The 56,327-nt window shown below is 71.1% G+C and carries 53 protein-coding genes (2 of these 53 only partly in view); 38 read left to right on the forward strand and 15 right to left on the reverse strand.

Features of this window, described 5'->3' with window-relative positions; genetic code table 11:
* Both IF64_RS0114650 and IF64_RS0114655 read left to right on the forward strand, forming a co-directional pair.
* Positions 1-1,913: the 3' portion of a vWA domain-containing protein gene (locus IF64_RS0114650; protein WP_030532666.1), read on the forward strand. Its footprint begins 46 nt before the window's first position; the window shows 1,913 of its 1,959 coding nt (coding positions 47-1,959); the start codon falls outside the window, past its left edge; it ends in the stop codon at positions 1,911-1,913.
* Positions 1,910-2,629, forward strand: a complete 720-nt coding sequence (locus IF64_RS0114655) for a maleylpyruvate isomerase N-terminal domain-containing protein (RefSeq protein WP_030532667.1) — start codon at positions 1,910-1,912, stop codon at positions 2,627-2,629. The genes IF64_RS0114650 and IF64_RS0114655 overlap by 4 nt, the downstream gene beginning before the upstream one ends.
* Before the next feature lie 74 nt (positions 2,630-2,703).
* On the opposite strand, the gene IF64_RS0114660 is transcribed toward IF64_RS0114655, so the two are convergent.
* A complete protein-coding gene (locus IF64_RS0114660) occupies positions 2,704-4,071 on the reverse strand; it encodes a cytochrome P450 (RefSeq protein ID WP_030532668.1) in 1,368 nt (455 codons plus the stop codon).
* 301 nt (positions 4,072-4,372) lie between these two features.
* Here IF64_RS0114660 and IF64_RS0114665 point away from each other — a divergent pair, with 301 nt between their 5' ends.
* The 3 genes from IF64_RS0114665 to IF64_RS0114675 are packed head-to-tail and all read left to right on the forward strand — an operon-like array spanning position 4,373 to position 7,127.
* Positions 4,373-4,984 carry a TetR/AcrR family transcriptional regulator gene (locus IF64_RS0114665; RefSeq protein WP_030532669.1) on the forward strand — a complete coding sequence of 204 codons (612 nt, stop codon included), beginning with the start codon at positions 4,373-4,375 and terminating at the stop codon, positions 4,982-4,984.
* A 10-nt stretch (positions 4,985-4,994) separates the two neighbouring features.
* Entirely contained in the window at positions 4,995-6,233 is a 1,239-nt protein-coding gene (gene mshC / locus IF64_RS0114670) for a cysteine--1-D-myo-inosityl 2-amino-2-deoxy-alpha-D-glucopyranoside ligase (protein ID WP_030532670.1), read from the forward strand.
* 57 nt (positions 6,234-6,290) lie between these two features.
* Positions 6,291-7,127: a metallophosphoesterase family protein gene (locus tag IF64_RS0114675; RefSeq protein ID WP_030532671.1), complete on the forward strand. Its 837-nt coding sequence runs from the start codon at positions 6,291-6,293 to the stop codon at positions 7,125-7,127.
* Between the two features lie 27 nt (positions 7,128-7,154).
* Here the strand turns inward: IF64_RS0114675 and IF64_RS0114680 are convergent, their stop codons facing one another.
* Positions 7,155-8,315: an MFS transporter gene (locus IF64_RS0114680; protein ID WP_051757863.1), complete on the reverse strand. Its 1,161-nt coding sequence runs from the start codon at positions 8,313-8,315 to the stop codon at positions 7,155-7,157.
* Complete coding sequence (locus IF64_RS0114685) at positions 8,312-9,181, reverse strand: PAC2 family protein (RefSeq protein ID WP_425468472.1); 870 nt, start codon at positions 9,179-9,181, stop codon at positions 8,312-8,314. The genes IF64_RS0114680 and IF64_RS0114685 overlap by 4 nt, the downstream gene beginning before the upstream one ends.
* A 113-nt stretch (positions 9,182-9,294) precedes the next feature.
* Here IF64_RS0114685 and IF64_RS0114690 point away from each other — a divergent pair, with 113 nt between their 5' ends.
* From IF64_RS0114690 to hisG, 3 genes are all read left to right on the forward strand, one after another.
* Positions 9,295-9,996 carry an HAD family hydrolase gene (locus tag IF64_RS0114690; protein ID WP_145600723.1) on the forward strand — a complete coding sequence of 234 codons (702 nt, stop codon included), beginning with the start codon at positions 9,295-9,297 and terminating at the stop codon, positions 9,994-9,996.
* Between the two features lie 63 nt (positions 9,997-10,059).
* Positions 10,060-10,323, forward strand: a complete 264-nt coding sequence (locus IF64_RS0114695; protein ID WP_030532675.1) for a phosphoribosyl-ATP diphosphatase — start codon at positions 10,060-10,062, stop codon at positions 10,321-10,323.
* 17 nt (positions 10,324-10,340) lie between these two features.
* On the forward strand, positions 10,341-11,186 hold the full coding sequence (hisG, locus tag IF64_RS0114700; protein ID WP_030532676.1) for an ATP phosphoribosyltransferase: 846 nt from the start codon (positions 10,341-10,343) through the stop codon (positions 11,184-11,186).
* A 110-nt stretch (positions 11,187-11,296) separates the two neighbouring features.
* Here the strand turns inward: hisG and IF64_RS0114705 are convergent, their stop codons facing one another.
* From IF64_RS0114705 to IF64_RS0114715, 3 genes are all read right to left on the reverse strand, one after another.
* Positions 11,297-12,226 (reverse strand): ParA family protein, encoded by a 930-nt coding sequence (locus IF64_RS0114705; protein WP_030532677.1) that lies wholly within the window; start codon positions 12,224-12,226, stop codon positions 11,297-11,299.
* Positions 12,227-12,333: 107 nt separating this feature from the next.
* On the reverse strand, positions 12,334-13,140 hold the full coding sequence (locus IF64_RS0114710) for a thioesterase family protein (protein WP_030532678.1): 807 nt from the start codon (positions 13,138-13,140) through the stop codon (positions 12,334-12,336).
* A 79-nt stretch (positions 13,141-13,219) separates the two neighbouring features.
* Entirely contained in the window at positions 13,220-14,221 is a 1,002-nt protein-coding gene (locus IF64_RS0114715; RefSeq protein WP_030532679.1) for a RecB family exonuclease, read from the reverse strand.
* A gap of 216 nt (positions 14,222-14,437) precedes the next feature.
* Here IF64_RS0114715 and IF64_RS0114720 point away from each other — a divergent pair, with 216 nt between their 5' ends.
* Together IF64_RS0114720 and IF64_RS0114725 are read left to right on the forward strand one after the other, a co-directional pair.
* Positions 14,438-15,556, forward strand: coding sequence for a site-2 protease family protein (locus IF64_RS0114720; RefSeq protein ID WP_036876715.1), 1,119 nt, complete (start codon positions 14,438-14,440; stop codon positions 15,554-15,556).
* Between the two features lie 88 nt (positions 15,557-15,644).
* Positions 15,645-16,466, forward strand: coding sequence for a tRNA (adenine-N1)-methyltransferase (locus IF64_RS0114725; protein ID WP_030532681.1), 822 nt, complete (start codon positions 15,645-15,647; stop codon positions 16,464-16,466).
* A gap of 111 nt (positions 16,467-16,577) precedes the next feature.
* Here IF64_RS0114725 and IF64_RS0114730 read toward each other — a convergent pair whose 3' ends face one another.
* Both IF64_RS0114730 and IF64_RS0114735 read right to left on the reverse strand, forming a co-directional pair.
* Positions 16,578-17,336, reverse strand: coding sequence for a hypothetical protein (locus IF64_RS0114730; protein WP_030532682.1), 759 nt, complete (start codon positions 17,334-17,336; stop codon positions 16,578-16,580).
* 224 nt (positions 17,337-17,560) lie between these two features.
* Positions 17,561-17,893, reverse strand: a complete 333-nt coding sequence (locus tag IF64_RS0114735) for a hypothetical protein (protein WP_030532683.1) — start codon at positions 17,891-17,893, stop codon at positions 17,561-17,563.
* 453 nt (positions 17,894-18,346) lie between these two features.
* Between IF64_RS0114735 and arc the strand changes: the two genes are divergently transcribed.
* The 4 genes from arc to IF64_RS0114760 all read left to right on the forward strand — a co-directional run bounded on the left by arc (position 18,347) and on the right by IF64_RS0114760 (position 22,383).
* A complete protein-coding gene (gene arc, locus IF64_RS0114745; protein WP_030532684.1) occupies positions 18,347-20,161 on the forward strand; it encodes a proteasome ATPase in 1,815 nt (604 codons plus the stop codon).
* 96 nt (positions 20,162-20,257) lie between these two features.
* Positions 20,258-20,662: a hypothetical protein gene (locus tag IF64_RS0114750; RefSeq protein WP_051757864.1), complete on the forward strand. Its 405-nt coding sequence runs from the start codon at positions 20,258-20,260 to the stop codon at positions 20,660-20,662.
* A 59-nt stretch (positions 20,663-20,721) separates the two neighbouring features.
* Positions 20,722-21,654, forward strand: a complete 933-nt coding sequence (locus IF64_RS0114755; protein ID WP_030532686.1) for an aldo/keto reductase — start codon at positions 20,722-20,724, stop codon at positions 21,652-21,654.
* Between the two features lie 63 nt (positions 21,655-21,717).
* Entirely contained in the window at positions 21,718-22,383 is a 666-nt protein-coding gene (locus IF64_RS0114760; protein ID WP_030532687.1) for a hypothetical protein, read from the forward strand.
* Between the two features lie 54 nt (positions 22,384-22,437).
* Here the strand turns inward: IF64_RS0114760 and IF64_RS0114765 are convergent, their stop codons facing one another.
* Positions 22,438-23,001 (reverse strand): NUDIX hydrolase, encoded by a 564-nt coding sequence (locus IF64_RS0114765; protein ID WP_051757865.1) that lies wholly within the window; start codon positions 22,999-23,001, stop codon positions 22,438-22,440.
* Here IF64_RS0114765 and dop point away from each other — a divergent pair.
* The 4 genes from dop to prcA all read left to right on the forward strand — a co-directional run bounded on the left by dop (position 23,000) and on the right by prcA (position 26,665).
* Positions 23,000-24,502, forward strand: a complete 1,503-nt coding sequence (dop, locus tag IF64_RS0114770) for a depupylase/deamidase Dop (RefSeq protein WP_030532689.1) — start codon at positions 23,000-23,002, stop codon at positions 24,500-24,502. The genes IF64_RS0114765 and dop overlap by 2 nt on opposite strands.
* Positions 24,503-24,607: 105 nt before the next feature.
* Positions 24,608-24,802: a ubiquitin-like protein Pup gene (locus tag IF64_RS0114775; protein ID WP_030532690.1), complete on the forward strand. Its 195-nt coding sequence runs from the start codon at positions 24,608-24,610 to the stop codon at positions 24,800-24,802.
* Between the two features lie 92 nt (positions 24,803-24,894).
* Positions 24,895-25,755 carry a proteasome subunit beta gene (gene prcB, locus IF64_RS0114780; RefSeq protein WP_030532691.1) on the forward strand — a complete coding sequence of 287 codons (861 nt, stop codon included), beginning with the start codon at positions 24,895-24,897 and terminating at the stop codon, positions 25,753-25,755.
* Positions 25,756-25,831: 76 nt separating this feature from the next.
* On the forward strand, positions 25,832-26,665 hold the full coding sequence (gene prcA, locus IF64_RS0114785; RefSeq protein ID WP_030532692.1) for a proteasome subunit alpha: 834 nt from the start codon (positions 25,832-25,834) through the stop codon (positions 26,663-26,665).
* A gap of 51 nt (positions 26,666-26,716) precedes the next feature.
* Here prcA and IF64_RS0114790 read toward each other — a convergent pair whose 3' ends face one another.
* Positions 26,717-28,210 (reverse strand): bifunctional phosphatase PAP2/diacylglycerol kinase family protein, encoded by a 1,494-nt coding sequence (locus tag IF64_RS0114790; protein WP_030532693.1) that lies wholly within the window; start codon positions 28,208-28,210, stop codon positions 26,717-26,719.
* Positions 28,211-28,312: 102 nt separating this feature from the next.
* Between IF64_RS0114790 and pafA the strand changes: the two genes are divergently transcribed.
* The 3 genes from pafA to IF64_RS0114805 all read left to right on the forward strand — a co-directional run bounded on the left by pafA (position 28,313) and on the right by IF64_RS0114805 (position 32,278).
* Positions 28,313-29,671: a Pup--protein ligase gene (gene pafA / locus IF64_RS0114795; RefSeq protein WP_030532694.1), complete on the forward strand. Its 1,359-nt coding sequence runs from the start codon at positions 28,313-28,315 to the stop codon at positions 29,669-29,671.
* Between the two features lie 121 nt (positions 29,672-29,792).
* On the forward strand, positions 29,793-30,146 hold the full coding sequence (locus IF64_RS0114800) for an ArsR/SmtB family transcription factor (protein WP_030532695.1): 354 nt from the start codon (positions 29,793-29,795) through the stop codon (positions 30,144-30,146).
* Positions 30,143-32,278, forward strand: a complete 2,136-nt coding sequence (locus IF64_RS0114805) for a heavy metal translocating P-type ATPase (RefSeq protein ID WP_084705870.1) — start codon at positions 30,143-30,145, stop codon at positions 32,276-32,278. Before IF64_RS0114800 ends, IF64_RS0114805 begins: the two co-directional genes overlap by 4 nt.
* Before the next feature lie 1,415 nt (positions 32,279-33,693).
* On the opposite strand, the gene IF64_RS0114820 is transcribed toward IF64_RS0114805, so the two are convergent.
* Together IF64_RS0114820 and IF64_RS0114825 are read right to left on the reverse strand one after the other, a co-directional pair.
* Positions 33,694-34,449, reverse strand: a complete 756-nt coding sequence (locus tag IF64_RS0114820) for an ABC transporter ATP-binding protein (protein ID WP_030532699.1) — start codon at positions 34,447-34,449, stop codon at positions 33,694-33,696.
* Complete coding sequence (locus tag IF64_RS0114825) at positions 34,446-35,060, reverse strand: TetR/AcrR family transcriptional regulator (protein WP_030532700.1); 615 nt, start codon at positions 35,058-35,060, stop codon at positions 34,446-34,448. Before IF64_RS0114825 ends, IF64_RS0114820 begins: the two co-directional genes overlap by 4 nt.
* Positions 35,061-35,319: 259 nt before the next feature.
* On the opposite strand from IF64_RS0114825, the gene IF64_RS0114830 reads away from it, so the two are divergent.
* The 9 genes from IF64_RS0114830 to IF64_RS0114875 all read left to right on the forward strand — a co-directional run bounded on the left by IF64_RS0114830 (position 35,320) and on the right by IF64_RS0114875 (position 44,020).
* Entirely contained in the window at positions 35,320-36,351 is a 1,032-nt protein-coding gene (locus tag IF64_RS0114830) for an iron-siderophore ABC transporter substrate-binding protein (RefSeq protein WP_030532701.1), read from the forward strand.
* 89 nt (positions 36,352-36,440) lie between these two features.
* Complete coding sequence (locus IF64_RS0114835; RefSeq protein WP_030532702.1) at positions 36,441-37,496, forward strand: FecCD family ABC transporter permease; 1,056 nt, start codon at positions 36,441-36,443, stop codon at positions 37,494-37,496.
* Complete coding sequence (locus IF64_RS0114840) at positions 37,493-38,620, forward strand: FecCD family ABC transporter permease (protein WP_246134707.1); 1,128 nt, start codon at positions 37,493-37,495, stop codon at positions 38,618-38,620. Before IF64_RS0114835 ends, IF64_RS0114840 begins: the two co-directional genes overlap by 4 nt.
* Positions 38,617-39,435, forward strand: a complete 819-nt coding sequence (locus IF64_RS0114845) for an ABC transporter ATP-binding protein (protein ID WP_030532704.1) — start codon at positions 38,617-38,619, stop codon at positions 39,433-39,435. The genes IF64_RS0114840 and IF64_RS0114845 overlap by 4 nt, the downstream gene beginning before the upstream one ends.
* Positions 39,436-39,525: 90 nt before the next feature.
* Positions 39,526-40,509 carry a helix-turn-helix transcriptional regulator gene (locus IF64_RS0114850; RefSeq protein ID WP_030532705.1) on the forward strand — a complete coding sequence of 328 codons (984 nt, stop codon included), beginning with the start codon at positions 39,526-39,528 and terminating at the stop codon, positions 40,507-40,509.
* Positions 40,506-41,486 carry a helix-turn-helix transcriptional regulator gene (locus IF64_RS0114855; RefSeq protein WP_030532706.1) on the forward strand — a complete coding sequence of 327 codons (981 nt, stop codon included), beginning with the start codon at positions 40,506-40,508 and terminating at the stop codon, positions 41,484-41,486. Before IF64_RS0114850 ends, IF64_RS0114855 begins: the two co-directional genes overlap by 4 nt.
* A gap of 272 nt (positions 41,487-41,758) precedes the next feature.
* Positions 41,759-42,115, forward strand: a complete 357-nt coding sequence (tatA, locus tag IF64_RS0114865) for a Sec-independent protein translocase subunit TatA (RefSeq protein ID WP_030532708.1) — start codon at positions 41,759-41,761, stop codon at positions 42,113-42,115.
* Between the two features lie 115 nt (positions 42,116-42,230).
* Positions 42,231-43,097 (forward strand): twin-arginine translocase subunit TatC, encoded by an 867-nt coding sequence (gene tatC, locus IF64_RS0114870; protein ID WP_084705887.1) that lies wholly within the window; start codon positions 42,231-42,233, stop codon positions 43,095-43,097.
* Between the two features lie 2 nt (positions 43,098-43,099).
* Entirely contained in the window at positions 43,100-44,020 is a 921-nt protein-coding gene (locus tag IF64_RS0114875; RefSeq protein ID WP_030532710.1) for a diacylglycerol/lipid kinase family protein, read from the forward strand.
* Here IF64_RS0114875 and IF64_RS0114880 read toward each other — a convergent pair.
* Positions 43,983-44,393 (reverse strand): MmcQ/YjbR family DNA-binding protein, encoded by a 411-nt coding sequence (locus IF64_RS0114880; protein WP_030532711.1) that lies wholly within the window; start codon positions 44,391-44,393, stop codon positions 43,983-43,985. The two genes, IF64_RS0114875 and IF64_RS0114880, sit on opposite strands and share 38 nt — an antisense overlap.
* Before the next feature lie 91 nt (positions 44,394-44,484).
* Between IF64_RS0114880 and IF64_RS0114885 the strand changes: the two genes are divergently transcribed.
* The 4 genes from IF64_RS0114885 to IF64_RS26615 all read left to right on the forward strand — a co-directional run bounded on the left by IF64_RS0114885 (position 44,485) and on the right by IF64_RS26615 (position 49,907).
* Positions 44,485-47,316, forward strand: a complete 2,832-nt coding sequence (locus IF64_RS0114885) for a DEAD/DEAH box helicase (protein ID WP_030532712.1) — start codon at positions 44,485-44,487, stop codon at positions 47,314-47,316.
* 132 nt (positions 47,317-47,448) lie between these two features.
* Positions 47,449-48,198, forward strand: a complete 750-nt coding sequence (locus IF64_RS26610) for a DUF4333 domain-containing protein (protein ID WP_030532713.1) — start codon at positions 47,449-47,451, stop codon at positions 48,196-48,198.
* 77 nt (positions 48,199-48,275) lie between these two features.
* A complete protein-coding gene (locus tag IF64_RS0114895) occupies positions 48,276-49,478 on the forward strand; it encodes a GNAT family N-acetyltransferase (protein WP_030532714.1) in 1,203 nt (400 codons plus the stop codon).
* 48 nt (positions 49,479-49,526) lie between these two features.
* Positions 49,527-49,907 carry a DUF4333 domain-containing protein gene (locus IF64_RS26615; protein ID WP_084705871.1) on the forward strand — a complete coding sequence of 127 codons (381 nt, stop codon included), beginning with the start codon at positions 49,527-49,529 and terminating at the stop codon, positions 49,905-49,907.
* A gap of 10 nt (positions 49,908-49,917) precedes the next feature.
* Here IF64_RS26615 and IF64_RS0114905 read toward each other — a convergent pair whose 3' ends face one another.
* Positions 49,918-50,868 (reverse strand): 5'-3' exonuclease, encoded by a 951-nt coding sequence (locus IF64_RS0114905; protein WP_030532716.1) that lies wholly within the window; start codon positions 50,866-50,868, stop codon positions 49,918-49,920.
* A gap of 136 nt (positions 50,869-51,004) precedes the next feature.
* Between IF64_RS0114905 and IF64_RS0114910 the strand changes: the two genes are divergently transcribed.
* The 4 genes from IF64_RS0114910 to IF64_RS0114925 all read left to right on the forward strand — a co-directional run bounded on the left by IF64_RS0114910 (position 51,005) and on the right by IF64_RS0114925 (position 55,445).
* Positions 51,005-51,607 (forward strand): LemA family protein, encoded by a 603-nt coding sequence (locus IF64_RS0114910; RefSeq protein ID WP_030532717.1) that lies wholly within the window; start codon positions 51,005-51,007, stop codon positions 51,605-51,607.
* A 59-nt stretch (positions 51,608-51,666) separates the two neighbouring features.
* Positions 51,667-53,697 carry a M48 family metallopeptidase gene (locus IF64_RS0114915; protein ID WP_030532718.1) on the forward strand — a complete coding sequence of 677 codons (2,031 nt, stop codon included), beginning with the start codon at positions 51,667-51,669 and terminating at the stop codon, positions 53,695-53,697.
* A gap of 123 nt (positions 53,698-53,820) precedes the next feature.
* Positions 53,821-54,966 (forward strand): M24 family metallopeptidase, encoded by a 1,146-nt coding sequence (locus IF64_RS0114920; protein WP_030532719.1) that lies wholly within the window; start codon positions 53,821-53,823, stop codon positions 54,964-54,966.
* Positions 54,963-55,445 (forward strand): Lrp/AsnC family transcriptional regulator, encoded by a 483-nt coding sequence (locus tag IF64_RS0114925; protein ID WP_048808377.1) that lies wholly within the window; start codon positions 54,963-54,965, stop codon positions 55,443-55,445. The genes IF64_RS0114920 and IF64_RS0114925 overlap by 4 nt, the downstream gene beginning before the upstream one ends.
* A gap of 62 nt (positions 55,446-55,507) precedes the next feature.
* Here IF64_RS0114925 and IF64_RS0114930 read toward each other — a convergent pair whose 3' ends face one another.
* Positions 55,508-56,327: the 3' portion of a GDSL-type esterase/lipase family protein gene (locus IF64_RS0114930; protein WP_030532721.1), read on the reverse strand. Its footprint extends 260 nt past the window's final position; only the last 820 of its 1,080 coding nucleotides appear in the window; the start codon falls outside the window, past its right edge; it ends in the stop codon at positions 55,508-55,510.

The raw sequence follows: 56,327 nt of genomic DNA on the forward strand, positions 1-56,327 counted from the left end.
GTCCTGATCCGCTGGCGCCTCCGGTCGACCTGCGCGAGGCGATGGACGAGATCGGCAGGGACGTCATGGAGGGCGCCTCGCCGCGTTCGGCGCTCGAGGAACTGCTGCGCCGCGGCACGCCGCGCACCGCGGGGCTCGACGAGCTGACTCGCCGGGTGTGGCAACGGCGCGCCGAAATCCAGCGGAACCACCGGCTCGACGGCACGCTGCAGGACGTGCGGCGGCTGCTCGACGAGGCGTTGGCGGCCGAGCGGGAGGCGCTGGCCGCCGATCCGTCGGACGAGGCGCGGTTCGACGAGATGCGCCTGGACGCGCTTCCGCCCGGCACGGCCGGTGCGGTGACCGAGCTGGCCGAGTACGAGTGGCGGTCGCCGACGGGGCGGGAGAACTACGAGCGCATTCGGGAACTGCTGGGCCAGGAGCTGCTCGGCTCGCGGTTCGAGGGCATGAAGGAGGCGCTGCAGCAGGCCACGCCCGAGGACGCGCAACGCGTGGGCGAGATGCTCGCCGACCTCAACGCGCTGCTGGCCGCCCACGCCGAGGGTGATCCGGACATCGACGAGAAGTTCGCCGCGTTCATGCGCGAGCACGGCGAGTTCTTCCCGGAGAATCCGTCCACGGTGGACGAACTCATCGACGTGCTCGCCGCACGTTCGGCCGCCGCCTCGCGGATGCTCAACTCCATGACCCCCGAGCAACGGCAGGAACTGGCCGAGCTGTCCCAGCAGGCCTTCGGCGATCCGCGCATCGCCGACCAACTGTCGCGGTTGGACGAGCAGTTGCGTGCGGCGCGGCCGGGGGAGGACTGGACGTCGTCGGCCCGCATGCGCGGGGACGATCCGCTGGGTATGGCCGAGGGCGCCCGGGCGATGACGGAGCTGTCCGAACTGGATTCGCTCGCCGAACAGCTCGGACAGAGCTATCCGGGCGCGCGTCTGGAGGACATCGACCTCGAGACGCTCGAGCGGCGCCTCGGTGAGGACGCGGGCGTCGACGTGCGCAGGCTGGCCGAACTGGAACGCGAGCTGCGTCGGCAGGGCATGCTCGAACGGGCCCCCGACGGCTCGCTGCGCCTGTCTCCCAAGGCACTGCGCAGGCTGGGGGAGACCGCGCTGGCCGACGTGGTGCGCGCGCTGCGTACCGGCCGCGGGGAGCGGGAGAGTGCGGCCGCGGGTGCGGCGGGTGAGCCGACGGGATCGACGAGGCCGTGGCGGTTCGGTGACACCCAGCCGTGGGCGGTGTCGCGGACCGTGCAGAACGCGGTGCTGCGCAGCGCGTCGGCGGGGTCGTCCTCGGTGCGGCTCGACGTCTCGGACGTGGAGATCGCGGAGACCGAGCACCGCTCCCGTGCGGCCGTGGCGCTGTGCGTCGACACGTCGTGGTCGATGATCGCCGAGGACCGCTGGTTGCCCATGAAGCGCACGGCGCTGGCGCTGCATCATCTGATCTCGACGCGGTTCCGGACCGACGCACTGCAGATCATCACGTTCGGCCGATACGCACAGCAGGTCGACCTGTCCGAGCTCGTCGCACTGGACGGAACGTGGGAGCAGGGCACGAACGCCCACCACGCGCTGTTGCTGGCGGGCAGGCATCTGCGACGCCATCCGGGCGCGCAGCCGGTCGTGCTGATGGTGACCGACGGCGAGCCCACGGCTCACCTCGAATCCGACGGGGAGGCGGTGTTCGACTACCCGCCGAGTCCGGTCACGCTCGTCAAGACGTTGTCCGAAGTGGACCGGCTGGCGAAGGCGGGCACGTCGATGTCGGTGTTCCGCCTCGGCGACGATCCCCGGCTGGAGGCCTTCGTGGACCTGCTCGCCCGGCGTGCCGGAGGGCGGGTGCTCGCACCGGATCCGGACGGGCTCGGCGCCGCGGTGGTGGGCGACTACCTGCGAAGCCGCCGCGCATGACGGCCGCAGCCGCCACGGGAGCCGTCGAGACGTTCACCCGCAGCTGGGCCGCGCTCCGGTCGGCGGTCGCGCACCTACCCGACGCGGCGTTCGCCCGGCCGTCGGGATGCCGCGGGTGGCTCGTCCAGGACCTCGTGTGTCACCTGGTGATCGACGCGCAGGACGTGCTGATCACGCTGGCGACGCCCGCCGACGGTGGTGCCGGCGGTGTCGGTGTCGAAGCTGCGCCGGTGAAGGACGCCGTGACGTACTGGACCGTCACGACCCAGCCGCCGTCCGGCCAGGATCCGCTCGATGCACTGACCGTGCGCCTGGCCGCCGCCTACCAGGACCCGGAGCTGCTGCGGTTCCATCTCGACGACGTCGGATCGGCGGCGGGCAGGGCCGCGGTGCTGGCGGACCCGGCCGCGCGCGTGAGCACTCAGGGTGCAGTACTGACGGTCGCCGACTATCTGTCGGCCTACGTCCTCGAATGGGCGCTGCACCATCTGGACCTCGTCGCCGACCTCCCCGGCACCGTGGATGTGCCGGGACCGTCCGCCGACACCCTCGCCGCGGCCCGCGAGCTCCTGGAACGCATCGCCGGCGAACCGTTCCCCGCGGCGTGGCCGGACGCCGACGCGTTGCTCGTCGGCACCGGGCGGCGGGTCCCCACGGACACCGAGCGGGCCCAGCTCGGCCCGCTCGCCGATCGGGTCCCCCTCGTGCTGAGCTGACCGCGCCACCGGACCACTGCCGTGCCGCACTGCCGGAGGACGCTGCCGGAGGACGCTGCCGGACGGGGCGTGGCTCAGCGCGGCGTCACCACCAGCCGTGCGCCGCGGCCGGGGACCATGGTGATGTTGCGTGGCTTGGCGGGTTCGCGGCGTGCGCGGTCGGGGGCGAGGTGCCAGTGCCGCAACAGCTCGCCGAGCACCACCACCGACTCCAGGAGCGAGAACCCGGCACCCAGGCACCGCCGTACGCCACCGCCGAACGGGAACCACGTACCGGCGGCGGGACCGCCCTCGGTGAACCGCTCGGGGCGGAACGCCATGGGATCGTCGTGGTGCGCCGGATCGTGCTGGACGATCGTGATCGACGGCATCACCGTGTGACCGGCGGGAATGCGGTAGCCGCCGATCTCCACGTCGCGGGTCACCACCCTGGCGACCTCGGAGATCACCGGATGCAGCCGCATCGCTTCCTTGACGACCGCTTCGAGGTGCTTCTCGTCGAACGCGTCGGCGGCCCTGGTGGCCTCCGCGAGCCGCGCGGGGTCGCGGGCGAGTTCGTGCAGTGCCCAGGCCAGTGCCGTCGCGGTCGTCTCGTGCCCGGCCAGCAGCAGGGTGATCAGCTGGTCGCGGAGCTCGACGTCGCTCAGCCCGTCCGCAGCGCCCCGCCCGGCACCGTGGCTACCGTCGGTGTCACCGACGCACAGCAGTCGCGACAGCACGTCGCGACGGTCGTGCAGGTCGCAGGCCTTCCTGCGGTCGGCGATCTCGGCGTAGATCAGCTCGTCGGCGGCGCGGCGCACCTCGGCGTCCCGTTTCCACACCCCGAACCGCTGCAGCTTCGGCTGGTGCCAGCCGAGAATGTCCACGGGGCCGATGTCGACGATGCGCCGCAGGAGCTCACGCAGGCGATCCAGCCGCGGCCCTTCGGCCACGCCGAACACCACCCGCAGGATGATCTCGAGTGTCACGGCCTGCATGCGTTCGTGGGAGCGGAACGGCGAGCCGGGCCGCCACCGCCGGCTCTCGGCCTCGGCGAGCTCGGTGATCAACGCGCGGTAACCGCGCAGCGCCGCGCCGTTGAATGCGGGCATGAGCAGTTTGCGGGCCCGCAGGTGCACGTCCTCGTCGGTCAGCAGCACCGAGTGCCTGCCCATGGCCGGTTTGAGGATGGCGTTGCCCTCGCCTGCGTGGAAGACGTCGGTCGGCCCGCTGAACACTGCCCGGATGTGCTCGACGTCGGCCAGTTGTACGACGTCGCGTTCGGGAAAGATCCGCAGCCGGAACACGTCGCCGTAGCGGCGTCGCAGGCGCGGCATCCAGCGGTCGCGGTAGGAGCCGTACAGCAACGTCTGCACGGCCTGCGGCCACCGCGGACCCGGCGGCAGCGCGGTGGCGGTGACGTCCTCGGTGCGGACGGCGGACGCGGTCGTCTCGGTGGTCATAGCGCGCTCCTTTGCGCGAGAGGCTGTGTCAACGGCCCATGGCGACGGCCCATGTCAACGGTGCATGTCAACGGTCCATGGCGACGGTCCATGGCAACGGTCCATGGCAACGGCCCGCGTGAACGGTCCGTCCGGACCCGCGGACAGTCGCAATGCTCCGATCACTCCATCCGGATTTATACGCGCGTATAGATCCGGCGTCCAGGGTGCAGCGTCCAGGGTTCGGCGTCTGTGCGATGCCGGGGGTGCGGGCCTGTGTGCTGCCACCGCCGGCGTGCGGATGCGCAGTACGCTCCTGGCCGTGGGCCACCGAGACGACCTGCTCGCGGCGGCGCGAACGCTGCTCGAGGACAAGGGCTACGCGCACATCACGGCACGTGATCTCGTCGCGGCCTCCGGGACGAACCTGGCCTCGATCGGCTACCACTTCGGCTCGAAGGCCGGGTTGCTCAACGCGGCGATCGCGACCGTGTTCGAGGAGTGGACCGACCAACTGGCCGAGCTCGCCATGGCCGACCCGGGTGCCTCGCCCGTCGAACGCGGGCACGTGACGTGGGCCGCATGGCTCGGCAGTCTGGCCGAGAAGCGCAGCCTGCTGGTGTCGTACGTCGAAGCCCTCGCGCAGGCCGAACGCGCCCCGGAACTGCGGAAGCAGATCGCGGGGCTGTACCGCGCGTGCCGCGAGAAGGTCGCCGCCCTGGTCGCCGAGTCCCTGGCGGACGGCACGCCCGCCGACGACCCGCGGTGCGCGGCCCTGGCCACGTTCGTGGTGGCCGTGTGCGACGGCCTTGCCGTCCAGTGGCTGGTCGATCCCGACGGCGTGCCCGAACCGGACCAGCTCGTCGCGGGACTCACCACACTGTGGTCGGCGTCCTTCCCACCGGATGGGAACGTTTCCGCTCCGGATGCTTAGGGTTGAGGGCATGCAGACTTGGTCATCGGTCGCCGTGCCCCGTATCCCAGGAGAATCCCGCCCGTTGAGGCTGTACGACACGGCGTCCGGTGACATCCGCCCCACCTCACCCGGCCGTGTGGCGCGCATGTACGTCTGCGGCATCACGCCCTACGACGCCACGCATCTCGGTCACGCGGCGACGTACCTGGCGTTCGACCTCGTGCACCGGCTCTGGCTCGATGCCGGCCACGAGGTGCACTACGTGCAGAACGTCACCGACATCGACGATCCGCTCCTCGAGCGCGCCGAACGCGATCAGGACGACTGGGTCGTGCTGGGCATGCGCGAGACCGCGCTGTTCCGCGAGGACATGGAGGCGCTGCGGGTGCTGCCGCCGCGCGATTTCATCGGCGCGGTGGAGAGCATTCCGCGGATCATCGAGGTCATCGGCAAGCTGCTCGCCGACGGCGCCGCCTATCGCGTGGACGACGACGAGTACCCCGACATCTACTTCGACCGCGGGTACACCGGCCGGTTCGGCTACGAGTCCCGCTACGACGCCGAGACGATGAACCGGTTCTTCGCCGAACGCGGCGGTGACCCGGACCGTCCCGGCAAGCGTGACCCGCTCGATGCTCTGCTGTGGCGTGCCGAGCGGCCCGGCGAACCGTCGTGGGAGTCCGAACTCGGCCGCGGTCGCCCGGGATGGCACATCGAATGCAGCGTGATCGCCTTCGACCGCCTCGGCATGGGATTCGACGTGCAGGGCGGCGGGTCCGACCTGGCGTTCCCGCACCACGAGTACAGCGCAGCCCACGCCGAGGCCCTCGCCGGCCAGCATCCGTTCGCTCGGCACTACGCCCACGCCGGCATGATCGGGCTCGACGGGGAGAAGATGTCGAAGTCCAAGGGCAACCTGGTGTTCGTCTCGCGTCTGCGCGCCGCCGACGTCGACCCGGCGGCGATCCGGCTCGGCCTGTTCGCGGGCCACTACCGCGAGGACCGCTCGTGGACCGACGACGTACTCGCCACCGCACAGCAGCGCCTCGCGCGCTGGCGCGAGGCGACGAGCCTGCCCACCGGGCCGGAGGCGGACGACGTCGTCGCGCGCCTGCGCGAGCACCTGGCCGACGACCTCGACACCCCGCGGGCGCTGGCCGCGATCGACGCGTGGGCCGACGAGGCGCTGCGGGGCAACGGCTCGGATGCCGGGGCGCCGGCTCTGGTCGCCTCCGCGGTGGACGCTTTGCTCGGCATCGCGCTCTGAGGATTCTCCGGCGCGAGCGGGCCCGCCACCACGACGTCGCGGGATACGGTGGATGACGTGCCGACCCTCTACGCGACCAGCGACCTGCACGTGACCCACACGGGCAACGAGACGCACGTCGACGTCATCCGGCCCGACACCCCGGACGACTGGCTGTTGGTGGCCGGGGACGTGGGCGAACGGATGAGCTCGGTGGTCGACACGCTCGCCCGGCTGCGGGAGCGGTTCGCCACGGTCGTCTGGGTGCCCGGCAACCACGAACTCTGGACCACCGCGAAGGAGCCGGACGCCCTGTCGGGTGCGGCGCGGTACGAGGAGTTCGTGCGCCGCTGCCGTGACATCGGCGTGCTGACCCCCGAGGACGAGTTCCCCGTGTGGCCCTACGCCGACCGGCCGTTGACGATCGCGCCGCTGTTCGTGCTGTACGACTACACCTGGCGCACCCCGGCGGCGACCGGCGTGCCCGTGGAGGAGGCGCTGCGGCAGGCCAGGGATGCGGGCGTGGTCTGCACCGACGAGTACCTGCTCGGCCACGAGCCCTACCCGGGACGTGCCGCCTGGTGCGCCGACCGCCTCGAGATCAGCGAGAAGCGTCTGGCCATGATCCCGGACGAGCACGAGACGGTGCTGCTGTCCCACTGGCCGTTGCACCGGCATCCCACGGAGCCGCTGTACTACCCCGAGTTCGCGATGTGGTGCGGCACGACCGAGACCGAGGACTGGCACCTGAGGTACCGCGCCCGGGTGGCCGTCTACGGACACCTCCACATCCCGCGCACCACCTACCACGACGGCGTGCGCTTCGAGGAGGTCTCGCTCGGCTATCCGCGCGAGTGGCGCCGTCGCACGCGCGGACCGGTGCCGTTCCGGGAGATCCTCACCTCCGCCGGGTGACGCGCACGCCAGCCGCACCCCGGTCGGTCAGTCGCGGGAACGTCCGCGGCTGAGCGTGATCGACAGGGGAGCCGCGGCGACGAGGGCTGCGGCCGGCAGCGCGAAGCCGAGCAGCGCGTCGGCGTGGTACGGCGCCGTGAACACGGCGGGCGCGGCCGCCATGCCCAGGAACCGCAGTGCCTGCACCACCGAGATCGCACCGCCACGTCCGGGCCCGGTGTCCGACAGCACGGTCGTGTTCACCGCGACGAGGACGAGTTGCCCGCAGATCCCGGCTGCGGCCCACGCGGCGATGGCGATCGGCATCGCCGTCGCCCCGCCGATGAGCACGAGCAGCCCCGCCCCGGCCAGCAGTCCCACGAGCGCCGTCGTCCGCCCGCCGAACCGGTCGGTGGCCGCGCCTGCCGCGCGGGCGCACAGGAAACCTGCGGCGCCGAAGCCGGTCAGCACGAGCCCGCGCGCACCGGAACCCAGGTCGAACGCGTCCTCGAACCGGAACGCCACCAGGAACGACAGTCCGGCCAGGCACGCCCATCCGACGAGCGCGACGAGACCGGGCACGAGCACGTCGCGGCGCCAGGGGTCGCGCAGTCGCCCCGCCGCGGGGGTGGACCCACCGTTGTCGGCAGGCAGTGGCCACACCGCCAGCAGCGCGCCCACCACGGCGATCCCGACGAACGCCCACCGCCACGACGCCTCGCCCGCGAGCCCGCCGACCAGCGGCGCGGACGTCTGCCCGACGGCCTGCATCGCCCCGAACATGCCCAGCGCCCTGCCCAGGCGTTCCGGCGGGGTCATGGCGGCCAGCCGTGCCATCAGCAGGGGAGTGGTGAACGCGTTGGCGCAGCCCTGCAGTGCGCGGCCGGTCTGGAACAGCCAGAACCACGGCGCCACCACCGCCAGGACGCTCACCACGGCGTAGGCGACGTAGGCGATCCGGATCGTCCGCGCCGGACCCCAGCGTTCGCCGAGCGTGCCCGACACGAGCATGAGCGCCGCGAACGGCAGGAGATACGCGGTCAGCGAGGACGCGGCCGCGGACGCGGGCACGGCGAAGCTCTCCCCGATCTCGGGCAGGATCGCGGCGACGACACCGCCGCCGAACGGACCGAGCAGTGCCCCGAGATACAGGCCTGCGCGCGGCAGCCGCGACCCGGCCGCTGAGCCGGTCTCCGCGGGCCCGCTCACCGGCCCGTCGAACCGGGTCCGTCGGGCCTGCGCCTGCGCAGGTACCGCTCGAACTCGGCGGCGATCTTCTCGCCGCTGGCCTCGTCGAGATTGATCTCCGCGTCGCCCCGTTCCTCCAGTGAACGGACGTAGTCGGCGATGTCCTCGTCCTCGTCGGCCATCTCGCTGACCGTCTTCTGCCACTCCTCGGCCTGCTCGGGCAGCGAGCCGAGCGGGATGCCGATGTCGAGGATGTCCTCGAGCTTGTTGAGCAGCGCGATGGTCGCCTTCGGGGACGGCGGCTGGGAGACGTAGTGCGGCACGACCGCCCACACCGACACCGCGGGGACCCCTTCCTGGACGCACATGTCCTGGAACACGCCGACGATGCCGGTCGGGCCCTGATACCGCTCGCGTTCGAGGCCGAAGCGCTTCGCCGCCTCGGAATCGTAGGCCGTTCCGGTCACGGGCACCGGCCGGGTGTGGGCGGTGTCACCCAGCAGCGCGCCGAGGGTCACGACGGTCTCCACGCCGAGCTGTTCCACGTGTTCGAGCAGCTCGGCGCAGAACTGGCGCCAGCGCATGTTCGGTTCGGGACCCTGCACGAGCACGATGTCCCGGTCGGCCGCAGCCGGGCGGCACACCGACAGCCGCGTCGTCGGCCATTCGACGCGACGCGTCACGCCGTCGACCATCCGCACTGTGGGTCTGCTCACCTGGAAGTCGTAGTAGTCGTCCGGTTCCAGCTCGGCCAGCGGGGTCGCGTCCCAGTTGAGCTGCAGATGTTCGAGGGCCGTGCTGGCCGCGTCGCCTGCGTCGTTCCAACCTTCGAAGGCCACGAGCATGACGGGGCCGGGCCGCTGCCGGCCCGTGTCCGCGTCGGTCAAGTCGTTGAAGGGCGTGCTCACCCGCCCAGCCTACGTCTCGACGCACGGTGCCTCCGCCACCGTAGGCTTGACGTGCGCCGGCCCCACCGTGCGCGAGAGTGCGACCCGAGGAGATGCTCGTGACCGAACCGTCCGCCGTGCCCGGATCGGGTGGCCCCGCCGCCGTGCTGTGGGACATGGACGGCACCCTGGTGGACTCCGAGAAGCTGTGGGACATCGTCCTCGCCGAGGGCGCCCAGCGGTTGGGTGGTGAACTCACCACGCAGCAGCGGATCTCGCTCGTCGGATCCAACATGGCCTCGACGTCCCGGCGGCTGCTGGAGTTCGCGGGCAGGGACGTCACCGACGACGCGGCCGACGAGATCGCCCGGTGGATGCGGGGCAGGACCGCCGAGCTCTTCTCCGACGCACTGCCGTGGCGCCCCGGTGCCAGGGAGGCGCTCGAGTCACTGCGTGCCGCAGGCGTGCCGTGTGCGCTGGTCACTTCCACCGAACGCGGTCTGACCGAGCTCGCGCTCAACACGATCGGCCGGGAGTTCTTCGCCGTCACGGTGTGCGGTGACGAGGTCGACGGCCGCAACAAGCCCGAGCCCGAGCCGTACCTGCGCGCGGCCCGTCTGCTGGGCCTGCAGCCCGCGGACTGCGTCGCGGTCGAGGACTCGCCGGTCGGCGCCGCGTCGGCCGAGGCAGCCGGGTGCACGGTGGTGGTCGTCGAGGCGGACGTGCCGGTGGCCCAGGGGGCCGGGCGCATCTTCCGCTCCTCGTTGGTGGGAGTCGACGCCGCCGAATTCGGCCGCATCCACGCGTCGCGGTGAGCTGCGACATCACGAGTCGGGTCGCTCGTCGGAGTGCGGCACGCGGATGACAGGATTCTGCCCGTGAAGACCTTCGACGAGCTGTACGCCGAGCTGACCGAACGTGCCCGCACCCGCCCCGCGGAATCGGGCACCGTGGCCGCGTTGGACGCCGGGGTGCATGCCCAGGGCAAGAAGGTGCTGGAAGAGGCGGGCGAGGTGTGGATCGCCGCCGAGCACGAGTCCGACGAGCGACTGGCCGAGGAGATCTCCCAGCTGCTCTACCGGATTCAGGTGCTGATGATCGGCCGGGGCGTGTCGATGGACGACGTCTACCGGTACCTGTGAGTGAGAGAGGACGTCAGATGCTGCGTGTCGCGGTACCGAACAAGGGTGCGCTGGCCGGACCCGCGTCGGAGATGCTCGGGGAAGCGGGCTACCGCAAGCGACATGAGCAGCGCGACCTGACCGTGCTCGACCCGGTGAACGAGGTCGAGTTCTTCTTCCTGCGCCCCAAGGACATCCCGATCTACGTCGGCTCGGGCGAACTGGACCTGGGCATCACCGGCCGGGACTTGGCGCTCGACTCGGGCGCCCCGGTGCAGGAGAAGCTCGCACTCGGCTTCGGCGGGTCGACGTTCCGGTACGCCGCCCCCGCGGGGCGCGAATGGACCGTCGCCGACCTGCACGGCAAGCGGCTCGCCACGTCGTACCCGCGCCTGGTGCGGGACGATCTGGCCCGCCAGGGCGTCGAGGCGGAGGTCATCCGGCTCGACGGGGCGGTCGAGATCTCCGTGCAGCTCGGGGTCGCCGACGCGATCGCCGACGTCGTGGGGTCGGGGCGGACCTTGCGGCAGCACGAACTCGTCGCGTTCGGTGATCCGATCTGCGTGTCGGAGGCCGTGCTCATCGAGCACACGGGCAACGGCAAGACCCCCGCGGTCGAACAGCTCACCGCCCGGCTGCAGGGCGTCGTGTTCGCCCAGCACTACATGATGCTCGACTACGACTGCCCGCGGGCGCTGCTCGAGCAGGCCTCGGCGATCACGCCCGGTCTCGAGTCGCCGACCGTGGCGCCGTTGGCCGACCCGGACTGGGTCGCCGTGCGGGCCATGGTGTCGCGCAAGGCGGTCAACGCCGTGATGGACGAGCTGGCCGCCGTGGGGGCGAAGGCCATCCTGGCCTCCGACATCCGTTCCTGCCGGCTCTGACCGGACGCCGCTACGGGCACCACGGACACCACAGTGGCCCGGCTCCCACGGGGGCCGGGCCACTGTGTGTCTCGGGCTCTCTTTCCCTCGGGTTCACCGAGGCCGCCGGTCTACTGCTCGCGAGTGCGCTTCGGCAGCAGGTCGTAGAGCTTCTTGCGGGCGCCGTTGTCGTTGGCGTTGCGGGTGTGGGCGACGTCGGTGATGAAATCGCCGAAGTCGAAGTCCTGCTCGGACGCCTGGGGCATCGGTGGTGCGCTTCCCGGCGATTCGTCGAGCGCCCGTGCGATCTCACGGAACGCCGCCGCGTGCGTGGTCTCCGGGGCGAACGTCGTCACCGGCATGCCGCGCGCGGCCGCCTCGTTCATCACCACGCCGAGCGGCACGTGCGGCAGCACCGGGATGCCGAACTGCTCGAGCTCCCGCAGCGCGGTCACGGCGTATCCGGAGATCGGCCTGCGGTACAGACCGGGAACCAGGCCGTAGTAGGAGATCGGCGGGCGCTCGACCATCGTCTCGAGGTGCGAGATCTGTTCCTGCATGAGCCGCAACGCGCGGATGCTCGTGCGGTCGGGCTGCACCGGGACCAGCACGCCGCTCGTGGCGACGAGCGCGTTGTTGGTCAGCACGTCGAGCGCGGGCGGGCAGTCGATGATCACGTGGTCGTAGTTGGCGAACTGGATCACCCGCGCCAGCTGCCACCCGGGGACCCGGAACTGGTCGAGCCTGCGGATCAGGTCGAACATGCCCGGTGAGGTGGGGATGACGTCGAAGGCGCCGCCCCTGCCCACGTTGCTGCGGGGGTGGGGGACGACGAGCTCCTCGACCGGCCCGCGCCACGTCTTCGTGAGCGCCTTGGCCAGGCTGGGCTGGTCGGCCGGGGTCTCGGGCAGTCCCAGCATCTCCGTCGTCGCGTGACCCTGCGGGTCGAGGTCGATGAGCAGAACTCGCCGACCCCGCTCCGCGAGCGCGGCGGCGGCGCCGACACTGAGCGCGGTCTTGCCGACCCCGCCTTTCTGGTTGACCACCGAGGTGATCTGCACTGTGCGCCGCTCCTGATCTCGATTGCTGGCAGCAGGTTAGTCGATCAGTGCGCTCCGGCGGTGGTGTTCGCCGCTCGGCGCGCCGGTCGATCGTGCCACGGCCGGCCTCAGCGCTCGCGGACCAGCAGCGCCTGCGTGCCGCCGCCCACCTGCCCGCGGATGTCGTGCAGCGTGCTGCGGGCGGTGCCGACGCCGTTCGGGCCGAGAACCGTGCGCGCGGCCAGCCCGATCCACTCGCCCTCGGGCGGGCGGTGGGCGTGGACGGTCAGCTCCGAGTTGATGAACCACCACCGGGTCATGTCCAGTTCGTTGGAGGCGCCGTTGCCGGAGTCGGCCACCGCCAGGAGGCGCTGCATCGGCGTCGGCTCCTCGCCCGCCACGAGCGGGACGCGCTGCCGCGCCCAGACCGTCGCCGGGCCCGGTTCGCGCACCGCACCGTCGACGGCGCGCCATTCCATCGCCGAGAGGTAGCCGTCGTGCCAGCTCTCCGGCCACTGCACCGGCGGGCACTCGTCGGGCGATGTGAGCGGCCCGGCTTCGCCGGTGCGGACCGCTGCCGTGTCGGAGGTGGCGATCCGCCACGCCGAGGCCGAGGCCACGACCCTCGCCTGCGCGCCCTCCCCGGACGTGAGCCGCGCGGTGACGAGCTCGACCGACCGTCCAGGGCGGGCCAGCTGCGACGTGAGCGTCAGTGCGGTCAGCGGCGCGGGCCCGTGGATCTCGACGGTGACGCGGGCGAGCACCATGCCCCGGTCGGCGGGGACCTGTTCCAGACCACGGACGAGCAGCGCCGACGGCGGGCCGAAGTGCTGCGCCTCCGGTGTCCACGGGCCCACGGTGTGCACGGTCGGGGTGAACACACCGCCGCCGTGGGGGAGGTAGAAGGCGCCCGGGGATTCGGCTCCGTCGGTCATGGATGCGGCTCCGTTGCTCATCGGTTCGGCGTGGGGCGGGTGGCGGCCACGCGGTCCGCCCGCGGTCGTGGCCGGTGCGTCAGTCCGCTCTGTCGAGTGCGGATTCCTCACCGGCGTCCGGCTCGGGCCAGCCGGGATACTCCGGAGGTGTGCCGCCGAACGAAGGGCATAGCGCCTGATGTGCGCACCAGTCGCACAGCTTGCTCGGATTGGGGCGAAAGTCGCCCGTCTTGCCCGCCTTCAGGATCGCCGACCAGATCGCTTCGAGGGTGCGTTCGAAGCGGGCCAGCTCGGCCTCGTCGGGGGTGTAGGCCAATGCCTGCCCGTCGCGCAGGTACATCAGCTTGAGCTGCCGCGGCACGACGCCGCGCGTGCGCCAGAGCACGACGGCGTAGAACTTCATCTGGAACATCGCCTTGGCCTCGCCGATCGCCCTCGGCGCGGCCCCGGTCTTGTAGTCCACGACGCGGATCTCGCCGGTCGGTGCCACGTCGAGGCGGTCGACGTAGCCGCGGAGCAGGACTCCGGAACTGAGTTCGGTCTCGACGTGCAGTTCGCACGCCTCCGGTTCGAGCCGGTTGGGGTCCTCGAGTTCGAAGTAGGCGTCGAGGAGTTTCTGCGCGCCCTCGAGCCATCCGGCCGGGGTGGGTGCCGAGCCGGCCCCGCCGTTGGCGTCGCCGGCGCCGGATGCGGTCTCCTCGTCGTCGAACAGGGCCGTCCACTCGGGACTGTCGGCGGCCAGTTCCTCCCACGTCGGTGCCAGCAGCGCGCGGGCGCGTTCGGGGCTGCGTTCGCCGCGGGGCAGGGCGAACAGGCGCTCCAGTACCGAGTGCACGAGCGTGCCGCGGACCTGTGCCTGGGTCGGGGGTTCGGGAAGACGGTCGACGGCGCGGAACCGGTAGAGCAGCGGACATTGTTTGAAGTCGCCGGCGCGGGACGGCGACAGCGCGGGCCTCCTGCGCGGTCGCGCTGCGTCGCCGGCCGGATCGGTCGCGGCTGCGGTCGAAGTCGCGGCCGAAGTCGCGGTCGAAGTCGCGGTCGAAGTATTGGTCGGGGTCTCGATCGGCGTGCTGTCGGTCATGCGTGCCCTCGCCTCATGCCCGGAACCCTAACGAGGACCCCCGACGTTTCCGATCACACCGCCCCGGGGCGGCGAGGGAGTCCCGGAAGGGGGATGTCACCGGTCACGGTGTGGACACGGCGCACGTCGGTAACGGGGCTCGTACATGCCGCGTTCTACCCTCGCCTGGTGAACACGACGAGCAGGTCCCGGCGCGGGGCCGTCACCGAGGGCGGGCTGCTGCTGTTCCGCGTCGACGGTGTGCCGGTGCTGCTCTCGCCGTCGTGGTGGATCGGCTCGCTGCTGATCGTGGTGCTCTACAGCCCCCTCGTCGGCAGGCTGCTGCCCGGCGCGAGTGCAGGCGTGTCGTGGGCGTTGGCCACCGCGTTCGCCCTGTTGCTGGGCGTGTCGGTGTTGGCCCACGAGCTCGGGCACGTCGTGGTCGCACTGCGGCTCGGTATGCCCGTGCGCCGGTTGCGACTGTTCCTGCTCGGCGGTCTGTCCGAGGTGGCGCGGACGCCGACGAGGCCCCGGCACGAGGGACTCGTCGCGGCCGCGGGACCGATCGTGTCGGTGTTGCTGGCCGCCTTCTGCGGCCTGCTGCTCGTCGCGGTGCCGCCGGGCGGCCCGGTGTGGTTGCTGGTGGCCCAGTGCGCCGTGGCGAACCTCGCCGTCGGCGTGTTCAACCTCCTTCCCGGCCTGCCGCTCGACGGCGGACGACTGTTGCGCGCGGGCGTGTGGGCGCTGAGCGGCACGCGGGCGACGGGCACGCGGGCGGCGGTGTTCGGTGGCGGTCTCGTCGCGCTGGCCCTCATCGTGTGGGCGCTGTGGGGCCTGGCCTCGGGCAGTGACGACCGCTGGCTGCGGTTGGGTGTGTGCGTGGTGACGGCCTGGTTCGTCGTGACGGGGGCGACGGGCGAGTTCGCGGCCGAACAACGGCGCAGTTGGCCCGCGGGCCTCGAACTGAGCGACCTCGTGCGGCCGGTGCTGCAGCTGCCCGCGGAGAGCCCCGTCGAATCGGCACTGTCGGCCTCGGCGGGCAGGGGAGTGGTGCTCGTGCGCGCCGACGGTGTCGCGGCGGGACTGCTGGACGAGACCTCCGCCGAGCACCTGGCCGCGGACTCACCGCGGTCGCCGGCGGAACTGGCCGCCGAACCCATCAGAGCCGAGACGGTGCTGCTGATGTCGGAATCCGGGGACGCCGTGATCGAACGGGTCGCCGAGGTCGCCTCCTGGCAGTTCCTCGTGGTCGACGACGAGGGCAGACCCGCGGGCGTGCTGCACAGGGACGATCTCAGGGCCGCACTGTCCGGCCGCGGCGGTGCCCGCGAGTCCCGCGGGGCCCGCCCGGAGTGAGCCACCCACTGCACCGTCCTGCCCGGGTGTCTGGAACGATCGACCGCTGCCGAAAAGACGCCCGAGGGGGCAGTGAGGTGGGAGTTTCGTGAGCGCAGGACCGTTCCGTGTCGGGGATCGCGTACAACTGACCGACCCGAAGGGACGGCACTACACGATCGTGCTCGCGGAGGGGGAGCAGTACCACACACACCGCGGCGCGATCGCCCACGACGACATCATCGGCAAGCCCGAGGCGTCGGTCGTCACGTCGGTGGGCGGCACCAGCTATCTGGCGATCCGGCCCCTGCTGTCGGATTACGTGCTGTCCATGCCGCGCGGTGCGCAGGTGATCTACCCGAAGGACGCCGCGCAGATCGTGATGTGGGGCGACATCTTCCCCGGGGCGCGCGTGCTGGAAGCCGGTGCCGGTTCGGGCGCGCTGACGTGCTCGCTGCTGCGTGCGGTCGGCGGCGACGGCAGCGTGACGTCCTACGAGGTGCGTGACGACCACGCCGAGCACGCCGAGCGCAACGTGGAACGGTTCTTCGGCACGCGGCCCGACAACTGGGAGCTGCACCGCGGGGACGTCGCCGACCACGACGGCGAGGTCGACCGGATCATCCTCGACATGCTCTCGCCGTGGGACGTCCTGCCCACCGTGGCCCGCAACCTGGTGCCCGGCGGTGTGCTGGTGGTCTACGTCGCGACGACGACGCAGCTGTCGGCGGTCACCGAGGCGTTGCGGGAACAGCAGTGCTGGACCGAACCGCAGGCGTGGGAGACGGTGCTGCGGCCGTGGCACGTGGTGGGCCTGGCGGTGCGGCCCGAACACCGGATGGTGGCCCACACGGCGTTCCTGTTGACGACCCGTCGGCTGGCCGACGGGGTCACGCCGCTGCGTCAGCAGCGGAGGCCGAGCCGCGGCTGACCCCGCGCCCGCCATCGTGGCCGGTCACGGCGTGCGCGGCGGAGTTCCTGCGGGACCCCGCCGCGCACGGCTGTCGGTGCGGCTGACCGGTGCGCCTGGTCGGTGCGGCCGTCAGGACCGCTTGTCGCCGTAGTAGCACCACGAACCGCCCTCGTTCCTGAGGACGAAGTTGAACGTGGTGTTCTGGCCCTTGTTCTCGGCGGGAACCTGGGCGACGTCGCCGGTGATGTCCGCGTCACCGGTCACCTCGACCTGCGTGCCCGCGGGGATGTCCGGGGCCTTCTGGCCGGTGCTCGGGCAGATCAGGCGCTGGATGGCGGCCTTGTCCCCGGCGTTGTAGGCGTCCGCGGCCGCTTCGGCGGTCTCCTCGGGCGTGCTCTTGCCGTCGGGCGCGGCGCCACCGGCGGGTGCGGACTCACTCGTCGGCTCCGAGGCAGCCGAGCTCTCCTCCGTGGTGGGCGCCTGCTCCGACGACGGTGCGCTCTGCTGGCTGGACTCGGCCGAGCCGCCCTGGTTCTCGCCCTCGGCCGACTCCTCGTCGTCGAGCAGGAAACCGGGCGCCACCCACGCGAGGATGGCGAAGACGCCGGCCGCCACCACGACGATGCCCGCCACGATGCCGATGATCAGGCCCGTCTTCTTCTTGGGCGGCTCGCCGCCGGGGCCGCCCGGGTACATGCCGTACTGCTGGCCGTACTGGCCGGGCTGCCCGTACGGCTGCTGACCGTAGGGTTGGCCGTACTGCTGTTGCTGGCCGTACGGGTCCGGCTGTCCGTACTGGCCTGGCTGCTGGCCACCGTAAGGCTGCTGCCCGTACTGGCCGTAGGGGTCCGGCTGCCCCGGACCGGGAGGCTGCGGCGGGTAGGTCATCGGATCCCCTTCGGTTCGGGCGCGCGGCCTGATGTGCCTGGTCGATCAGCGTGATCGTATCGAGGCCCACGCGCTCCGGCTCAGCCCATGCACCATCCGTCGGGGTACGGCGGCGGGTCGGCGCCCGCTTTGTCCACGGGTGTCCGTTCCGCGTGTCGTGACCCGCAGGTGGAGGCAGGGTTGCGCCCGGCGGGGAACACGACCTCGGCGGGGCAGGGTCGCCGCTACTGGTTGGAGAGCGGGTTGGAGAGCGGGTGGGAGAGCGGGTGGGAGAGCGGGGTGGCCGCGGATGCCACGGCCGCGGCGCTGTCCGCTCCGTCGTCGGTGACGAGGAAGAACGTGGTCAACGCGGCGGAGACGAGCAGCAGGAGCGCGATCGCCGCCGTGATCAACAGCCGGGTCCGGGTCGACGACGGGTCGGTCGCGTCGTCGGCGGCCGCGTTGGTGGCCCCGTTGGTGGTGCTGTGGCCGGCGCTGGACGGTTCGGTGGCCTCGATCCCGGGGGCCGAGTGCGTGGGCGAGTGGCCTCCCGACGGCGGTCGAGCTGGCTTCGTCATGACTCCCTACCTGGTGACATGCGGTGCTGAGGACCGGTTTCCACGGGTGGTTCGCCGGGGCGTTGCCTGGCATCGGTGCCGGGAGCGCCGCTGCGGCCGGTTGCCGACACGCCGTCGGCGGGGCTCACCGTATCGTGTCGCGTGCGCCCGAGTTGTCCGGTCCATGGTGTGGGACGGGTGGACCGATCACGTCGCCCGCGGCGCCCTCCGCGCGGCAGGTGGCCGCATGGCGATCACGCAGGAGATGGCGTGACTGCGGAGGGGACACAGCCCGTCACCGTTGCGGCCGTTCGGTGGAAATCGCGTCGTGGTGGGGAGTTCTGAATCCCTGGGCGGAGCTGTGGGTAGCCCCTCGGGTCCGCGCGACGCACCGATCCTGTAACACGGCAAAGCCTTTTCATGTCGGTGATCGCCGGTACCGTGGAAGCAAATGCATTCCGAGGAGGTGCCGAAATGCAACACGACCTTCCCGGTGGTCGGCACGAGGAGGCCGACTCTTCAGAAGCGAATGGAGCGACCGCCGCGGGGTCTCCCGCGGAAAACCGGACCGGCGACGAGACGAGCCAGATCCGGCAACTCGAGGAAGAAGTCGCGCTGCTTCGCAGGAAGCTCACCGACTCGCCCCGGCAGAACCGGGTCCTCGAACAACGCTTGGCCGAAGCGACCGAGCGCGTGAACCAACTCACCGAGCGCAACGAGAAGCTCGTGGAGACCTTGCGCGAGGCGCGAAGCCAACTGCTGGCGCTCCGAGAGGAAGTCGACCGGCTCGCCCAGCCGCCGAGCGGGTACGGCGTCTTCGTCGAGGCCTACGAGGACAACACGGTGGACGTGTACACGTCCGGCAGGAAGATGCGCGTCGCCGTGTCGCCCTCTGTGGAGGTCGAATCGTTGCAACGCGGCCAGACCCTGCGGCTCAACGAGGCGCTCACGGTCGTCGAGAGCGGCGGCTTCGAGCGCACCGGTGAGGTGTGCACGTTGCGCGAGGTGCTTCCACCCGAGACCGACGGTGGCAGCTTCCGCGGACTGATCGTCGGGCACGCCGACGAGGAACGTGTCGTGTGGCTCTCGGACCCGCTCGCGGGGGAGACGCTGAAGTCGGGCGACTCGATCCTGGTCGACTCGAAGGCGGGCTACGCCTACGAGCGGGTGCCGAAGGCCGAGGTCGAGGACCTCGTGCTGGAGGAGGTGCCCGACGTCGCCTACGAGGACATTGGTGGTCTGTTCGGGCAGATCGAGCAGATCAGGGACGCGGTCGAGCTGCCGTTCCTGCACGCCGATCTGTACAAGGAGTACCAGCTGCAGCCGCCGAAGGGCGTGCTGTTGTACGGCCCTCCCGGCTGCGGTAAGACGCTCATCGCCAAGGCGGTGGCGAACTCGCTGGCGAGGAAGGTCTCCGGCGGTGCCGCGGAGGCGAAGTCGTACTTCCTGAACGTCAAGGGCCCCGAGCTGCTCAACAAGTTCGTGGGCGAGACCGAGCGGCACATTCGGATGATCTTCCAGCGGGCTCGGGAGAAGGCCTCCGAGGGCACGCCCGTGATCGTGTTCTTCGACGAGATGGAGTCGATCTTCCGGACCCGTGGCAGCGGCGTGTCGTCGGACGTGGAGACGACGATCGTGCCGCAGCTGCTCGCCGAGATCGACGGTGTCGAGGGGTTGGAGAACGTCATCGTGATCGGTGCCTCCAACCGGGAGGACATGATCGACCCGGCGATCCTGCGTCCGGGCAGGCTCGACGTGAAGATCAAGATCGAGCGGCCGGACGCCGAGGGTGCGAAGGACATCTTCTCCAAGTACCTGACGCCGGGCCTGCCGATCCATGCGGACGACCTGCGGGAGTTCGGTGGTGACGAGAAGGCCACGCTCGACGCGATGATCCAGCACACGGTCGAGCGGATGTACGAGGAGTCCGACGAGAACCGGTTCCTGGAGGTCACCTACGCCAACGGGGACAAGGAGGTGCTCTACTTCCGGGACTTCAACTCGGGCGCGATGATCCAGAACATCGTGGACCGGGCGAAGAAGGCGGCGATCAAGTCGGTGCTCGAGACCGAGCAGTCCGGCCTGCGTGTCCAGCATCTGCTGGATGCGATCGTCGACGAGTTCGCGGAGAACGAGGACCTGCCGAACACGACCAACCCGGACGACTGGGCGCGGATCTCCGGCAAGAAGGGCGAGCGGATCGTGTACATCCGCACGCTCGTCACCGGCAAGAACCAGGATTCCGGTCGGGTCATCGACACGGCCACGAACACGGGCCAGTACCTGTAACGCGATCGACACGCCGAGGGTCCGCTCCGCACCTGCCGGGGCGGGCCCTCGGCGTGTCTGACACCCGAGTCGTATAACGACCTATACGCTCGGGCCATGAGCGATACATCCGAGGAAGTAGGGGAGCAGTCGTCTCGGCCCGTCACCGCGCCGCCGGTGACCGCGGCGGCCATGCTGGCCTGGCTGGAGGAGGCCTCCGAGGCCGTGGCCGAGGGCCGGCTGGAGGCCGACGAGTTGATCGCACTGCTGGGGCAGCTGCGCGAGGCTGCGACGGCGTGCGCGAACGCCTCCGACTGGGCGTTGCTCGCCGCCCGTGAGGCGGGGGCGAGCCTGCGGCAGATTGCGCCGGTGTTCGGGAAGGGCTATGTCCGCGCGCCCGCGGCGCGTCTGGAGAAGCTGCATCGCGAGGTGCTGTCGGCGGACCAATTTCTCGAGCTCATGCGCAGGCGGATGCGCGGTGATGTCGAGGGCGCCGACGACATCGCATCAGCAAATGTATAACCCCCTATACGCCACGGCATGAGGCGGCTCACGCGACGTGGCCGACTACCGTGCGCGTCATGAACGTCATCGCACGGACGGCGGTGGGTCTCGCCGCATTGGGTCGACCCGCCTACATCAACCTCGGCCGGGACGCCCTGCCCACCGAGCGCACGGTCGAGGCCATGCGCTCTGCCACGTTCGACGTGCTCGACGAGGCCTATGCCGCGGGCGTGCGACGGGTCGACGCGGCGCGGTCCTACGGCCGGGCCGAGGAGTTCCTCGCCGCGTGGCTGGCCGACCGAGGACACGAGGACGTCGTCGTGTCCAGCAAGTGGGGCTACGCGTACGTCGGGGGCTGGCGCATGGACGCGTCCGTGCACGAGGTGAAGGAACACTCGCTGTCGCGGTTCCGCCAGCAGTGGGCCGAGACCAAGGCCACCGTGGGTGTGCCTGCGCTCTACCAGGTGCACTCGCTCACGGCCGACAGTCCGCTCTTCGACGACGTCGCGTTGCAGGAGGCGCTCGCCGAACTCGCCGACACGGGTGTCCGCGTCGGCTTCTCCACGTCCGGGCCCGCCCAGGCCGACACGATCCGCAAGGCGTTCGACCTGACCGTCGACGGGGCGCCCGTGTTCACGGCCGTGCAGTCGACGTGGAACGTGCTGGAGTCGTCCGCGGGGCTCGCTCTGGCCGAGGCCCACGAGGCCGGTGCGCTGGTGCAGCTGAAGGAGACGCTCGCCAACGGCAGGCTGGTCGTGGAGCCGCCGCGGGAGGTGGCCGACATCGCGCGGGCGCACGGCGTGGCGGCCGACGCGGTGGCGCTGGCCGCGGCGTACGCCGAGTCGTGGGCGGACGTGGTTCTCCTCGGCCCCTCGGGCACCTGCCAGCTGGCGGCCAACCTCGCCGCCACCGAGGTCCGGCTCAGCGACGATGAGCTGGAAACACTCGCCGAGCTGCGGGAGAACCCGCGCGATTACTGGGCCCGGCGGTCGCAGCTCGTGTGGGGTTGACTACTGTCGCGTGCACCTCGCGAGCCTGCCGGAGAGGACGAGAAACAGGTGCGACGCGCGCGAATGTCCGCCGTGGCCGGTCTGCCCGTGGCGATCACGCTGCTGGCCGTGGTCGCCGGCTGCGCCGACCGGGAGAACGATCTCGACACGTACTACGACGATCCGCCTGCCGGCGAAGATCGATCCGGTGGACAGTCCGAGCAGGGTTCGTCCGGCGGGTCGGGCGCGCCGCGATCCGGCGACACCTCGAGTAGCCAGGCGGAGGAGCCGCAGGGCACTCCCGCGTCGGCGGACTCGGCGCTGCTGTTGACCGACGACGACGTGCGCGAGGAAGGCGTCACGCCGATCGCACCGTCGGCGGTGGAGGCGGATCCGGCGGCGCCGACCTGCCTCGCGACCATCGCCCGGCATCCGGGTGCCGCCGAGGTCGGCGAGCGTGCGTGGGAGTACCCCACCGGATCGACGCTGCACCACCTCGTGACGCGTTACGCGGAACGGCCCGCCGCCGACGTGCTGGCCGAGCAGGTCGCGTGCGGGGGTGAGGAGATCCCGGTGAGCGGTGCGCCCGACGGGGTCGACACGCACGCGTGGTGCCAGGTCGGCACGTGCACCGTGGTGATCGCGGCCGAGGACGTGCTCTCGACCGTCGAGGTCCGCGCGGCCGACCGGGTCAGCGCGCAGGAGGCCGTCGGCAGGCTCGCCCCGCTCGCGGTGGGCAAACACGCCTGACCCGCTGCCGCGGCACCGGCAGCTCGGCCAACGGCTGTGGCTGCCACCCTCGGATCACCGAGGTGAACCCCGGCCGAAGCGGCGGAACCATTCGAGGGTGCCGAGGCGGCCGTCGGGGACGAAGGTTCCGTCGTCGGCCCGCAGCCAGGTGTGCAGCTCCTCGAGCGGCATCCACCACCCGTCCGCCACCTCCTCGGGCTGGTGCACCACCGGCTCGTCCCAGCGCACCTCGTATGTGAAGTTGTGGCAGCGCACCGAGCCCTGTTCGAACGCCCACGAGAACAGCGGCACCGGCCTCACGCCGTGGATACCGAGTTCCTCGCCGAGTTCGCGGCGGGCGCACTCGTCGGGGGTCTCGCCCGCGGCCACCACACCGCCTGCCCAGCAGTCGAACGCGGACGGGTAGACGTCCTTGGTGGCGGTCCTGCGGTGGACGTACACGGACCCGCCGTCACCCGAACGCACCAGCACGACGGCTGCCGCGTGCCACAGGCCTCGGGCGCGGACATCGGCCCTGGTCGTGGAGCCGACGACCCGCGCATGGTCGTCGTAGATCGCAACGAGCTCGTCACCGCCCACACGGTGATCCTGGCACGAGTGGCCGTAGGGTGGTGGCATGCGGCGGATCATGGGAACAGAGGTGGAGTACGGGATCGCGGTCCCGGGAGACGCCACCGCCAACCCGGTGCTGACCTCCACCCAGGTGGTGCTGGCCTACGCGGCGGCGGCCGACATCCCGCGGGCGCGGCGCGCGCGGTGGGACTACGAGGTCGAGTCCCCGTTGCGGGACGCGCGCGGATTCGACCTGACCGGCCCCAGCCAACCCACCCAGGACAACGACGTCGAGGATCTCGGCGCGGCCAACGTGATCCTCACGAACGGCGCCCGGCTGTACGTCGACCACGCCCACCCGGAGTACTCCGCGCCCGAGGTGACCAATCCACGTGACGCCGTCATCTGGGACAAGGCAGGGGAGCGGGTCATGGAGCAGGCGGCCCTGCGCGCCGCGACGGTGCCCGGTCAGCCCCAGCTGCAGCTGTACAAGAACAACGTCGACGGCAAGGGCGCCAGCTACGGTACCCACGAGAACTACCTCATGGACCGCGCGACGCCGTTCACGGCGGTCATCGCGGGTCTGACGCCGTTCTTCGTCTCCCGGCAGGTCGTGACCGGGTCCGGGCGGGTGGGTCTCGGCCCGCAGGGTGAGGAGCCGGGTTTCCAGTTGTCGCAGCGGTCGGACTACATCGAGGTCGAGGTGGGCCTCGAGACGACGCTCAAGCGCGGCATCATCAACACCCGTGACGAGCCGCACGCCGACGCGGACAAGTACCGCAGGCTTCACGTGATCATCGGGGACGCGAACCTCGCCGAGTACTCGACGTTCCTGAAGGTCGGCACCACGGCTCTCGTGCTGGACATGATCGAGGCGGGAACGCGGTTCGACCACCTCAAGCTGGACGAGCCCGTGCGGGCGGTCCGCGAGATCAGTCACGACCCTTCGTTGAAGACGACGGTGGACGTCGCCGGCGGGCGCAAGTACACGGGTCTGGACCTGCAGTACGCCTACCACGAGATGGCCGCGGCCCACGTCGAACGCGAGGGCGGCGACGAGCAGGCCAAGGAAGTGCTCCGCGTATGGGGCGAGGTGCTGGACACGCTGGCCCACGACCCGATGGACGCGGCCGACCGGCTGGACTGGCCGGCCAAGCTGCGGCTCGTGAACGCCTACCGGGAGCGTGACCAGCTCGGCTGGGCCGCTCCGCGGCTGCACCTGGTGGACCTACAGTACTCCGACGTGCGCCTCGACAAGGGCCTCTACAACCGCCTCGTGACGCGTGGCTCGATGAAACGCCTGGTCAGCGAGGACGAGGTGCAGGAGGCGATCACGACTCCGCCGTCGGACACCCGCGCCTACTTCCGGGGCAGGACGTTGGAGAAGTACGCCAGCTCGATCGCGGCCGCATCGTGGGATTCGGTGATCTTCGACGTGGGCAGGGATTCGCTGGTGCGGATCCCGACGCTCGAACCGCTCCGCGGGACGAAAGCGCACGTCGGAGCGCTGCTGGACCGCGCGGAGACGGCCGAGGAGCTGGTCGAGGCGTTGACCGGATCGGACTAGTGGACGGTCGGGAGAAGATCACCACTCCGACAACGGTCGTCCCGAATCGGCCTTCCACTGGGTAGGCTGGGCACAGGAGCTCATCGGTCACACCGGGAGGCGACAATGGCTCAGGAGAAGATCGAGAAGCACGGCGGCGGCGACTCCGAGGACGAGGCCGAAGGCGCTGCCCCGGCAGGCCAGGAACGCCGCGAGCAGATGGGCGAGGACGTCGACACGATCCTGGACGAGATCGACGACGTGCTGGAGGAGAACGCCGAGGACTTCGTGCGCGCCTACGTGCAGAAGGGCGGCGAGTGACGCCCACGGCCGTGTCCTACCCTCGTTGATCACCGGTTCGGTGATCAACTTTTCGATACTGTCCCCTTCGTCGATGGGAACTACGAGCACGCATGGAACACACTCCGCGCAACTCGGGCTTCGCGTTGCCTTCCGCCTACCTGTCGTCGACGACCTCGTCCTTCGCCGATTTCCTGCGCGCCGAGGCACCGGATCTGTTGCCGAGTGCGCGGTCGGCGGGCATGGTCGCCTCGGGTGGTGACCTGGACGCCCCGCACGGCACCACGATCGTCGCCTCGACGTTCAACGGTGGTGTCCTCATCGCGGGCGATCGCCGCGCGACCAGCGGCAACCTGATCGCGACCCGCGACATGGACAAGGTCTACGTCACCGACGCCTACTCCGCGGTGGGCATCGCGGGTACGGCGGGTATCGCGTTGGAGCTCGTCCGGCTGTACACGGTCGAGCTGGCGCACTACGAGAAGATCGAGGGCGTCTCGCTGTCGCTCGACGGCAAGTCGAACAAGCTCGCCACGATGGTCAGGGGCAATCTCGACGCGGCGATGGCGGGCCTGGCCGTGGTTCCGCTGTTCGTCGGCTACGACATCGAGGCCACGGACCCCAAGCGGGCGGGCCGGATCGTCTCGTTCGACGTGACCGGTGGCCGGTACGAGGAGAACGCGGGGTTCCACGCGATCGGTTCGGGTTCGGTGTTCGCGAAGTCGGCACTGAAGAAGCTGTACGACCCCGAGGCCGATCAGGACGCCGCCGTGCGGGCCGCGATCGAGTCGCTCTACGACGCCGCCGACGACGACACGGCGACCGGCGGCCCCGACGTGGCGCGCAAGATCTACCCGACCGTCGTCACGATCACGGCCGAACACGGTGCCGTGCAGCTGCCCAAGGAGGAGACCTCGGCCATCGCGGAGGCCGTCGTCGCCGACCGGGCCGCCCAGGCCGACTGGCGCAGCTGACGCGGGTGGGTGCCGGCAGGCGCCCACCGTTTCCTTCTTCAGCCCGACATTCCCGAGCAGAGCGGAGCCAACGCAAGTGTCGATGCCGCTGTACGCCTCTCCCGAGCAGTTGATGCGGGAGCGTTCCGAGCTCGCGCGCAAGGGCATTGCGCGCGGTCGGAGCGTCGTGGTGCTCAAGTACCGGGGCGGGGTGCTGTTCGTGGCGGAGAATCCGTCGCCGACGTTGCACAAGGTCTCGGAGATCTACGACCGCATCGGGTTCGCCGCGGTCGGTCGCTACAGCGAGTTCGAAGCCCTGCGGCGTGGCGGGATCCGGCACGTCGACCTGCAGGGCTACCAGTACGACCGGAGGGACGTCAGCGCGCGGGCGCTGGCGAACGTGTACGCCCAGACGCTCAGCACGATCTTCACCGAGCAGCTCAAGCCGTACGAGGTGGAGATCTGTGTGGCGCAGGTCGGTGCGAACACCGACGAGGACGAGCTGTACCGCCTCACCTACGACGGGTCGATCGGCGACGAGTCGCGGTTCGTCGTGATGGGCGGGCAGACCGAGGCGATCAGCACGAAGCTGAAGGACACCTTCTCGGACGGCATGGAGTTGGCCGACGCCGTGCGCGTCGCGGCCGAGGCGTTCCGCCCGTCGGGCTCCGGTTCCGGGAGCGGGGCGAGCGGGTCGAACGGCAACGGCTCGTCGTCGGCCGAGTCCGAGCCGAGCAAGCTCGAGGTGGCGGTACTGGAGCGCGAACGCCCTGGCCGCAAGTTCCGGCGCATCACCGGCGCGGCACTCGACGCGCTGCTGCCCGCCCGCACGGAATCCTCGGAGTCCTCGGATTCGGCGGAGTCTTCCGGTTCGGCCGACTCGTCGGAGAACGGCGACTCGGGCTCCGGCAGCGACTCGGACCAGTCGTGAGGTGGGTGGCCGTGCTGCGTCGTGGCACGGCCACCTGACGGTCCCCGTGGCTCAGATGCGGTAGATCGTCAGCGCACTCGGCCGGGAGCGGAATCGGAAGACGCGGCCGAGCGGGCCGACCTCGCCGTCGGAGGCCAGTCTGCGATGCCCGTCGAGTACCTCGACGTCCAGTTCCGGCAGGTCGCGCTGGCGGTACACGTGACTTGCGTGCAGGGTCTTGGTGATCGCCGCCAGCACGAAGCGTGCGCGCGAGTACGGCACGTCGGCACGCAGGTAGCGCACGTCGAGCAGTCCGGTGTCGAGCGCGGGCCTGCGGTTGGGCCAGAATCCCTTCGGCGCGTAGGTGCCGTTACCGACGAACACCATCCACACGAGCGCGCGTTTTCCGTTGAGCCGGACCGGAAACGGCTTGGCCCTGCGCAGCACGCGGATCATCGCGAGGACGGCCGACGGCCACTTCGGGTGCCGCTGCTGGATCTTCTCGCGCAGCCGCACCATCTCGGGGTAACCGCCGAGGCTGGCGGTGTTGACGAACCATCGGCGTTGCACCGCGTCGCGCCCTTCGACGACCACCTCGCCCAGGTCGATGCCGACGGCGGCGCCGCGTTCGGTGGCCAGGTCGGCGTCGGGCATGGAACGCACCCCGACGTCCCTGGCGAAGTGGTTCAGGGTGCCGGAGGGGATGAGGGCCAGGGGCAGCCCGGTGTCGGCGGCGACCGAGGCGACCGCCGCGACGGTGCCGTCGCCGCCGGAGACGCCGAGCGCGCGGACGCGCCCTCCGCGGCGGTCGAGCTCGGCCGTGATGTGGCCGCGCAGGTCGGCCTCCCCGTCGGGGAACAGCAGCTCGGCCTTCGGCCACGCGAATCGGACCTCCGGTGTCGGGTCGTCGGCGGGGTCGCCGGAACCGGGGTTGACGACGGCGAGCATGTCCTCGCCGTCCACCATGAGTGGTGCCTCGGCGCGGTGTGCGGTGCGTCCGGGGCGGTCGTCGCGGACGGGCCACCAGTGGCACGTGGCGACGGCGGCGCCCACGCCGAGTGCGGCCCCGGCTCCGACGTCGCTCGGCCAGTGGACGCCGGTGTGCACCCGGGAGTAGGCGACGGCGGCGGCGAGCGGCAGCAGGGCCAGACCTGCCGCTGGGGCTTCGAGTGCCACGCCGGTGGCGAACGCGGCCGCGGACGCGGCGTGGCCCGACGGCAGTGACGACGAGGTCGGACGGGGCAGCAGTCTGCGGTGTTCCGGGACCGCCGAGGAGGCGGGCCTGCGGCGGGGCAGCAGTTCCTTGGCGACGAAACTGGCGCTCAGGCTTGCGAAGGCGACGCTGCCGAGGCCGCGCAGTGCTCCCCGGCGCAGGCTGCCCTTCCGGGTGGCCAGCGCGCCGGCGACGCACCACCAGAGCAGGGACTTGTCGGCGGAGCGGCTGAGCAGCAGGAGCGCGCGGTCGGCGCGACTGCGGGGCAGCGCGGCGCTCCGCGCCATGAGGCGGCGGTCGCGGCGGCCGACCTCGGCCAGCGGGCCCACTCGGCGCAACAGGTGCAGGGGCATGGCGGCCATGCTGCCCCACTCGGCTTGAAAAGACCGTGACGGGCCGGAAACCCACACCGATTCATTCCCCAGTTCCCGCCCTCGACCGCATACCCTTGAAGGATGCAGCGGCGGATCTTTGGGATCGAAACCGAGTTCGGAGTCACCTGCACGTTCCACGGGCAGCGCAGGCTCTCGCCCGACGAGGTCGCGCGTTACCTGTTCCGGCGCGTGGTGTCGTGGGGGCGCTCGTCCAACGTCTTCCTGTCCAACGGTTCCCGGCTCTACCTCGACGTCGGATCGCATCCCGAGTACGCCACGGCCGAGTGTGACGACCTGGCTCAGCTGGTCACGCACGACAAGGCGGGGGAGCGCATCCTCGAGGACCTGCTCGTCGACGCCGAGCGCAGGCTGGCCGACGAGGGCATCGGCGGCGACATCTTCCTGTTCAAGAACAACACGGACTCCGCGGGCAATTCGTACGGCTGTCACGAGAACTACCTGGTGACACGGGCCGGCGAGTTCTCCAGGATCGCCGACGTGCTGTTGCCGTTCCTGGTGACCCGCCAGTTGATCTGCGGCGCGGGCAAGGTGTTGCAGACGCCGCGGGGCGCGGTGTACTGCCTGTCGCAGCGGGCCGAGCACATCTGGGAGGGCGTCTCGAGTGCGACCACCCGGTCGCGGCCGATCATCAACACCCGCGACGAGCCGCACGCCGACGCCGAGCGGTACCGCAGGCTGCACGTGATCGTCGGGGACTCGAACATGGCCGAGCCGACCACACTGCTGAAGGTCGGCACGGCGCACCTGGTGCTCGAGATGATCGAGCAGGGTGTGCAGTTCCGCGATTTCAGTCTGGACAACCCGATCCGTGCGATTCGGGAGATCAGTCACGATCTGACCGGTCGGCGTCAGGTGCGGCTGGCAGGTGGGCGTGAGGCCTCGGCGTTGGAGATCCAGCGCGAGTACCACGCCAGGGCGGTGCAGCACATCGAGTCGACCGACGCCGGTCCGCTGATGCGGCACGTCGTCGACCTGTGGGGCAGGGCGCTGGATGCGGTCGAGCAGCAGGATTTCTCGCTGATCGACACGGAGATCGACTGGGCGATCAAGCACCGGTTCGTCGAGCGGTACCGGTCGAAGCACAACCTGGACCTGTCGGATCCGCGGGTGGCGCAGCTGGATCTGGCCTACCACGACATCCGGCGCGGGCGCGGGGTGTTCGATCTGTTGCAGCGCAAGGGGTTGGTGCAGCGGGTGACCGACGACGGGGAGATCGAGGCGGCCAAGGACACGCCTCCGCAGTCGACGCGGGCGAAGTTGCGGGGCGATTTCATCGCCGCGGCGCAGCAGGCGGGCCGGGATTTCACCGTCGACTGGGTGCACCTGAAGTTGAACGACCAGGCCCAGCGGACGGTTCTGTGCAAGGACCCGTTTCGGGCCGTCGACGAGCGGGTCGACCGTCTGATCAACTCGCTGTAGTCGGACGCGGGGCCGCGGGAGCGGCCGAGAGCGGAGGGGCGCATCGCCGTGGGCGGTGCGCCCCTCCGTCGTCTGCTGGCATGTCTGGTCAAACATATCAACGCGCGTTAGATTGAACGCCATGGGAGACGAGCGGTGCGAGCTGCTGTGTATCGACTTCGACCACGCGGAGGCGCTCCGGGCGGCGCTGCCGGGGCCCGAGGTGATCGCCCGTGACGCCGAACGGCTGCGGGCGCTGGGGGATCCGACGAGGCTGAGGGTGGCCCGTGCCCTGCTCGCGGGCGACGAACTGTGTGTGTGCGACCTGGCGTGGATCGTCGGCTCGTCGCAGGGACTGGTGTCCCATCACCTGCGGCAGCTGCGGTCGGCGGGACTGGTGGACTCACGCAGGGACGGCAAGCTCGTGATGTATCGCCTGTCGGCCCACGGGCGGACGGCGTTGAACGTGCTCGTCGGCGAGGCGGACCCGGTATGAGCGCCGACTGTTGCGGTCCGGGCACGACTGCTGCGGTCCGGCCCGGCAACGGGGAGGACGAGACCCCGCGGACGTTCTGGCGGGTCCGTGAGGTTGGCCTCGCTGCGATCGCCGGTGTCCTGCTCGCAGGCGGGCTGGTGGCAGGAGCGTTCGGGGCGGTGCAGGTCGAGGTCGCCCTGCACCTGCTCGCCGCCGCGACGGGCGGATCCACGTTCGTGCCCGGCGCCGTGCGCGCCTTGCGCCGGGGCGGGATCGGCGTGGCGACGCTCATGACCATCGCGTTGCTCGGGGCGATCGTGCTCGGGCAGTTCGCCGAGGCCGCGATGCTGGCGTTCCTGTTCTCGATCAGCGAGGCGCTCGAGGACTACTCCCTGACGCGCACGCGGCACGGACTGCGGGCGTTGCTGGCGCTGGTGCCCGAGCGGGTCACGGTCCTGCGCGAGGGGGTCGAGCGGGTCGTCGAGCCGGCCGAACTGCGGGTGGGCGAGAAGATGGTGGTGCGTCCGGGACAGCGGATCGCCACCGACGGCACCGTCCGCGAAGGACGGTCCGGTGTGGACACCTCGGCGATCACCGGCGAGTCGATTCCGGCCGAGGTGGTGCCCGGCGACGCCGTCTACGCGGGCTCGGTCAACGGCAGCGGTGCGCTGACGGTCGAGGCGAGCGCGACGGTGGCGGACAACTCGCTGGCGAAGGTCGTGCGCATCGTCGAGGACGCGCAGCGGCGCAAGGGGCGCAGGCAGCGGATAGCGGACCGGATCGCGCGTCCTCTCGTCCCCGGGATCATGGTGCTTGCGGCCCTCGTCGCAGGAGCGGGTGCGCTGTGGGGCGATCCGGCCGTGTGGGTCGAGCGTGCGCTGGTGGTGCTGGTGGCGGCCGCTCCGTGCGCGTTGGCGATCTCGGTGCCGGTGACCGTGATCGCCGCCGTCGGCGCGGCCAGCCGGTCCGGCGTGCTCGTGAAAGGCGGGGCGGCGCTCGAGACCCTGGGAGCGGTCCGCACCGTGGCACTGGACAAGACCGGCACGCTGACGCGCAACCACCCGGTGGTCACCGACGTGGTGCCCGCGGACGGCAGCGACCGCGCCCGCGTCCTCGCGGTGGCCGGCGCGTTGGAGGTCCGGAGCGAACATCCCCTGGCGGCCGCGGTGCTGACCGCGGCCGGCACCGGAGCGGTGACGCCGGCACGGGATGTCGAGGCGGTTCCGGGCTGCGGGGTGGAGGGAACCGTCGACGGCAGGCCGGCCCGGCTCGGTCACCCGGCGTGGCTCGACGCGGGTCCGCTGGCCGCGGAGGCTGCCCGTCTGCAGGAGAACGGCACGACCGTGGTCGTCGTCGAACACGACGGCGAGGTGCTGGGGGTGCTCGGCATCCGGGACGAACTGCGGCCCGAGGCGGCCGAAACGGTGGCCGCTCTGCGCCGCCGCGGACTCCGGATCGCGATGCTGACCGGGGACAACCGGGCGACCGCCACCGCGCTGGCCGCCGAAGCGGGGATCGACCGGAAGGACGTACACGCTCAGCTGCGTCCCGAGCACAAGGCACACCACATCGCCGCACTCGGTGGGAAACGCGGCGGTGCCGTGGCGATGGTGGGCGACGGGGTCAACGACGCCCCCGCGCTGGCGACCGCCGACGTGGGCATCGCGCTGGGCGCCATGGGCACCGATGTCGCGCTCGAGACCGCCGACGTCGCGCTGATGGGCACCGATCTGCGCCATCTGCCGGAGGCCCTCGCACACGCGCGGCGAGCGCGGACGATCATGCTGCAGAACATCGCGCTCTCCGGCCTCATCGTGCTCGCCCTCGTGCCGCTGGCCGCGGTCGGGACGCTCGGCCTCGCCACGGTGGTGTTCATCCACGAGGTGGCCGAGGTTCTGGTCATCGGCAACGGTGTTCGTGCCGGTCGTCGGATGCGCCGCGGCTCCGCGACCGGGTCGTCAGCGCGCCTGCCGCAGACGGGACAGGTCGCGGGAGGCCATCGCCGCCAGCAACGCCGGTCCGGTGCGGTCGAGCCGGGCCCGCGTCAGCCGGGGGATGCCTGCGCATGCTGCGGCCCCGACGAACACGCCGAGGACGAGGTGCGCCGCTCCCGTACCGCCGTGGCCGGTGGCCGCGACCAGCACGACGGGTAGGGCCGCGACCGCGGCGACGGCGGTGAAGATCGCCCACTGCCCGCCCGCCGCATTGCCTCCGGCGTCGGCGGTGGACACGCGATTCCTGGCGTCGGCTCCGATCGCGGGCATCAGCACGCCGGTGAGGCCGGAACCGGACGCAGCCGCTCCCGTGGCCGCCACGGTCATGCCGAGCGCCACCGGCCACAGCGGTGAACCGCTGAGCACGCACAGCACGACGGTTCCGCCGACGATCGGCAGGCCGAACAACACCAACCAGGCGACCGCGCGGCCGTGGACGTCGGCGCGCACGGCCCTCGGGGTCGACAACAGCTGCCACAGGGCGGTGCCGTCCAGGGCGTAGGTGTTGACCGCGACCATCCCGGCCAGCGCGGCGGCGACGACCCCGATGAACGGCAGTGCCCACGACCAGGAGGTAGGCGCGACCAGACCGATCATCAGCACCGGCGTGACCCACGCGTGGCCGAGGCCGAGCAACCGGTGCGGATCGCGGAACCACGTGGCGATCTCCCGGTCGACCACGGCGCGCACGGGGCCGCCGCGGCGCGGGTGCGCGCGGGCCGCGGCGGCGCGGCGCCGCGCGCGGATACCGCTGCGCATGCGTGCGGGCGGTTGGGCGACGGTGCGGGCCGTGAGCGCGATCCACCCTCTGCGCGCCAGCAGTCCGGTGAGGACGAGAGCGGCCAGCAGGCCTGCCACGGACAGCGGCGAACCTGACGCGGTGAGCGCGTCGACGGCGGCCATACCCCAGCCGGTCGGCAGTGCGAACAGGACGGTCTGCACGACGTCCGGCACCGCCCCGGGAACCGACGGTGTCACGACGTCGGCCGCGCCGTGTCCCAGCTCCGGCAGTACCCACGCCGCGATCGGCACCCAGCCGGCGAACGAGACCGCCAGCAGTACCGACATCTGCACGGCCGCCAGCCACAGGCCCGCGGCCGACCGCAACAGGCGCGTCAACGCCGCGCTCACCCACCGGCCGATCCAGAGCAGGACGAACAGCTGTGCGCCCGCCGCCACGACGGCGACGAGGGCGGCGACCGTTCCGTGCGGGGCGGCGAGGACGACCATGCCGCTCAGTGCCACGGCCGAGATCACGGGCCCCACGGCGATCGCCTCACTCGGGGCGAGGTCGCGGGCGATCCGATGTGGAGAGTGGGGGAGGGTGCGGAACCATCGCGGGTCGACGACCGGGGCCGACGTCGGCAGGAGTGCGGGACCGACGATCCACGTCAGCCCGAACACCGACACGGCCACCGTCAGCCAACTCGGATGCACCGCCGCCCTCGCGGCGAGCACCGCGACGGTGACCACTCCCGCGGCCGCCACCAATCCCGTGACCAGGCCGAACCCACGCTCGTCGTGCGGGCCGTGGCGGATGATCCGCCAGCGCAGCGCCGCGAACGTGCGCGCGCTCACGCGAGCCACTCGAGTCGCTTGGCGGGCGCGGCGCCGACGAGATCCACGAACACGTCGTTCAACGTGCCCCGGCCGCGAACCTCGTCGACGGTGCCCTCCGTGAGGATGCGGCCTGCGTCGATCAGGGCGACGCGGCGGCAGGTGCGCTCGACGACGTCCATGATGTGGCTGGACAGCAGCACGGTCCCGCCGCCACCGACGTACTGGTGCAACAGATCCTCGATCGCGCGGGCCGACACCGGGTCGATGGCTTCGAACGGTTCGTCCAGCACCAGCACCCGCGGTCGATGCAGAATCGCCATCGCCAGGCCGATCTTCTTGCGCATCCCGGTGGAGTAGTCGACGACCAGTGTGGACGGCGTGCGGTCCAGCTCCAGTAACTCCAGCAGATCAGAGGCGCGCTGCGGCCACGTGTCGTCGAGTCCGCGCAGCCGTGCGGTGTACTCCAGCAGCTCGGGGCCGGTGAGGCGTTCCGGAAGGGACAGTCCCTCCATCATGACGCCGAGACGCTCCAGGACGTGTTCCCGATCGCGTGCGGCGTCGAGGCCGGCGACGTGCACCGTGCCCGCATCCGGGGTGAGCAGTCCCGCGATCATCGACAGGGTCGTCGACTTGCCCGCGCCGTTGGGGCCGACGAGGCCGTAGAACGTGCCGGCCGGAATCGTCAGGTCGAGTCCGTCGACGGCGACGTGGTCGCCGAAACGTTTCGTCAGGCCGGACAGCTCCACGGCCGGCGACGGTGCGATGGTCATGCTCGGACTCCCTTGAGGAAGAGGTCGGTGAGCTCGCGGGCGTAGGCATCGAGGTCGAAGTCCGGGTCGGCGACGATCTTGCTGGCCGCTCCGTCGATGCAGCGGCGCAACATGTAGGCGGTCATGCGGGTGTCGACGACACGGAACTCGCCGGTTGAGGCGCCGTACTCGAACACCGCGGCCGTGCCCGCGATGATCGGCTCCTCGGAGGCGTCGTCGTAGCGCGGTGTGCCGTCCGACCGCCGCAGGTTGGGCATCAGCTCGGCCAACGCGGCCATCTCCCGGCGGTGGGAATCGATGAACCGCAGGTTCCCCTCGATGTAGGCCTGCAGCTTCTCGCCGGCCGTCGGCGCTGCGGCGATGCGCTCCTCGACCTCGGCCGCGCCCGCACCGAAAACCGTGGCGGCCACGGATTCGAGCACCGCGCTGTGGAGGTCGTCCCTGCCCGCGAAGTGGTACGAGATCAGGCCGCGGCTGATGCCGGCCTCGCGGGCGACGGCGCTCAGCGTGGTGCCGTGCCAGCCGTCGCGGCTCAGGCATTCGATCGTCGCGTCGATGATCCGCGCACGGCGCACCTCGTGGGTCACCGTGGCCGGTCCTCGCCCTGGCATGGCGGCACCCCTGTTCCCGTTCGTGCTTCCGCTCTCGGCGTCGCTGTCGGTGTCGTCAAAAGTTTGGCATCGATGCCAAACACCCAACCTACCCGGCGGCCACGGTCGGCGCCCGCCCCGGCCCGTTGCCGAGATCACATACCCTCCGACGGATGACTTTCGGTTAGGCTTACCTAAAGTCAAGTCCGGGTAAAGCACCCCGCACAGCACCGCCGTATCCGCGGGCGCTCCGCGTCACGCATCGGCCGAAAGGGTCCCCATGTCGTCCTCCGTCTTCCCGTCGCGCGCCCGGCGTGCCCTGCTCGCCGTGGCCGGAGTCGCCGTCCTGGGCATCACCACCGCGTGCGCCGCAGGCGGCGACACCACGAACGGCAACGGGGAGACGATCACGATCCGCCACGCCTTCGGCGAGACCGTGCTCGACGGCAAACCCGAGCGGGTCGCCACCGTCAACTGGGCCAACCACGAGGTGCCGCTGGCGCTCGGCGTCGTTCCCGTGGGCATGGCCCGCGCGAACTTCGGCGACGACGACGGCAACGGCGTGCTGCCGTGGGTGGAGGAGCGTCTCGACGAGCTGGACGCCGACACTCCGGTGCTGTTCGACGAGACAGACGGCATCGACTTCGAAGCGGTCGCCGACACCGCGCCGGACGTGATCCTCGCGGCCTACTCGGGTCTCACGCAGGAGGACTACGACACCCTCAGCGAGATCGCGCCGGTCGTCGCCTTCCCCGAGACCGCGTGGGGCACGCCGTGGCAGGAGATGATCTCGCAGAACGCCGCGGGGATGGGCATGGCCGACGAGGGCGAGAAACTGATCTCCGAGCTCGAGGACGAGATCTCCGACGCCGCCGCCGAGCACGAGGCCCTGTCGGGACGGTCGGCGATGTTCCTGACCCATGTGGACACCACCGACCTCAGCAAGGTCAGCTTCTACACCACCCACGACACGCGGGTGCGGTTCTTCGACGACATCGGTCTGGACCAGCCGCAGAGCATCGCGTCCGCGTCGGAACGCACCGACCAGTTCTCGCTGACCCACAGTGCCGAGAACGCCGACACGTTCGACGACGTCGACGTCATCGTGACCTATGGCGACCAGAAGCTGGTCGACACGCTGAAGGCCGATCCGTTGCTGTCGAAGATGCCTGCTGTGCAACGCGACGCCATCGTGACGCTGCCCGAATCGGACCCGCTCGGCACCGCGGCCAACCCCACGCCGCTGGCCATCCCGTGGGTGCTCGATGACTACCTCGGCCTGCTCGACGAGGCCGCGGCCAAGGCGCAGTAACTCCCCGCCGGGCAGTGGAGCGAGAAGCAGCGGATCCAAAAGCAGCGGATCTAGAAGCAGCGGAACGAAGAGCACCGGACCGAGGAGCCGTGAACGCGACAACAGCGACCCCCGAGGCCCCGGCGGGCAGCACGCGCGCCGTCGTCCGCCGCCCGCGCCTCGTGCGGACCGCCTGGCTGGCCGTACTGCTCCTCGTCCTCATCGGACTGTCGTGGGCCTCGGTCGCGATCGGCACCCGTGGCGTGACGGCCGGCGACGTGCTCGCCGCGCTCGGCGGTGCGTCCGACACGTGGCAGGAGGCCGCGGTCGCCACCCGGATCCCCAGGACCGTGTTGGCATTGCTCGTCGGCGCCGCACTGGCGGTCGCGGGAGCGGCGCTGCAGGGGGTTACCCGCAATCCGTTGGCGGACCCGGGAATCCTCGGTATCAACAGCGGGGCGTCGCTGGCCGTCGTCACCGGCATCGCATGGTTCGGCCTGAGCTCGTCGACCGCCTACGCGTGGGTGGCCCTTGCCGGCGCCGGGGTGACGGCCGTGGCCGTGTACACGATCGGATCCCTCGGGTCGGGCGGCCCGACACCGCTCAAACTCGCACTGGCCGGCGCCGCCACGATGGCCGCGCTCACGTCGTTGATCAGCGCCGTCGTCCTGCCCCGCGCCGACATCGCCGATGCGGTGCGGTCGTGGCAGATCGGCGGCGTCGGCGGCGCCACGTTCGACCGCATGCTCCAGGTCCTGCCGTTCTTCGCGGTGGGCTTCCTGATCTGCCTGGCGTGCGCGCGTGGTCTGAACATGCTGGCACTCGGCGACGAGGTCGCGGCCGGTCTGGGGGAGCGGGTGCTGCTCGCCCGGAGCTGCGCCGCGCTCGGCGGGGTCGTCCTGTGTGGAGCCGCCACCGCACTGGCCGGGCCCGTCGCGTTCGTCGGACTGGTGGTCCCACACCTGTGCCGCCTGCTCGTGGGCCCGGACCACCGCTGGCTCCTGCCGTACTCCGCGCTCGCGGGCGCCGCGCTCGTCACCGCGGCCGACGTGCTGGGGCGGATCGTCGCCCGCCCCGACGAGATCGACGTGGGCATCGTGACCGCACTGCTCGGCGCGCCGTTCTTCATCGCCGTCGTGCGCAGGCAGAAGGCGGCGGCACTGTGAGCGCACCACCGTCCGGCACCCCCTCCGGCACCACAGCGGCCAAGAACACGGCGTCCAAGAACATGACGGCCAAGAACATGACGGCCAAGAACATGACGGCGACGGGGCAGCTCGTCACCCGTGCACGCAGACGGCGCGCGACCCGGCGACGGATCGCCGTCGGCTGTCTGCTCGCCGGTGTCCTCGTGGCGGCCGCGTTGTCGCTCATGATCGGCCGCACCTTCTATCCGCCCGGCGACGTGCTGCGGGTGATCGCGGGCGAGACGGTGCCGGGAGCATCGTTCACCGTGGGCAGGCTGCGCCTCCCGAGAACCGTGCTGGGCCTGGTCGCGGGACTCGCGTTCGGACTCGCGGGCGTGACCTTCCAGACCATGCTCCGCAACCCGCTCGCCAGCCCCGACATCATCGGCATCAGCTACGGCGCGAGCGCCGCGGCGACGTTCGGCATCGTCGTGCTGTCGTGGGGCGGCGCGGCCGTGTCGGCACTGGCGATCGTCGCCGGTCTCGGCGTGGCGCTGCTGGTGTACCTCCTGTCGTACCGCGGAGGTGTCGCGGGCACCCGGCTGATCCTCGTCGGCATCGGCATGGCCGCGATGCTCCAGTCGGCGACCAACTACTTCCTCAGCAAGGCCTCGCAGTGGGACCACCACGAGGCGATGCGCTGGATCACGGGCAGCCTCAACGGCGCCACGTGGGAGGCCACCCTTCCGGTCGTCGCGGCCGTCGCGGTACTCGCGCCGGTGCTGCTCGGCCACGACCGCGAGCTCACCCAACTCGGACTCGGCGACGACACGGCGGCCGCGCTCGGGGTACGGGTGGAACGCACGCGACTCGTCGCGATCGTCGCCGCCGTCGGCCTGATCGCCTTCGCGACGGCGGCCGCGGGACCGATCGCGTTCGTGGCGTTCCTGTCCGGGCCGATCGCCGCACGCATCGTCGGCCCCAACGGTTCGCCGCTGCTGCCCGCCGCGCTCGTCGGCGCACTGCTGGTCCTCGTGGCCGACCTCGTCGGCCAGTACGCCACGGACACGCGCTACCCGGTGGGAGTCGTGACGGGGGTACTCGGCGCGCCCTACCTGGTGTACCTCATCGTCCGCACCCACCGATCGGGAGGCTCACTGTGACCCAGCCGCAACTCGTGGCCGACGGCCTCACGGCCGGCTACCAGGACCGCAGCGTGATCGAGAAGCTGGACCTGACGGTGCCACCGGGCCGCATCACCGCGATCGTCGGGGCCAACGCATGCGGTAAGTCGACGCTGCTGCGCTCGCTGTCGCGGCTGCTGCGCCCGCGCGGTGGGCGCGTGTTGCTCGACGGAGCGGCGGTGCATGCCATGCCCGCGAAACGGCTGGCCCGCCGACTCGGCCTCCTGCCGCAGTCGCCCATCGCGCCGGAGGGAATCACGGTCGCCGACCTGGTCGGCCGGGGCCGACATCCGCATCAGCGCGTGCTGTCCCGCTGGAGCGCCGCCGACGACGACGCCGTCGCCGACGCCCTCGACGCGACCGAGACGGCGGAGCTCGCCGACCGCCCCGTGGACGAACTGTCCGGCGGCCAGCGGCAACGCGTGTGGATCGCCATGGCGCTGGCCCAGCGCACGGAGATCCTGCTGCTCGACGAACCGACCACGTTCCTGGACGTCAACCACCAGGTCGAGGTGCTGGACCTGCTGACCGACCTCAACCACACGCGCGGGACGACGATCGTGATGGTGCTGCACGACCTGAACCTCGCCGCCCGCTACAGCGACCGGCTCATCGCCATGGTCGACGGCAGGATCCATGCCGCGGGCGAGCCCGGCGAGGTGCTCACGGCCGCGAACGTCGAGACCGTGTTCGGCCTGCGCTGCGAGGTCATCACCGATCCCGTCTCCGGCCGTCCGCTGATGCTGCCGGTCGGCAGGCACGGCGCACGGCAGCCGGCACAGCCCGCCGGATAGGCCGTATCCGAACCGGGTTCCGGAGCGGGCGGCGAGCCACGCTGGGAGACCTCCCGAAGTGCGCTGCGCGGGGGAGCTAGGGTTGGTGAGGTGTCCACCGCCCGCGCAGAACGCCTGGTCAACCTGGTGCTCGCCCTCCTGTCGACGCGGCAGTACCTGACGGCCGAGCGCATCCGCGGCATCGTGCCCGGCTACGCGGACGCGGCGAGCACCGAGGCGTTCTTCCGCATGTTCGAGCGGGACAAGGCCGAACTGCGTGAGCTGGGCATTCCACTCGAGACCGGCAGCTACTCGGCCTTCGACCCCGAGGGCTACCGCATCGCGCGGCGGGACTACGAACTGGGCGACATCGACCTCGCCCCCGACGAAGCCACCGCCGTCGCGCTGGCCGCACGCCTGTGGGACTCGCCCGAGCTGACCGGGCAGGCACACGGCGCTCTGGTCAAACTCCGTGCCGCGGGCGTCGAGGTCGACGACCAGACGCACGCCATGGTCGAACCCCGCGTGCACACCGAGCCCGCGTTCGCGCCCCTGTTGGCCGCGGTGCAGAACGGGCAGGTCGTGCGGTTCGACTACCGACGGTCCGACTCGCCCGACCGGCTCACCCGCACGCTCGAACCCTGGGGCGTCGTCTCGTGGCGGGCGCGCTGGTACGTCGTCGGCCACGACCGCGACCGCGACGCCCCGCGCTGTTTCCGTCTGTCGCGGATCAGCGGCGAGGTCAGGGCGATCGGTGAGCCGGGCGTCGTGCGCAGGCCCGACGACGTGGACCTGCTGACGTTCGTGGCGGGCTCGTCGGGACGCGACGACCGATCGCCCACGACCACCGCACGGCTGTGGCTGGCCGAGGGGCGGGCCGCCGGGATCCGCAGGCACGCGCGGGTCGTCGGCGCACGCACGGTCGACGGGATCGACGGCGACGTCGTCGAGATCGACCTGTACCACCCCGAAGGTGCCGCCGACTGGATCGCGGGCCACGGGCCCGATGCGCTCGTGCTCGAGCCCGACGTGCTCGCCAAGGCCGTGCTCGACCGGCTCGAACGCGTCGCAGGTGGCGGGGGAGGTGGCCGATGAGCGCCGCGACCGACCGGGTGCCGCGCCTGCTGGCTCTCGTTCCGTACCTGCTCGCGCGCCCCGGCATCCGCATCGACCAGGCGGCCCAGGACTTCGACGTCACACCGAAACAGCTGCGGCGTGACCTGGAACTGCTGTGGATGTGCGGCCTGCCCGGGTACGGACCGGGCGATCTGATCGACCTGTCCTTCGACGGCGACACGGTGTCGGTGACGTTCGACGCCGGGATGCGCAGGCCGCTGCGCCTCACCGGCGCCGAGGCGAGCGCCCTGGTCATCGCCCTGCGTGCGCTCGCGGAGACGCCCGGCGTGGTCGACACCGACGCGGTGCACCGCGCGATCGCGAAGATCGAGGCGGCGGCGGGCGAGGCCGAACCCGCGGGGGTCGTCGTCGGCCACGGACTCAGGGAGGGGGAACGCACCGCCCACACCCGCGAGCTCGTGCGCCAGGCCCTCCAGGAGGGCAGGGCCGTGCGGATGCGGTACTACACGGCATCCAAGGACGAGATGACCGACCGCACCGTCGACCCCATGCGGCTGTTGATCGTGCAGGCGGTCGCCTACCTCGAAGGATGGTGCCGCCGCGCGGAGGCGGTGCGCCTGTTCCGCCTCGATCGCATCGACCACATCGAGGTCACCGACGAGCAGGCCGCACCCCCGCCGCACGCCCGGCACACCGACCTGTCCGAGGGCGTGTTCTCCCCACGCGAGGACCACCCGGAGGCCGAACTGGTCCTCCAGCCGGACGCCCGCTGGGTCGCCGAGTACTACCCGTGCGAGGAACTCGCCGAGCTCGACGGCGGGCGCCTGCGGGTGCGGATGCGCTATGGCGACGAGTCGTGGATGGTGCGGCTCGTGCTGGGCCTGGGCGGCAGGGCCGCGGTGGAGAAACCGGATGAACTCGCGGTGGCGGTTCGCGAACGAGCGGCCGCCGGATTGGCACGAGCACGTCACCTGGCGCTCACCCAGGACCAGTAGGGTAGAGGAGTGCTTTACGTGCTGAGTGCCGTCGGGGTCGCTGTGGGGCTGGTCGTGATCGGCTTCGCGGCAGTCCGGCTCGGCGGCGCGGTGAAGGGCGTCCGGCGTGCCGCCGACGCGATGCGCGCCGACGTGGGGTCCCGTACCGGGATGCTCCGCGCCCGTGCAGCCGCCGTCGGCGTGGCCGTTCGCGATTTGCGGTCCCGAAACCGTCCTCAGCCGGCGCCCGAACCAGTACGATCGGCCCTGAACGAATAGGGAGGCCACCTACCATGAACGCCCTTCAGCCGTGGCACTTGATCATCCTCGTCCTGGTCGTCGTGTTGCTGTTCGGCGCCAAGCGGCTGCCGGACACCGCCCGTTCGATCGGCAAGTCCATGAAGATCTTCAAGGCGGAGACCAAGGACATGCGGGGTGAGCACGCCGAGGCGCAGGCTGCCGACCCGGAGAAGCCCACGCCCGCGGACACCAAGCAGATCTCGTCGACGCCGGTGGCCGAGGACGCCACCACGTCCACACCCTCGGCGACCTCCACGACTTCGAAGGACGACCAGGTGGAGCAGCTGCAGCGCCAGCTCGACGAGCTGAAGAAGCAGCAGGGCGCCGAGCAGGCACAGAAGAACGGCTGACACCGCCCCGGCGGATCGAGAACGGAACGCTTTCGTGGGAGACACCTCCGGAAAGCGCGAGGGCCGCAACGGCAAGCGGAAGGCACGGAGCCGTCGGCACAACCCCGACGGCACGATGTCGCTCATCGAGCACATCTACGAGTTCCGCCGCCGTCTCGGCTACGCGCTGATCGCCCTCGTCCTGGGCGGCATCCTCGGCTTCCTGTGGTTCAGCAACCGCGTCGGGTCTATCCCGTCGCTCGGTGAGCTCGTCACAGGTCCGTACTGTCAGATTCCGGAAGACATGCGGTATCCCCGCGGCGGGGAATGCCAGCTGTTGCAGACCGTGCCGTTCGAGGCCTTCATGATCCAGATGAAGGTCGGCCTCACGGCAGGTGCCGTTCTGTTCGCACCGGTGTGGATCTACCAGTTCTGGGCGTTCATCGCGCCGGGCCTGTACTCGAAGGAACGCAAGTACGCCCTGACCTTCGTGGGACTGGCGTCGATGCTGTTCGCGGGTGGTGCGCTGCTGGCCTACTTCATGGCCCCGCACGCCCTCGAGATCCTCACGACGTTCGGCGGTGGCGAGTTCGCCACGTGGTTCACCGGTGACAAGTACATCTCGTTCGTACTGTCCCTGCTGATCATCTTCGGCGTGAGCTTCGAGCTGCCGCTGCTGATCATCATGCTCAACCGCGTGGGCGTCGTCCGCTACCAGATGCTGAAGAAGTGGCGCCGCGGCATCATCATGATCATGTTCGTGTTCGCGGCGTTCGTGACGCCCGCGGACCCGTTCTCGATGATCGCCCTGGCCCTCGCGCTGTGTGTGCTGTTCGAGATCTCGCTGCAGGTCACCCGCTTCCACGACCGCAAACTCGACAAGCAGCGCGGCACCGAAGGGTGGGAGGACCTGGCCGACGACGAGGCCGCGCCCTTCGAGTACACGCCGAGCTCGATCGACGACGAACCGCGGGGCGGCACGCGCACCGACGACGTGACGTAACGATGGGTCCCCGCGTCGCCCTCGCCTTCCATCCCGGGTCCGGCAAGGGCGCGGCCGCGAAGCTCGCCGGTGCCGTCGTCTCCCGCCTCCGGCCGCACGTCGGGCGGCTGGCGGTGATCGACGCCGACACCGTCGACGACTTCCGGGCCCGCCTCGACACCGCCCGGACCGAGGGGCTCGACGCCCTGCTGGTGCTGGGTGGCGACGGTGCCGCGCACCAGGCCGTGCAGTACTGCGCCGGGACCGATCTCCCACTGGGACTGATCCCGTCGGGTACCGGCAACGACCTCGCCCGCGCGCTCGGTGTGCCCGCCGACCCGGCAGCCGCCGTCGACACCGCTGCGGCGTCGCTCGGCGCGGGCCGGGTGCGCCGCATCGATCTGGGACGCCTCGACGCTGCCGCAGCCCCCACTGCCGACGGCCGGGCGGCGGGCCCCACGTGGTTCGGCACGGTGCTGTGCACCGGGTTCGATGCCGCGGTCAACGCGCGGGCCAACCGGCTGCGGTGGCCCGCCGGTCCGCGTCGCTACGACCTGGCGATCGTGGGCGAGCTGGCGTCGTTCCGCGCCCGCACGGTTCGGGTGTCCACCGAGGCGGGTGAGTGGGAGCTGCCCGCGATGCTCGTCGCCGTCGGGAACACGTCCTGGTACGGCGCGGGCATCCCGGTGTGTCCCGACGCCGACCCGGGGGACGGGCTGTTCGACGTGACGATCGTGGGCCGCGTGGGCTACCGCGAGCTACTGCGTGTCCTGCCTCGCCTGCGCACCGGCGAGCACATCGACCACCCGGCGGTGACGACGGCCCGGGCGCGCACGGTGCGGATCACGGTGCAGGACTGGCCCGTGTTCGCCGACGGCGAACCCCTGTGCAGTCCGCCGGTGTCGCTCACGTGTGTCCCGGGGGCGCTGCCGGTCCTCGGGTGACGTTCTCCTCGGCCAGCGCCTTCCACCCGAGACGCTCCCGCGTCGCCCTGGGCAGACCGGCCACCACCAGGTCGTACGAGTCCTCGATCAGGTCCAGCACCATCCGCTCGGGCAGCGACCCGTCCAACACCACGGTGTTCCAGTGCCGCTTGTTCATGTGCCATCCGGGCGTGACCGCCGGGTAGGAACTGCGCAGCTGCACCGCGAGCTCCGGCTCGCACTTGAGGTTGACGCTCAGCGGTCGCCTGCCGAGCGCCGAGAGTGCGAACATCTTCCCCGCGACCTTGAACACGCTGATGTGCTCGTCGAACGGGAACTCCTCGCCCGCGCCCGTGAACTCCAGGCACGCGGCCCTCAGGCGATCCGGTGTCATGCCCACGCACGGTAGCGGCAGACCCCGACACTCCCGCACCCCACAGGCCGACCTCGTGCGCGCGTGACCGCCGATGTGAAACCCTGACGCCGTGGACTCTTCCGCCTCTCCCAGCCCGGCCGAGGCGTACGCCGCGGCCCGGCGGCGCAGCGACTACCCGCAGCTCACCCGATTCGCCGCCGACCTCGGGTTCGACTTCGACGACTTCCAGGTACGCGGATGCCAGGCACTCGAGGACGGGCACGGCGTGCTCGTCTGCGCCCCGACCGGTGCCGGCAAGACCGTCGTCGGCGAGTTCGCCGTGCACCTGGCCCTCGCCGAAGGTCGTAAGTGCTTCTACACGACGCCCATCAAGGCGCTGTCGAACCAGAAGTACACCGACCTCGTCGAGCGGCACGGGGCCGACGCGGTGGGCCTGCTGACCGGCGACACGGCCATCAACGGCAACGCCCAGGTGGTCGTCATGACCACCGAGGTGCTGCGCAACATGCTGTACGCGGGCTCGGACACGATCGACGAGCTCGGCTACGTCGTCATGGACGAGATCCACTACCTCGCCGACCGGTTCCGTGGTGCGGTGTGGGAGGAGGTCATCCTCCATCTGCCCGAGTACGTGCGGGTCGCGGGCCTGTCGGCGACGGTGAGCAACGCCGAGGAGTTCGGCGAATGGCTCGTGACGGTCCGGGGTGACACGGCCGTGGTCGTCGACGAGCACCGGCCGGTGCCGTTGTGGCAGCACATGATGGTGGGCAACCGCCTCATGGACCTGTTCGTCGGCGACGGCCAGGGTGACGAACCCAAGATCAACCGGCAGCTGTTGCGCCGGGTCGAGGACGTCTCCCGGATGCACGCACCCGCCGCGTTCGGGGGACAGCGCGGTCAGCGCGGCAGGCGCGACCGCGGCAAGCAGCGGTTGCCGAAGTTCCGGCCGCCCTCGCGGGTCGACGTCATCGACCGGCTCGACCGGGCGGGACTGCTTCCCGCCATCACGTTCATCTTCTCCAGGGCCGGGTGCGACGCGGCGGTCGGCCAGTGCCTGCACGCGGGCGTGCGGCTGAACAACCCAGACGAGATCGCCGAGGTGCGGCGGATCGTCGACGAGCGCACGGCCGACCTGCCCGAGTCGGACCTCGGCGTGCTCGGCTACTGGGAGTGGCGCGAGGGGCTCGAGCACGGCGTGGCCGCGCACCACGCCGGATTGCTCCCCGCGTTCAAGGAGACCGTCGAGGAGCTGTTCGTCCGCGGGCTGGTGAAGGTCGTGTTCGCCACCGAGACGCTGGCGCTCGGCATCAACATGCCGGCACGCACCGTCGTGCTGGAGCGGCTCGTCAAGTACAACGGCGAGGCACACGTCGACCTCACGCCGGGCGAGTACACCCAGCTGACTGGCCGGGCGGGGCGCCGCGGTATCGACGTCGAGGGCCACGCGGTGGTGCTCTGGCAGCCCGGCGTCGACCCGCGGCACGTCGGCGGTCTCGCCTCGACGCGGACGTATCCGCTGAAGTCGTCGTTCCGGCCCGGCTACAACATGGCGATCAACCTGGTCGGCCAGTTCGGGGCCGACCAGGCGCGCGAACTGCTGGAACAGTCCTTCGCCCAGTTCCAGGCCGACCGCGCCGTGGTCGGTACGGCCAAGCGCATCGAACGCAATAAGGAAGCGCTCGCCGGGTACGCCGAGGCCGTCTCCGGGGACTTCGACGAGATGTTGTCGTACGTCGAGCTGCGCAAGAAGATCTCCGACCGCGAGAAGTACCTGGCCAAGCAGAACAGCCAGCACCGCAGGGCCGAGGCGGCCCGCTCACTGGAGAAGCTGCGCAAGGGCGACGTCATCCTCGTCCCGTCGGGTCGGCGGTCGGGCCTGGCCGTGGTGATCGACCCCGGCCTGGATCCGCTGCGCGATCCGCGGCCGGTGGTGGTCACGGAGGACCGCTGGTCGGGGCCGTTGTCGGCGGCCGACTTCCCGTCCCCCGTGGAGCCGTTGGGCAGGGTCAAACTGCCCAAGCACGTCGAGCTGCGTTCGCCCAAGGTGCGCAGGGACATCGCCTCGTCGCTGCGCAACGCCGGGATCGAGAAGCCGTCGGGCCAGCGGCGCCGCTCCGAATCCGGTGACGACCCCGAACTGCTCGAGTTGCGCCACCAGATGCGGCAACACCCCGTCCACGGCATGGCCGACCGGGAGGCGAACCTGCGCTGGGTGGAGCGCTACCAGCGGCTGGCGGCCGAAACGCAGCAGCTCGAGCGCAGGGTGGCCGCCACGACCCACTCGCTGGCTCGTTCGTTCGACCGCATCTGCGCCCTGCTCGCCGAACGCGGCTACCTGGAGCGGGCCGCCGACAGCGGGCTCGCGGGGGAGCAGGGGAGCGACACCGGTGCCGGGTCCGAGGACGGAGCCGATGCCGACCGGGTGACCGAGGACGGCATGATGCTGGCCCGGATCTACAGCGAGTCGGATCTGCTGGCTGCCGAATGCGTCCGCAGGCACGTCTGGCACGGACTGTCGGCGCCGGAACTCGCCGCGGTCGTGTCGTCGCTGGTCTACGAGGCGCGGCGGGACGCCATGTCGGAGCCGAAACTGCCCCAGGGCGCCGTGCCGAAGGCGTGGCAGGAGACGGTGACGATCTGGAGCGAACTGACCGAGGACGAGCGCAGGCATCGGCTCGACCGCACCCGCGAACCGGACGCCGGGTTCGCCTGGCCGGTGTATCGCTGGGCGCGAGGCGAATCGCTCGAACGGGTGCTCACCACCGCCGAGGCGAACGGGCAGGAACTGACCGCGGGCGACTTCGTGCGCTGGGCTCGGCAGGTGATCGACCTGCTCGACCAGTTGAAGGACGTACTGGGCAAGGAACACCCCGTCGGCGGGGTCGCGGCCAAGGCGGCACGTGCGCTGCGGCGCGGCGTCGTGGCGGCCGGCGAGGTCTGATCGCGTGCGGCACGCGCGGAGTGTGACGGGGGCGACCGCGTTCGGACCTGACCTTCCGGGGCGGCAGGGCACGGGGTTGTGGTTGGATCGCGCACAACGTGTCGACGAGTCGAAAGTGGCGGAGGCAGGACGATGAGCACGCCGTACGGAGGCAACGACCCGCAGCAGTGGGGACAGCAACCTCCCCAGGGCCCGCCTTCCGGTAGCTTCCCCGGCCAGCCGGGGTACGGCCCTCCGCCGCAGCAGCCGGGTCAGCAGCCGCCCCAGCAACCTCAGCAGCCGGGGTACCCGCAGCCCGGGTACGGCCCGCCCCCGGGATACCCGCAGCCGGGTCAGCAGACGCCGCCACCCGGCCAGCCGATGCCGGGTCAGCCGCCCCAGCAGCCGGATGGTTACACCCAGCCCGGTGTGGCGCCGCCGGGAGGTGGGCACGGCACCGCGTCGTACACCCAGCCCGGCACGCAGGGCGGCTACCCGCCGCCCGGGCCGCCCGGACCCGGTGGTCAGCCGCCGTTCGGCCCGCAGCCGGGGATCGGCGCCGCGCCGCCGCAGAAGCCGAAGAACAAGTCCGGCAAGGGCATGTGGCTGGGCCTCGGGGCAGCGGTGGTGCTCGTCGCCGCGGCCGCGGTGGTGCTGTTCTGGATCCCCGGGCTGCTCGTCCAGAAGGTGTTCGACGCCGAGGCCATGAACCGCGACGTCCAGCGCGTGCTCACCGACAACTACGGCGTCGAGGGTGTCGAGAGCGTCTCCTGCCCGGAGGACCAGCCGGTGACCGTGGACGAGACCTTCACCTGCGACGTGACGGTCGACGGGGGCCAGCAGCAGGTCACCATCACGGTCAAGAGCGAGGACGCGCGCTACCAGGTCGGCAGGCTGGAGTAGCCACTGCACGCGCGGGGGACGGCGTGGACGCGTAATCCGGTGGCGCGCGGCGAGCGGTCTCGGAAAGGATCGGTGGCATGACCGATCACCACGCACGGATCCTGGGCGACGACGAACAGCGGGGCGCCGTCGAGCTGTTCCGCTCGGCGCTGCACGCCCCGCCACTGACCGACGAGGAATGGGCCTCGGCCCGGGACGTCGAGTGCGCCGGGCGCCGGCACGGTGTCACCGACGGTGACACCGGCGCGCTGATCGGCACGGCGTGGGCGTGGGACACCGCGTTGACGGTGCCCGGCGGCGGAGTGCCGCTCGGCGCGGTCACCGAGGTCGGCGTGCGTGCCGACCGCACCCGGCGTGGCGTGCTGAGTGAACTGATGCGCGCGCAGCTGACCGACATGGCCGAGCGCGGCGTGGTCACCGCCGGGCTGCACGCCTCGGAGGCGACGATCTACGGCCGGTTCGGCTACGGCGTGGGCGCGCTCGCGCGGGACTACACGGTCGAGACGTCCCGTGCGCAGCTCAGGCCCGAGGCTCCGGCCGGAGGCCGCGTCGAGATCCGGGACCTCGAGACGGTGATCGACCTGGCCTCGCAGGCATATCCGGCGATGGCGACGCGGCCCGGCATGCTTGCCCGCCCCGCGGAGTGGTGGGGCATGTTGCGCGCCCACCTCGCGCGGCGTGCCGAAGGACGGGTCACCGCGGTGACGCACGAGGGCAAGGACGGCATCGACGGGTTCGCCGTCTACTCGGTCGACCGCCCGAAGCCCGGTTCCGCGACCCTCAAGCTCGTCGACCTGCACACCGCCACGATCGACGCCTTCGCGGGGCTGTGGCGGTACCTTCTGTCGGTCGACCTCATCGGCGAGATCACCGCGACCAACCGGCCGGTCGACGAGCCCCTCGAACTGCTGCTCGCCGACCCGAGGGCGGTGTCGACCACGGCGCGGTTCGACGATCTGTGGCTCCGGCTGGTCGACGTTCCCGAAGCGCTGGCCGTGCGGGCCTACCAGGGCGATCCGCTCACGGTCGAGGTGACCGACCGGCTGCTGCCCGCGAACACGGGCAGCTACCTGGTGGGACCCGACGGCGTGGAGCGCACCGACCGCGCGCCCGATCTGCGGCTCGACGTCGCCGCGCTGGCGATGATCCACCTCGGCGCCTGGCGGCCGTCGCAGCTGGTCGACACCGGCCGTGCGCAGGCACTCACGACCCGTGCCGCCTCCCGTGCCGACCGTCTCTTCTCGACCCCGACAGCCCCGTGGTGCGGTACGTTCTTCTAGCTCACAGAAGATCAACACCGAGGTGAGGGGCTCGTGGGGAGACGTCTGATGACGGCGACGGTGGTGATCGCCGGGCTCGGTCTGCTGGCCGGCTGCAGCGAACGCGGAACGGACTCGGGCGGCTCCGACACGGCGGTGTCGACCCCGACCGCGGCCACGTCCACGGTGGCGTCGGCGCCGTCGCCGGTGTCGACGCCGACCGAGACGGCGCGGGTCTTCGACGTCGAGCGGATGAACCACGACGTGCGTGCGGTGCTCGTCGAGCACTACCAGGTCGACGGGGTGGGCGACGTGTCCTGCCCGCGGAACCGCGCGGTCGAGGCAGGCGCCCGTTTCGCCTGCTACGTCGAGGCCGCCGAGCAGCAGCGCAAGGTGACGATCACCGTGCAGGACAACGACGGGCGCTACGAGGTCGGCAAGCTTCAGTGACCCCGCCGGGTCACGGCCGGGAAGCCAGCGCGTCGAGCAGACGGGTCGCCGAACCGCCGAGGTTCCAGCGCGCGGCGAGTTCGCGCACGCGGGACTCGTCGACCGCCCCCGCGGGAACGGCGTCGGGACCGGACAGCTCGACGGGTGCGTCGGCGGCGACCCGCACCACGGTCGGGGCCGCGTCCAGGTACTCGGCCGCCTCGTTGAGGCGGGTACGGGTCTTCACCGGCAGGTCCGGGCTCTCGGCGCGCGCGGCGGCCACGAGGTCCTCGAACGAGCCGAACTGGGTGATCAGCTTGGCGGCCGTCTTCCCCCCGATGCCCGCGACGCCGGGAAGACCGTCCGACGGATCGCCCCGCAGCATCGCCATGTCCGCGTAGGCGGCCCCCGCGCGGTCGGCTGGCACCCCGTACTTCGCGGCGACCTCGTCCGGTCCGAGGACCTCGGCCTTCGCCCACCCCTTGCCGACGTAGATGACCGTGGTGGGGGTCGGCTCGGTGCGCACGAGCTGGAACAGGTCACGGTCGCCGGTGATCACCTCGACCGGATGGGTCGTCTCCCGTGCGGCGAGGGTGCCGATGACGTCGTCGGCCTCGAACCCGGGAGCCTCCGCGGTCGCGAGGCCGGCGGCCTCCAGCAGCTCCAGGATGATCGGCACCTGCGGGGTCAGCGTGTCGGGGACCTCTTCGACGTCGGCCCCCGCCTCGACCTCCTCGGCCACGCGGTGCGCCTTGTAGCTCGGCAGCGCGTCGACCCGGAACTGCGGACGCCAGTCGGCGTCGAGACACGCCACGAGACGCGCGGGCCGCCGGTCGGTGAGGATGCGCGCGACCGTGTCGGCGAAGCCGCGCACCGCGTTGACCGGCGTACCGTCGGCCGCCTTCATCGACTCGGGCAGGGCGAAGTACGAACGGAAATACAGGCTCGCCGCGTCCAGCAGCGCCACGGAACCGGTGCTCACCGCTACAGCCTCGCACGAGGCGCTCCGGGTCGTGCATGCCACACGCCAAGGGGAAGATTGTCCAAATCCCTGACCCGCAGAAGGCCTGGGGCTAGTCTGCGGGCGCACGTGTCGATCAAGGGGAGGAAACACTGTCATGAGCACCGGAGCGATCGTGGCGATCGTGATCGTCGCCGTCATCGTGATTGCGCTGGTCATCTGGTTGATCACCGGCTACAACGGCCTGGTCAAACGCCGCAACCACTACCGCAACATGTTCGCTCAGATCGACGTGCAGCTCACGCGGCGGCACGACCTGATCCCGAACCTGGTCGAGACGGCCAAGGGCTACATGCAGCACGAGCGGCAGACGCTGGAGTCCGTCATCGCCGCGCGCGGGGGAGCGGTGCAGGCCCAGCAGGCCGCGCGGCAGAACCCGGGCGATCCCGGCGCGATGCAGCAGCTGGGCGGTGCCGAGACCGCGCTGACCCAGACCCTCGGCAGGCTGTTCGCCCTGTCCGAGTCGTACCCGGACCTGAAGGCCAACCAGAACATGATGCAGCTGTCCGAGGAGCTGACCTCCACGGAGAACCGCGTCGCGTTCGCGCGCCAGGGCTACAACGACAGCGTCATGGCCTACAACAACAAGCGCGAGACGTTCCCGACGAACATCCTCGCCGGCATGTTCGGCTTCCAGGCTGCCGCGCTGCTGGAGATCGACTCGCCGGAGGCCCGCCAGGCGCCGCAGATCTCGTTCTGATCGGCACCGACGGGTTTCACTGGGGCGGCAAGCGAACGCGGGGGACGTGATCGGCGACCATGAACTTCTTCGAGCGACAGGACGAGGTCCGGAAGGCCTCCACCCGACTGGTGTGGTTGTTCATCGCAGCGGTCGTGGCGGTGGTCGTGGTCGTCGACCTCGCGGTGTTCGTCTTCTTCCGCCTCGACACCAAACCGACGAACCAGCTCGTCGGCACGCTGGTGCTCGCCAGTGTCGGAATGCTCCTCGTCATCGGCGGAACGTCGCTGGTGCGCACGATGATGCTCCGGAGGCAGGGCGGGGGCGCGGTCGCGCGCAGCGTGGGAGGTCTGCCCGTTCCGCAGGACACCGCCGATCCCGCCCTGCGCCGGCTGCGCAACGTCGTCGAGGAGATCTCGATCGCCTCCGGTACCCCGGTGCCGGAGCTCTACGTCCTGCCGCACGAGGCGGGAATCAACGCCTTCGCCGCGGGCTGGTCGCCGGCGAACGCCGCCGTCGCCGTGACCCAGGGCGCTCTCGACCGCCTCAACCGGGACGAACTGCAGGGCGTCATCGCCCACGAGTTCAGTCACGTCGTCAACGGCGACATGCGGCTCAACATGAAGCTCATCGGCGTGCTCGCCGGGCTCGTCGGGCTGGCCGTGGTCGGCAGGGTGCTGCTCGGCACCGGCGGCAGGGGCGGATCGAACAAGGGCGGCGCCGCGCCGTTCATCCTGTTCGGACTGGTTCTGATGATCGTGGGCTTCATCGGCGTGTTCGCGGGCAGGATCATCAAGGCCGCGGTGTCCCGCCAGCGCGAGTACCTCGCCGACGCCTCCGCCGTGCAGTTCACCCGGCAGTCCGCGGGGCTGGCCGGCGCCCTGAAGAAGATCGGCGGCCTGCCCACCGGTTCGCGGCTGCGGGCGGGCAAGACCGACGACGTCAGCCACATGCTCTTCGGTGAGGGCGGCAAACGGCGTTCGTGGCTCGCCACCCACCCGCCGCTGCCCGAACGCATCCGCCAGCTCGACCCGACGTTCGACCCGAACGAACTCGACCGGCTCGGCAGGCGGTGGGCCGAGCAGCCGCCGTCGGGGATGCACGAGGACGCCGCGCTCGGCCTCGCGCCCGCCCCTGCATCACCGCCCGCGGCTCCACCGGTGGGCCACGTGCCTGCGGCCCACGCCTCGGCCGTGGCGGGCACGGTCGGCACGATGGGCGGTCTCGCACCAGCCGGCGGTCAGGACACCGTGCAGGGTGCTGGTGGTCCCGGAGCCGGTCACGCTGCCGGTCCGGGCGCGGCCCCGGGGGCCGGGCAGCCGGCACAGGACCAGGGCGCCGGGGTGCTGTCCCGGATTCCGGAAGCGTTCCTGCACCGCGCCCACAGTCCCGACGCCGCCGTCCCCCTCGTGTTCGGCCTGCTGCTGTCCACACACCCCGAGGTGCGTGGCAGGCAGTACCACCTCATCGCCAGCCGGTGGGGCGGCCCGCTCGCCGACGCCGCGTGGCAGGACGGCGGCGCGCTGACCCAGCTCGACCCCGCGCTGCGCCTGCCCCTCGCCGAGGTCGCGTTCCCCGCACTGCGGCAACGACCCCCGCAGGCCGTCGACGCCCTTCGCGACACGGTCGGCGCGCTCGCCGCGGCCGACGGGCGCACCAGCGTGTTCGAGTACTGCTTCGCCGCACTGCTCGGCCGTGAACTCCACGAGGCGGTGCACCAGCAGCCCCCGTGGGGACGGCGGCGCAGCACCCTGGCCTCGGCCCAGCAGTCCGTCGCGATACTGCTCGCCGTGCTCGCCGCGGTCGGCAACCCCGACCCGGCCGCAGGGGAACGCGCGTTCCGCGCAGGCATGGAGCGCGTCGCACCGGGCTCGGCGTTGCCGTTCGCCCCGCCGCCGCAGGGCCCGCAGGTGCTCGACCAGGTGTGGCCGGCACTCGACGGCCTGTCCGGCCGCGACACCCAGGTCCTCGTCGAAGCGGTCGTCACCGTCATCGCCGACAACGGCGTGCTCACCGTCGGTGAATCCGAACTGCTCCGCACGGTCTGCTCGATGCTGCACTGCCCGATGCCCCCACTGCCGGTCACCCTCGCCAGCGGCCACCACGGCTGAGGGCGGGCGGGCCTCGCGCGGCCAGCACCATCCCCCCACGGAGAAGCTGCGCTTCGCAGGGCCGGCCCCTCGCCCGACCACCACCCCCCAATGAGAAGCTCCGCTTCCCAGTACCCTCGGGCCATGTCCCGTCGATCGCTGCACAATCCCGCGCCCGAAGCCGCCACCCTGCGGTCCCGTCTCGACCGGGCAGGCAAGGCCGCCGCCGATGCCGGAGCCGACGCGCTGCTCATCGCTCCCGGGTCGGACCTCCGCTACCTCGTGGGCCAGGCGGGCGGGTCGTTCGAGAGGTTGACGACGCTCGTCGTGCCCGCAAGCGACACGCCGCCCGCACTCGTGGTGCCGAAGCTCGAACTGCCGGGCTACTCCGACGTGCCGACCGACGACCTCGGGATCGACGTCATCACCTGGGTCGACGGCGACGACCCCTACCGCCTGGTCGCCGACCGGGTCGGCAAGGCAGCGCGCGTGGCCGTGAGCGACATGATGGCGGCCCTGCACGTGCTCGGCGTGCGGGGCGCGGTACCCGACGCGGAACAGATGCTGGCCGGCCCGGTGCTGCGTGAACTGCGAATGCGCAAGGACGCCGCCGAGATCGCCGCGCTGCGCGAGGCGGGCGCCGCGATCGACCGGGTGCACGCGCGCATGGGCGAATGGCTGCGGCCGGGACGCACCGAGGCGGAGGTGGGCGCCGACATCACCGCCGCCATCGTCGAGGAGGGTCACACCGCGGCCGACTTCGTCATCGTCGGCTCCGGGCCCAACGGCGCCAGCCCGCACCACGACGTCTCCGACCGAGTCATCGAAGCGGGCGATGTGGTGGTCGTCGACATCGGCGGCCCGATCCCCGAGGGCTACAACTCCGACTGCACCCGCACCTACGCCGTCGGCGAGCCGAAGGGCGCAGACGTGGCGGAGACGTACGCGGTGCTGCAGCGCGCCCAGCAGGCCGCCGTGGACGCCGTGCGGCCCGGCGTGAGCGCCGCGTCCGTCGACGCCGCGGCACGCGACATCATCGCCGACGCCGGTTTCGGCGACCGGTTCATCCACCGCACCGGGCACGGCATCGGCCTGGACGTGCACGAGGAGCCCTACATCGTCGCCGGCAACGACCTGCCGCTCGAGGAGGGCATGGCCTTCAGCGTCGAGCCGGGCATCTACACCGCAGGGCACTGGGGAGCGCGGATCGAGGACATCGTCGTGGTGACCGGCGAGGGCGTCGAACCGCTGAACTCGCGCCCGCACGAGCTCGTCGTGCTCGACTCATGACGGCCTCCGGAAGCGGAGGCACTCCCGCGGTCCCCGGTCTGGAGCCGCTCGACAAGGCGATCGTGGCCGAACTGTCGGCCGACGGCAGGCGCAGCTTCACCGATCTCGCCGAGCGGGTGGGCCTGTCGGTGTCCGCGGTGCACCAGCGGGTGCGCAGGCTCGAACAACGCGGCGTCATCCGTGGCTACACGGCCAAACTCGACGGTGAGCAGATCGGACTTCCGCTCACCGCGCTGATCTCCCTGACGCCGAACGATCCGGCTGCCCCCGACGACTATCCGCAGCGGCTGGAACACATCCCGGAGATCGAGTCGTGCTACTCGGTGGCCGGCGACGAGTCCTACATCCTGTTGGTGCGGGTGCCGTCGCCGTTGGGTCTGGAAGATCTGCTGCGGCGGATCCGCGAGGTCGCGAAGGTCTCCACGCGGACCACGGTGGTGCTGTCGACGCCGTTCGAAGGCCGTTCCCCGACACTGTGAGTGCCTGACCCGCCGTCCCCGACGTGCTCGACCGGGCCCCTGCCGATCCGGGTCGGCTCGGCTCAGCGCCGGCCGTGCTCGGCGACCGACGGGGCCGCGTGGAGGTTGTCGTCGTCGCCCTTGAGGCAGACGGCGGACTCGGCGTCGGAGGACAGGAACTCGCTCATGCAGCGGGCGAACTGCCGATGCCCGTTCGCGTTGGGGTGGAAGGATTCCTGGATCGCGTGCGAGGCACGGTCGGCGTCCTTGAGGTCGTCCCAGCGGACCGTGAAGCGGGTGAACCATTCGGAGTTCTTGTCCGCCCCGCCGCTGCACGCCTCGTGGCCGAGGGCCGCGCGCGACAGGTCGAGGAACCGTGCGTCCACTTCGGACGCCGCGCGGGACAGTCCTTCGGCCAGATCCGGCGCACCCGTGTTGCGAACCCAGCGCAGATCGGCCTTGCGGAACGGGCAACCGTCCAGATTGCGCAGTGATTCGGGCATGTCCGGCCCGATCGGGGAGGCGTACGACTGCAGCACCAGTTCGTAGTCGTCCTCGTCGTAGCCCGCACGGTCGAGGACGGTGCGGATGTCCTCGAGCACCTCGGCGACCTTCGGTACCACCGCGTCGACCCGTTCCTCCCAGTCCACCTTGATCCGCTCGTTGCACGGCGCGGACTCGTCGGAGAACCAGGAGGTGAAACACTGCGAGATGAGGCGGGAGAACTGGGGCTCGTCGTTCGCACCGATGCCCACCACGACCGCCGCCACACGATGGTCCTTCACGAGCTCGGCCAGCTGCTGTGCCTGCGACGGTTCCGTCCACTGTTTCTCGTCGCCCAGCCTGAGGTGTTTCGACGCCGCGCCCGAGCATGCCAGGTTGACGTGCTCGGTCACGCCGCTC

The organism is Prauserella rugosa, assembly GCF_000719975.1.
Lineage (GTDB): Bacteria > Actinomycetota > Actinomycetes > Mycobacteriales > Pseudonocardiaceae > Prauserella > Prauserella rugosa.

What these genes read in the sequence shown, in the direction of transcription:
- IF64_RS26610 (WP_030532713.1), top strand. Translation starts at nt 47,449, where the DNA reads ATGAGCACGCCGTACGGAGGCAACGACCCGCAGCAGTGGGGACAGCAA.
- arc (WP_030532684.1), top strand. Translation starts at nt 18,347, where the DNA reads ATGCAACACGACCTTCCCGGTGGTCGGCACGAGGAGGCCGACTCTTCA.
- IF64_RS0114750 (WP_051757864.1), top strand. Translation starts at nt 20,258, where the DNA reads ATGAGCGATACATCCGAGGAAGTAGGGGAGCAGTCGTCTCGGCCCGTC.
- IF64_RS0114915 (WP_030532718.1), top strand. Translation starts at nt 51,667, where the DNA reads ATGAACTTCTTCGAGCGACAGGACGAGGTCCGGAAGGCCTCCACCCGA.
- IF64_RS0114880 (WP_030532711.1), bottom strand. Translation starts at nt 44,393, where the DNA reads ATGACACCGGATCGCCTGAGGGCCGCGTGCCTGGAGTTCACGGGCGCG.
- IF64_RS0114765 (WP_051757865.1), bottom strand. Translation starts at nt 23,001, where the DNA reads ATGCCACCACCCTACGGCCACTCGTGCCAGGATCACCGTGTGGGCGGT.
- IF64_RS0114825 (WP_030532700.1), bottom strand. Translation starts at nt 35,060, where the DNA reads ATGCCAGGGCGAGGACCGGCCACGGTGACCCACGAGGTGCGCCGTGCG.
- IF64_RS0114755 (WP_030532686.1), top strand. Translation starts at nt 20,722, where the DNA reads ATGAACGTCATCGCACGGACGGCGGTGGGTCTCGCCGCATTGGGTCGA.
- IF64_RS0114895 (WP_030532714.1), top strand. Translation starts at nt 48,276, where the DNA reads ATGACCGATCACCACGCACGGATCCTGGGCGACGACGAACAGCGGGGC.
- IF64_RS0114710 (WP_030532678.1), bottom strand. Translation starts at nt 13,140, where the DNA reads ATGACCGACGGAGCCGAATCCCCGGGCGCCTTCTACCTCCCCCACGGC.
- IF64_RS0114730 (WP_030532682.1), bottom strand. Translation starts at nt 17,336, where the DNA reads ATGACCTACCCGCCGCAGCCTCCCGGTCCGGGGCAGCCGGACCCCTAC.
- IF64_RS0114920 (WP_030532719.1), top strand. Translation starts at nt 53,821, where the DNA reads ATGTCCCGTCGATCGCTGCACAATCCCGCGCCCGAAGCCGCCACCCTG.
- pafA (WP_030532694.1), top strand. Translation starts at nt 28,313, where the DNA reads ATGCAGCGGCGGATCTTTGGGATCGAAACCGAGTTCGGAGTCACCTGC.
- IF64_RS0114925 (WP_048808377.1), top strand. Translation starts at nt 54,963, where the DNA reads ATGACGGCCTCCGGAAGCGGAGGCACTCCCGCGGTCCCCGGTCTGGAG.
- hisG (WP_030532676.1), top strand. Translation starts at nt 10,341, where the DNA reads ATGCTGCGTGTCGCGGTACCGAACAAGGGTGCGCTGGCCGGACCCGCG.
- IF64_RS26615 (WP_084705871.1), top strand. Translation starts at nt 49,527, where the DNA reads ATGACGGCGACGGTGGTGATCGCCGGGCTCGGTCTGCTGGCCGGCTGC.
- IF64_RS0114875 (WP_030532710.1), top strand. Translation starts at nt 43,100, where the DNA reads ATGGGTCCCCGCGTCGCCCTCGCCTTCCATCCCGGGTCCGGCAAGGGC.
- prcB (WP_030532691.1), top strand. Translation starts at nt 24,895, where the DNA reads ATGGAACACACTCCGCGCAACTCGGGCTTCGCGTTGCCTTCCGCCTAC.
- dop (WP_030532689.1), top strand. Translation starts at nt 23,000, where the DNA reads ATGCGGCGGATCATGGGAACAGAGGTGGAGTACGGGATCGCGGTCCCG.
- IF64_RS0114690 (WP_145600723.1), top strand. Translation starts at nt 9,295, where the DNA reads ATGCTCGTGACCGAACCGTCCGCCGTGCCCGGATCGGGTGGCCCCGCC.
- IF64_RS0114910 (WP_030532717.1), top strand. Translation starts at nt 51,005, where the DNA reads ATGAGCACCGGAGCGATCGTGGCGATCGTGATCGTCGCCGTCATCGTG.
- IF64_RS0114760 (WP_030532687.1), top strand. Translation starts at nt 21,718, where the DNA reads ATGTCCGCCGTGGCCGGTCTGCCCGTGGCGATCACGCTGCTGGCCGTG.
- mshC (WP_030532670.1), top strand. Translation starts at nt 4,995, where the DNA reads ATGCAGACTTGGTCATCGGTCGCCGTGCCCCGTATCCCAGGAGAATCC.
- IF64_RS0114790 (WP_030532693.1), bottom strand. Translation starts at nt 28,210, where the DNA reads ATGCCCCTGCACCTGTTGCGCCGAGTGGGCCCGCTGGCCGAGGTCGGC.
- IF64_RS0114830 (WP_030532701.1), top strand. Translation starts at nt 35,320, where the DNA reads ATGTCGTCCTCCGTCTTCCCGTCGCGCGCCCGGCGTGCCCTGCTCGCC.
- IF64_RS0114855 (WP_030532706.1), top strand. Translation starts at nt 40,506, where the DNA reads ATGAGCGCCGCGACCGACCGGGTGCCGCGCCTGCTGGCTCTCGTTCCG.
- IF64_RS0114805 (WP_084705870.1), top strand. Translation starts at nt 30,143, where the DNA reads ATGAGCGCCGACTGTTGCGGTCCGGGCACGACTGCTGCGGTCCGGCCC.
- IF64_RS0114715 (WP_030532679.1), bottom strand. Translation starts at nt 14,221, where the DNA reads ATGACCGACAGCACGCCGATCGAGACCCCGACCAATACTTCGACCGCG.
- tatC (WP_084705887.1), top strand. Translation starts at nt 42,231, where the DNA reads ATGTCGCTCATCGAGCACATCTACGAGTTCCGCCGCCGTCTCGGCTAC.
- IF64_RS0114655 (WP_030532667.1), top strand. Translation starts at nt 1,910, where the DNA reads ATGACGGCCGCAGCCGCCACGGGAGCCGTCGAGACGTTCACCCGCAGC.
- IF64_RS0114735 (WP_030532683.1), bottom strand. Translation starts at nt 17,893, where the DNA reads ATGACGAAGCCAGCTCGACCGCCGTCGGGAGGCCACTCGCCCACGCAC.
- tatA (WP_030532708.1), top strand. Translation starts at nt 41,759, where the DNA reads ATGAACGCCCTTCAGCCGTGGCACTTGATCATCCTCGTCCTGGTCGTC.
- IF64_RS0114775 (WP_030532690.1), top strand. Translation starts at nt 24,608, where the DNA reads ATGGCTCAGGAGAAGATCGAGAAGCACGGCGGCGGCGACTCCGAGGAC.
- IF64_RS0114800 (WP_030532695.1), top strand. Translation starts at nt 29,793, where the DNA reads ATGGGAGACGAGCGGTGCGAGCTGCTGTGTATCGACTTCGACCACGCG.
- IF64_RS0114820 (WP_030532699.1), bottom strand. Translation starts at nt 34,449, where the DNA reads ATGACCATCGCACCGTCGCCGGCCGTGGAGCTGTCCGGCCTGACGAAA.
- IF64_RS0114660 (WP_030532668.1), bottom strand. Translation starts at nt 4,071, where the DNA reads ATGACCACCGAGACGACCGCGTCCGCCGTCCGCACCGAGGACGTCACC.